The sequence below is a fragment of the Croceitalea sp. MTPC5 genome (assembly GCF_036985505.1).
Lineage (GTDB): Bacteria > Bacteroidota > Bacteroidia > Flavobacteriales > Flavobacteriaceae > Croceitalea.
This window is the reverse complement of record NZ_BTGQ01000002.1, coordinates 519,044-576,714: the sequence shown is the minus strand read 5'-3', so window position 1 is coordinate 576,714 and position 57,671 is coordinate 519,044. Positions and strand designations below refer to the sequence as shown.

Annotated in this window: 49 protein-coding genes and 1 pseudogene (2 of these 50 running past the window's edge); 18 read left to right on the top strand and 32 right to left on the bottom strand. The window is 38.9% G+C overall.

All coding sequences use genetic code 11. The features are described 5' to 3' along the window. Positions 1-114: the 3' portion of an efflux RND transporter permease subunit gene (locus AACM45_RS07665; protein ID WP_339141816.1), read on the top strand. Its footprint begins 2,952 nt before the window's first position; the window shows 114 of its 3,066 coding nt (coding positions 2,953-3,066); the start codon falls outside the window, past its left edge; its stop codon occupies positions 112-114. Between the two features lie 159 nt (positions 115-273). Here AACM45_RS07665 and AACM45_RS07660 read toward each other — a convergent pair whose 3' ends face one another. From AACM45_RS07660 to AACM45_RS07650, 3 genes are all read right to left on the bottom strand, one after another. Continuing rightward, positions 274-2,247: a serine hydrolase gene (locus AACM45_RS07660; protein ID WP_339141815.1), complete on the bottom strand. Its 1,974-nt coding sequence runs from the start codon at positions 2,245-2,247 to the stop codon at positions 274-276. 176 nt (positions 2,248-2,423) lie between these two features. Then, a complete protein-coding gene (locus AACM45_RS07655) occupies positions 2,424-2,681 on the bottom strand; it encodes a glutaredoxin family protein (protein WP_339141814.1) in 258 nt (85 codons plus the stop codon). Beyond that, entirely contained in the window at positions 2,674-3,864 is a 1,191-nt protein-coding gene (locus tag AACM45_RS07650; protein ID WP_339141813.1) for a cation:proton antiporter, read from the bottom strand. The genes AACM45_RS07655 and AACM45_RS07650 overlap by 8 nt, the downstream gene beginning before the upstream one ends. A gap of 173 nt (positions 3,865-4,037) precedes the next feature. On the opposite strand from AACM45_RS07650, the gene AACM45_RS07645 reads away from it, so the two are divergent. Together AACM45_RS07645 and AACM45_RS07640 are read left to right on the top strand one after the other, a co-directional pair. Beyond that, a complete protein-coding gene (locus AACM45_RS07645) occupies positions 4,038-5,441 on the top strand; it encodes a sensor histidine kinase (RefSeq protein WP_339141812.1) in 1,404 nt (467 codons plus the stop codon). Beyond that, the gene (locus AACM45_RS07640) at positions 5,438-7,099 is read left to right on the top strand and encodes an FAD-dependent oxidoreductase (protein ID WP_339141811.1); all 1,662 of its coding nucleotides are present in this window, start codon (positions 5,438-5,440) and stop codon (positions 7,097-7,099) included. Before AACM45_RS07645 ends, AACM45_RS07640 begins: the two co-directional genes overlap by 4 nt. Before the next feature lie 97 nt (positions 7,100-7,196). On the opposite strand, the gene AACM45_RS07635 is transcribed toward AACM45_RS07640, so the two are convergent. The 16 genes from AACM45_RS07635 to AACM45_RS07560 form a co-directional block, all read right to left on the bottom strand. Further along, a complete protein-coding gene (locus AACM45_RS07635) occupies positions 7,197-7,874 on the bottom strand; it encodes an SDR family NAD(P)-dependent oxidoreductase (protein ID WP_339141810.1) in 678 nt (225 codons plus the stop codon). A 90-nt stretch (positions 7,875-7,964) separates the two neighbouring features. Then, entirely contained in the window at positions 7,965-8,855 is an 891-nt protein-coding gene (locus AACM45_RS07630) for a helix-turn-helix domain-containing protein (RefSeq protein WP_339141809.1), read from the bottom strand. Positions 8,856-9,009: 154 nt separating this feature from the next. Continuing rightward, complete coding sequence (locus AACM45_RS07625) at positions 9,010-9,267, bottom strand: hypothetical protein (protein WP_339141808.1); 258 nt, start codon at positions 9,265-9,267, stop codon at positions 9,010-9,012. 134 nt (positions 9,268-9,401) lie between these two features. Further along, positions 9,402-10,733, bottom strand: a complete 1,332-nt coding sequence (locus tag AACM45_RS07620) for an MFS transporter (RefSeq protein WP_339141807.1) — start codon at positions 10,731-10,733, stop codon at positions 9,402-9,404. Between the two features lie 79 nt (positions 10,734-10,812). Beyond that, on the bottom strand, positions 10,813-11,037 hold the full coding sequence (locus AACM45_RS07615; RefSeq protein ID WP_339141805.1) for a hypothetical protein: 225 nt from the start codon (positions 11,035-11,037) through the stop codon (positions 10,813-10,815). Between the two features lie 64 nt (positions 11,038-11,101). Beyond that, positions 11,102-12,007, bottom strand: coding sequence for a helix-turn-helix domain-containing protein (locus AACM45_RS07610; RefSeq protein WP_339141803.1), 906 nt, complete (start codon positions 12,005-12,007; stop codon positions 11,102-11,104). 61 nt (positions 12,008-12,068) lie between these two features. Beyond that, positions 12,069-13,049 (bottom strand): acrylyl-CoA reductase family protein, encoded by a 981-nt coding sequence (locus AACM45_RS07605; protein ID WP_339141801.1) that lies wholly within the window; start codon positions 13,047-13,049, stop codon positions 12,069-12,071. Between the two features lie 18 nt (positions 13,050-13,067). After that, positions 13,068-13,973 (bottom strand): NmrA family NAD(P)-binding protein, encoded by a 906-nt coding sequence (locus tag AACM45_RS07600; RefSeq protein WP_339141800.1) that lies wholly within the window; start codon positions 13,971-13,973, stop codon positions 13,068-13,070. 234 nt (positions 13,974-14,207) lie between these two features. Next, a complete protein-coding gene (locus AACM45_RS07595) occupies positions 14,208-15,683 on the bottom strand; it encodes a TolC family protein (RefSeq protein WP_339141798.1) in 1,476 nt (491 codons plus the stop codon). Positions 15,684-15,782: 99 nt separating this feature from the next. After that, positions 15,783-18,971, bottom strand: coding sequence for an efflux RND transporter permease subunit (locus AACM45_RS07590; protein WP_339141797.1), 3,189 nt, complete (start codon positions 18,969-18,971; stop codon positions 15,783-15,785). Between the two features lie 107 nt (positions 18,972-19,078). After that, positions 19,079-20,305 (bottom strand): efflux RND transporter periplasmic adaptor subunit, encoded by a 1,227-nt coding sequence (locus AACM45_RS07585; protein ID WP_339141796.1) that lies wholly within the window; start codon positions 20,303-20,305, stop codon positions 19,079-19,081. A 490-nt stretch (positions 20,306-20,795) separates the two neighbouring features. After that, a complete protein-coding gene (locus AACM45_RS07580) occupies positions 20,796-22,724 on the bottom strand; it encodes a S9 family peptidase (RefSeq protein ID WP_339141795.1) in 1,929 nt (642 codons plus the stop codon). Positions 22,725-22,761: 37 nt separating this feature from the next. After that, on the bottom strand, positions 22,762-24,519 hold the full coding sequence (locus AACM45_RS07575) for a serine hydrolase (protein WP_339141794.1): 1,758 nt from the start codon (positions 24,517-24,519) through the stop codon (positions 22,762-22,764). 387 nt (positions 24,520-24,906) lie between these two features. After that, positions 24,907-26,118, bottom strand: a complete 1,212-nt coding sequence (locus AACM45_RS07570) for a serine hydrolase domain-containing protein (protein WP_339141793.1) — start codon at positions 26,116-26,118, stop codon at positions 24,907-24,909. 67 nt (positions 26,119-26,185) lie between these two features. Next, complete coding sequence (locus AACM45_RS07565) at positions 26,186-27,949, bottom strand: serine hydrolase (protein ID WP_339141792.1); 1,764 nt, start codon at positions 27,947-27,949, stop codon at positions 26,186-26,188. Positions 27,950-28,121: 172 nt separating this feature from the next. Continuing rightward, a complete protein-coding gene (locus AACM45_RS07560; RefSeq protein ID WP_339141791.1) occupies positions 28,122-29,387 on the bottom strand; it encodes a hypothetical protein in 1,266 nt (421 codons plus the stop codon). Between the two features lie 147 nt (positions 29,388-29,534). On the opposite strand from AACM45_RS07560, the gene AACM45_RS07555 reads away from it, so the two are divergent. The 4 genes from AACM45_RS07555 to AACM45_RS07540 all read left to right on the top strand — a co-directional run bounded on the left by AACM45_RS07555 (position 29,535) and on the right by AACM45_RS07540 (position 34,006). Next, on the top strand, positions 29,535-30,572 hold the full coding sequence (locus AACM45_RS07555) for a right-handed parallel beta-helix repeat-containing protein (protein WP_339141790.1): 1,038 nt from the start codon (positions 29,535-29,537) through the stop codon (positions 30,570-30,572). A gap of 14 nt (positions 30,573-30,586) precedes the next feature. Continuing rightward, positions 30,587-31,057 carry a hypothetical protein gene (locus AACM45_RS07550; protein ID WP_339141789.1) on the top strand — a complete coding sequence of 157 codons (471 nt, stop codon included), beginning with the start codon at positions 30,587-30,589 and terminating at the stop codon, positions 31,055-31,057. Positions 31,058-31,773: 716 nt separating this feature from the next. After that, on the top strand, positions 31,774-32,499 hold the full coding sequence (locus tag AACM45_RS07545) for a helix-turn-helix domain-containing protein (protein ID WP_339141788.1): 726 nt from the start codon (positions 31,774-31,776) through the stop codon (positions 32,497-32,499). A gap of 121 nt (positions 32,500-32,620) precedes the next feature. Next, complete coding sequence (locus AACM45_RS07540) at positions 32,621-34,006, top strand: serine hydrolase domain-containing protein (RefSeq protein ID WP_339141787.1); 1,386 nt, start codon at positions 32,621-32,623, stop codon at positions 34,004-34,006. A 41-nt stretch (positions 34,007-34,047) separates the two neighbouring features. Here the strand turns inward: AACM45_RS07540 and AACM45_RS20390 are convergent. The 6 genes and pseudogenes from AACM45_RS20390 to AACM45_RS07515 form a co-directional block, all read right to left on the bottom strand. Continuing rightward, positions 34,048-34,290 (bottom strand): annotated as a pseudogene (locus tag AACM45_RS20390) (C1 family peptidase); the annotation flags it as partial. Between the two features lie 21 nt (positions 34,291-34,311). Beyond that, positions 34,312-35,112 carry a hypothetical protein gene (locus AACM45_RS07535; RefSeq protein ID WP_339141786.1) on the bottom strand — a complete coding sequence of 267 codons (801 nt, stop codon included), beginning with the start codon at positions 35,110-35,112 and terminating at the stop codon, positions 34,312-34,314. Positions 35,113-35,272: 160 nt separating this feature from the next. Then, positions 35,273-36,181, bottom strand: a complete 909-nt coding sequence (locus AACM45_RS07530) for a DJ-1/PfpI family protein (RefSeq protein ID WP_339141785.1) — start codon at positions 36,179-36,181, stop codon at positions 35,273-35,275. Positions 36,182-36,417: 236 nt separating this feature from the next. Further along, complete coding sequence (locus AACM45_RS07525) at positions 36,418-37,380, bottom strand: GlxA family transcriptional regulator (protein WP_339142392.1); 963 nt, start codon at positions 37,378-37,380, stop codon at positions 36,418-36,420. Positions 37,381-37,526: 146 nt separating this feature from the next. Next, positions 37,527-38,687 (bottom strand): iron-containing alcohol dehydrogenase, encoded by a 1,161-nt coding sequence (locus AACM45_RS07520; protein ID WP_339141784.1) that lies wholly within the window; start codon positions 38,685-38,687, stop codon positions 37,527-37,529. Positions 38,688-38,909: 222 nt separating this feature from the next. Beyond that, the gene (locus AACM45_RS07515; protein WP_339141783.1) at positions 38,910-39,182 is read right to left on the bottom strand and encodes a hypothetical protein; all 273 of its coding nucleotides are present in this window, start codon (positions 39,180-39,182) and stop codon (positions 38,910-38,912) included. Positions 39,183-39,692: 510 nt separating this feature from the next. On the opposite strand from AACM45_RS07515, the gene AACM45_RS07510 reads away from it, so the two are divergent. Then, positions 39,693-40,514, top strand: a complete 822-nt coding sequence (locus AACM45_RS07510) for a TauD/TfdA dioxygenase family protein (RefSeq protein WP_339141782.1) — start codon at positions 39,693-39,695, stop codon at positions 40,512-40,514. A 397-nt stretch (positions 40,515-40,911) separates the two neighbouring features. Here AACM45_RS07510 and AACM45_RS07505 read toward each other — a convergent pair whose 3' ends face one another. From AACM45_RS07505 to AACM45_RS07485, 5 genes are read right to left on the bottom strand one after another with little or no spacing between them, the layout of a single operon-like run. Further along, on the bottom strand, positions 40,912-41,955 hold the full coding sequence (locus AACM45_RS07505; protein WP_339141781.1) for a D-alanine--D-alanine ligase: 1,044 nt from the start codon (positions 41,953-41,955) through the stop codon (positions 40,912-40,914). Next, complete coding sequence (locus AACM45_RS07500) at positions 41,952-42,674, bottom strand: NRDE family protein (protein ID WP_339141780.1); 723 nt, start codon at positions 42,672-42,674, stop codon at positions 41,952-41,954. Before AACM45_RS07500 ends, AACM45_RS07505 begins: the two co-directional genes overlap by 4 nt. Continuing rightward, on the bottom strand, positions 42,662-43,150 hold the full coding sequence (locus AACM45_RS07495; protein WP_339141779.1) for a DinB family protein: 489 nt from the start codon (positions 43,148-43,150) through the stop codon (positions 42,662-42,664). The genes AACM45_RS07500 and AACM45_RS07495 overlap by 13 nt, the downstream gene beginning before the upstream one ends. Then, positions 43,143-43,808: a hypothetical protein gene (locus tag AACM45_RS07490; RefSeq protein WP_339141777.1), complete on the bottom strand. Its 666-nt coding sequence runs from the start codon at positions 43,806-43,808 to the stop codon at positions 43,143-43,145. The genes AACM45_RS07495 and AACM45_RS07490 overlap by 8 nt, the downstream gene beginning before the upstream one ends. Positions 43,809-43,812: 4 nt before the next feature. After that, a complete protein-coding gene (locus AACM45_RS07485) occupies positions 43,813-44,259 on the bottom strand; it encodes a YHS domain-containing (seleno)protein (protein WP_339141776.1) in 447 nt (148 codons plus the stop codon). Between the two features lie 299 nt (positions 44,260-44,558). Here AACM45_RS07485 and AACM45_RS07480 point away from each other — a divergent pair, with 299 nt between their 5' ends. After that, positions 44,559-45,113, top strand: a complete 555-nt coding sequence (locus tag AACM45_RS07480) for an RNA polymerase sigma factor (RefSeq protein WP_339141774.1) — start codon at positions 44,559-44,561, stop codon at positions 45,111-45,113. 129 nt (positions 45,114-45,242) lie between these two features. On the opposite strand, the gene AACM45_RS07475 is transcribed toward AACM45_RS07480, so the two are convergent. After that, entirely contained in the window at positions 45,243-46,613 is a 1,371-nt protein-coding gene (locus tag AACM45_RS07475; RefSeq protein WP_339141773.1) for a sigma-54-dependent transcriptional regulator, read from the bottom strand. A 605-nt stretch (positions 46,614-47,218) separates the two neighbouring features. On the opposite strand from AACM45_RS07475, the gene AACM45_RS07470 reads away from it, so the two are divergent. The 9 genes from AACM45_RS07470 to AACM45_RS07430 all read left to right on the top strand — a co-directional run bounded on the left by AACM45_RS07470 (position 47,219) and on the right by AACM45_RS07430 (position 57,208). Then, the gene (locus AACM45_RS07470) at positions 47,219-48,103 is read left to right on the top strand and encodes a helix-turn-helix domain-containing protein (protein ID WP_339141772.1); all 885 of its coding nucleotides are present in this window, start codon (positions 47,219-47,221) and stop codon (positions 48,101-48,103) included. Positions 48,104-48,664: 561 nt separating this feature from the next. Further along, positions 48,665-49,663 (top strand): type I glyceraldehyde-3-phosphate dehydrogenase, encoded by a 999-nt coding sequence (gene gap / locus AACM45_RS07465; RefSeq protein ID WP_339141771.1) that lies wholly within the window; start codon positions 48,665-48,667, stop codon positions 49,661-49,663. Further along, on the top strand, positions 49,660-50,760 hold the full coding sequence (locus AACM45_RS07460) for a S1C family serine protease (RefSeq protein ID WP_339141770.1): 1,101 nt from the start codon (positions 49,660-49,662) through the stop codon (positions 50,758-50,760). Before gap ends, AACM45_RS07460 begins: the two co-directional genes overlap by 4 nt. Positions 50,761-50,770: 10 nt before the next feature. After that, positions 50,771-54,361, top strand: coding sequence for a phosphoesterase (locus tag AACM45_RS07455; protein ID WP_339141769.1), 3,591 nt, complete (start codon positions 50,771-50,773; stop codon positions 54,359-54,361). 52 nt (positions 54,362-54,413) lie between these two features. Continuing rightward, positions 54,414-54,941, top strand: coding sequence for a hypothetical protein (locus tag AACM45_RS07450; RefSeq protein WP_339141768.1), 528 nt, complete (start codon positions 54,414-54,416; stop codon positions 54,939-54,941). 5 nt (positions 54,942-54,946) lie between these two features. After that, positions 54,947-55,327 (top strand): DUF2721 domain-containing protein, encoded by a 381-nt coding sequence (locus AACM45_RS07445; RefSeq protein WP_339141767.1) that lies wholly within the window; start codon positions 54,947-54,949, stop codon positions 55,325-55,327. A gap of 15 nt (positions 55,328-55,342) precedes the next feature. Beyond that, positions 55,343-55,921, top strand: a complete 579-nt coding sequence (locus tag AACM45_RS07440; protein WP_339141765.1) for a Crp/Fnr family transcriptional regulator — start codon at positions 55,343-55,345, stop codon at positions 55,919-55,921. A 128-nt stretch (positions 55,922-56,049) separates the two neighbouring features. After that, on the top strand, positions 56,050-56,745 hold the full coding sequence (locus AACM45_RS07435; protein ID WP_339141764.1) for a type 1 glutamine amidotransferase domain-containing protein: 696 nt from the start codon (positions 56,050-56,052) through the stop codon (positions 56,743-56,745). 16 nt (positions 56,746-56,761) lie between these two features. After that, positions 56,762-57,208: an ester cyclase gene (locus tag AACM45_RS07430; protein ID WP_339141762.1), complete on the top strand. Its 447-nt coding sequence runs from the start codon at positions 56,762-56,764 to the stop codon at positions 57,206-57,208. Between the two features lie 109 nt (positions 57,209-57,317). On the opposite strand, the gene AACM45_RS07425 is transcribed toward AACM45_RS07430, so the two are convergent. Then, positions 57,318-57,671, bottom strand: the final stretch of a protein-coding gene (locus tag AACM45_RS07425) for a DUF6268 family outer membrane beta-barrel protein (protein ID WP_339141760.1). It continues 513 nt past the right edge of the window; only the last 354 of its 867 coding nucleotides appear in the window; its start codon lies beyond the right edge, outside the window; it ends in the stop codon at positions 57,318-57,320.

The following is a 57,671-nucleotide window of genomic DNA, read 5'->3' as shown; positions in this document are numbered from 1 at the left end:
TGGACACTTATCGGGGGAATGATTTCGTCTACTTTGTTGACGTTGTTGGTTGTACCTATACTCTTTAAGTGGTTTACAAAAGATAGGTTAAACGCAAAACCAACGATTAGTTGATGATGAAATCAACAGTTTCTGCTTGCCACTGCACTCCATTTGCTAGGAGTAAGCGGTTTACCGTGTTGGCAGTTTAAAGGAGTGGTTGAATAGGTGGAGGAAGTTAACCAGGCTGAAACGATAACAATTCAAGTTTTTCAAACCCGAATTCCCCTTCGGCTATTCAACCGCATTTAGTAGATACTTCGGGATCATCTCGTTTGGTGGGGTGCTCTTGCCATAAATTAGGTAAGAATTATAATTACCCCCGGTGAAAACCGTAACCATATCCAGTTCTGGCCAAACGCTTATTTTTTGCCCTCCATTGCCTGTGGCTAAATACGAGTCAAAACGTTTTCCGTCTAGGTTATAATACTTATGCTGCCAAGCATAACCATAATCTCCATCGTCGGTATCAAAGGTTTTGTTGACCCAGCTTTCTGATAAGATCTGTTTTCCGCTCCACTTGCCCTTGTCTTTGTAAACTTTGCCCAACTTTACCAAATCCCTAGGTGTCATTGAAAGTTGACTAAAATTTGTCATGCTCTCTTGATTTGGTTCAAAAACCCACTTGTAATTCGTTATCCCCAACGGGCTAAAAAGATTTTTCTTGGCAAAATCCTCAATTTTTTCGTTGGTTACTTTTTCTACCAAGCTGCCTATGGTCAATGCACAACCGGTACAATACGAAGATGCCGTGCCAGGTTCGGTCACCGTTGGCAAATCTAGCGTGTGTTTTACCCAATCATTACTCGCCATCATCAATGCCTCATTCCCCTTGCTTTCAGGGTTGTTGTTATCGCAATCAAGACCATGGCGGTACCTTAGGAAATCTGCAATGGTTATTGCTTTTTTCCTATCATCCATATTCAAGATATCAGGATAGCTTGATTCGAAGAAGGGTAAAAGTTTTTCTTGTTCACTTTTGATGAATCCTTGATCAATGGCGATGCCCATGATGCCACCGATAATCGGTTTTGTTGCCGACCGTAATTGGTGAGGGGTATCCTTATCATAACCATAAAAATATTCTTCAAGCACCAGTTTGTCGTTCTTATAGATTAAGATACTGTGAACGTCAGGATAGCTGCCATCAATCGTCTTTTTAACCATTTCGATGATCTCATCGGGATTTTCAAACGCATCTGCCAAGGCACCTGTTTCCAATCCATCATTCAGTGCTACCGGTATTTGGTAAGCATAGCTTTCAGCTTTGTTGAACAATTCTTTTCTTGGCAATAGTTCAGGTCTTTCATATTCCCTGGTAATCAGGTCAAAGGTTTGGCCACTTGACTTATAACCGATGATTCTCTTGTTCTTATCCCTTTGAAACACCACAGGGCTATTTTGTATATTGACAAAACTGTCTAGATGGATTTGTTTTAAAGGATATTTTGCTTTGTCAATGACGGCATACAGGGTGGTATCTAGTTTAGAGGCGACAATGGCCAAAGAGGTGTTGTTGCTATATTCATATTTTCCCTCGTATTCAGCAAGTTTTTCAAATTCATTACCTTCCTTATTTGAGGTACACCCAAAAAAGACAATGAACATGGAAATCATAAAAAGGAATTTCTTGTTTTTGGGTCTATTTTTTGGATTTTTTAGAAAAGGAATCGCGAGGGGGTAGTAACAGTTTTTCGTGTACACGGTTTTAAAAATGTTATAAGTGATAACTAGAAAATTAAATGGAAAAATAAGGATAAAAAACAAAAATCCCCAACCTTGAATGAAGAGCAAGGCGATGAAAGCGAGCACATACAATATGGTCATACTCAACTGAAAATTGATGACTTTGATACCATGAATGTCATAAATAAGATCGTCCTCTTTTTTATGAAGCCAAAGAAAAAGCGGAAATAATATGGAGAATGGAAATAGGAAACCTAGCAAAGGGGAAACATGTATAAAAAACAACCATTTTTTTTGAAGGTTTTCGTGCTCAGGTATTTTAGTGGACAATAGCGCATTGGCTGGTACCCCCAAAGATTCAGCAAGCAGCTTTATGGTTTCGATTTGCGGGCTTACTTCATCTTTCTCTATGCGTTGAATCGTTCTTATAGCAACGCCAGATGCTGCTGCCAGACTATTTTGGGTATGGCCTTTTAATTTTCTGAGATGAACCAATTGCATCCCAAGGGATTGTTTTTCCATAGATTATAGACTGCCCAAATATATGTATTCTAACTTGTGTTGATGACGTCATAAGCATGCCATCTTTCCGCCATTATCGTATTTGCAAAGGGTTTTTGCCAAAAAAAAATAGGGTATCCCCAAGCCCATGTCAAACTTTGCCTATGGAATCTTTAAAAGGGGCTAACGGCATAAGGTCAGGTCATCAAATCATGCTCCTCTAAAAATTTATCCAATTCTTTGATGGACGGATTTTTCAAAAAATGTTCCCCATACGTAACGGTGGGGAATTTCAATTGACCATCATAAAGTGCACGGACGGTTTTATCTGCTTCCGGTTGGGTCTCGACATTATAATCTTCAAATTCCATCCAAATGGACTGTAGGTAATTTCGAAGGTTGGCAGATTTGGTACACCAGTTGGTACCATACAATTTTAGCTTTTTTTCAGACATGGCCCTTAGTTCGTGTTAGTTTGGCAAAGGTGGGTTGTATTTTTTCGGCCTTGGCAACGATAAACGGGGTTACCGACATCAACAAAATGGATACGGCCAAGAAGATTTGATAATTGTTTTTGCTTATAAGTTCGTATTCTAATCCACTTTGCGCCAATACGAAAGAGAATTCCCCAATTTGCGCAATGGAAAACCCAACGGCCAGAGCGGTCTTCCAATCCAGTTTCATCACTTTTACGGCCAAAATTCCTGCTATGGCCTTTACAATCAATGCAAAGAAGAACCAGAAAACGATCCACCCGAAATCGGTCATGAAAATTTGATAATCAAGCAACATCCCCATCGAGATAAAAAAGAAACTCATAAAGACATAGCGAAATGGAAGAAAACATGATATGGCCATGCGGTTGTATTCTGTTTCTGCAATGATCAAGCCTGCAATAAATGCCCCCAAGGCCAAAGAGAGCCCCAGTTTCTCAGTGAGTAGGGCGACGCCGGTGACTATGAAGACGGTAGCTATCAAAAAAACCTCTTGACTTTGAATTTTCATTACGGTCTTCAAGAAAAACGGAATGATAAAGCGAGCCAGTAAATACGCAATTCCGCCCATCAAGATCAATTTGCCCAATAGCCAAAGCAAAGCCTCAGCGGTACTGGTTTCCCCCGCACCTGCAAGTATCGGGGTAAACAACATCAACGGAACGATCATGATATCTTGAAAAAGTAAAATGGCCAAAATAAACTTTCCGTGTGGGGTGGTGATCTTGTTGGTGTCTTGCATCACCTTCACCACAATCGCCGTGCTGCTCAATGCATAGAGAAACCCCCAAAAAATACTCTCCTCTAATGAGGGTCGCATCAACACCCATATCAGCGAGGCGGTAAGCACGATGGTAAAGAAAACCTGTGAAGCTCCGCCGATTAAAACATAGTTCTTGATTCGTTTGAGATTGCTGAATGAAAATTCCAATCCCACCGTAAAGAGTAAAAGTATTATTCCGATTTCAGCGTATACATCAACCTCTTCCATATCGGCAAAATACCTGCTGGTATTCGGGCTTAACAATACCCCCGTTATCAGATAGCCGATAATATACCTGATTTTAAGAAACTTGCATATTACGATTACTGCCGTGGCCACACCAAAAATGGCGAACAGGTTGAAAAGTACATGATGTTGCATAAGTTGATTTTTGGTGTTGTCAATTTACAACTATTCCTTGGTCTGAAAAATCGATTTCCCCTTTGAAAAGATGATGGGATCCTTTGTTGTTTCTAGGCTGCTTTTTTAGCTGAAGTTCGTTATCTTTCAGGGAACAAAATTGGCTACATGCCGCTATATTACAAGATACGAATATGACCTACGAACTTACCGATTTCCCCCAATTGCAAAAGGTGCCAAAAGAACAATTGGATTGGTTGAGGGAAAATTTGGAGATTGAAGAGCTTGCAACAGGTAGCTATCTGTTCGAGTTGGGCAGTTCCATTGATAATTTACTACTTATTTTTGAGGGTGATTTCGAGCTTTATTTTCAAAGGAACAATAGTCGTAAGGCGTTTGGAAGACTTAGAAAATACGACATATCGGGTTTGTTGCCTTATTCCAGGGCTAAAAATGCCAGTGGTTTTGCCATTGCCATTAAGCCCGCCGTGGTCGGCAAATTGCACCGCGATAAACTTCAGGTCTTGATAGGTAAGTTCTATGAATTGACTGAGGTTTTGGTGCATGAAATGAACAATCGTATTCGCAATATCACCCAGATTGAGGTGCAAAATGAAAAGCTCATTGCCTTAGGGAAGCTTTCGGCAGGCTTGGCGCATGAACTTAACAATCCGGCCTCTGCGATGGTACGAAGTGCTTCTTTGTTACAGCAACATTTAAAGGGATTGCCCGAAGATTTCAAAAAAGTGATTAAAATTAGGGCCGACGCAGCTGCTATTGACAAAATAAATGATTTTATGTATCGAAAGCTCGAAGAGAAACCCTCAGGGCTTTCCATGCTCGAAAAAAACAATCTAGAAGATGATCTATACGATTGGTTCACGGATTGTAGCCTTGAAGACAAGTACGACTTGGTTCCCCTTCTGGTCGAGTACCAATTCAATACCGATGATTTATTATATGTGAAATCATTTCTTCGTGAAGAGGATTTTAATCCCGTTTTAAAATGGATCGTTCAGAACATGACGACCCATAAAACGGTTACCGACATCAAAGAGGCGTCTTCAAGAATAGAGACCCTGGTAAAATCGGTAAAGACCTATTCTTACATGGACCAAAGCCTGGATTTTCAAATGTTGGACATTCATACGGGCATACAAAGCACCATTAACGTATTGGACCATAAGATATCAAAAGTCGGACATAAGATTACCGTACAGTTTGATGGTAACGTGCCAAAAATCCATGGGCTTCCCGGAGAACTGAACCAAGTTTGGACCAACTTGATTGATAACGCGATTCATGCGCTACCGGACAAAGGCGGAGAAATCTCAGTTCAGACCAAAGCCTCGGGGAATTTTGTTTATGTATACGTGAAGGATAACGGCTCTGGTATAGCAGAAGAACATCTAAACCATATTTTCGAACCTTTTTTTACGACAAAGGAGATTGGGGAAGGTACCGGGTTGGGGCTTGATGTTGCCATGAAGATCATCAAACAACACAATGGACAGCTTAAGGTAAAATCGAAACCAGGGGAAACGATATTTGAGGTATGCCTGCCCAAAAATCATAATATAGAACAAGAAAACACGTGAAAAAGCCAATCATAATTGCCGTAGATGATGATCCACAAGTTTTGGCCGCCATACGGGGGGATCTGCGTTCTAGATATCGAAACGATTATAGGATCATGGCCACAACTTCGGCCCATGAGGCACTTGAAGCCATTCAAGAGCTCAAGAATAAAGGAGGGGAAGTAGCGTTGTTGCTTTCAGATCAACGCATGCCCGACATGTTGGGGGTAGATTTTTTAGAGAAGGCACTGAGCAGCTATCCCCAAGCAAAAAGGGTATTGCTTACCGCTTATTCTGATACCGATGCTGCCATCAAGGCAATCAATGAGGTGCAATTGGATTATTATTTGCTCAAACCATGGAATCCCCCAGAAGAAAAGTTATATCCGGTAATCGATGACGTTTTACAAGATTGGCTTGCCCATTATTCCCCTCCCTTTTCAGGGTTACGCGTGGTAGGATATCCATTTTCTAGAAATACGCATATCATCAAGGATTTTTTGTCAGGAAACATGTTTCCCTATCAATTTTTAAATATAGAGAATGAGGATGTCGCGAAGGAATTAGTCTCAACCAATAAGCTTGAATCAAAAGACTTGCCTTCGGTTTTTTTTGAGGATGGAAGTGTCTTGAAAAACCCTGACCTTACTGAAATTGCACAGAAATTAGGATTGCACGTCAACGCCCAAGAAGCCTTGTATGATGTTATCATTATTGGGGCCGGCCCTGCCGGATTGGCCGCTGCGGTCTATGGGGGCAGTGAAGGCCTGAAAACCTTACTAATCGACCGAAAAGCTCCGGGTGGACAGGCAGGTACCAGTTCGCGCATCGAGAATTACTTAGGGTTTCCAAAAGGGCTAAGCGGATCCGATCTTGCCCGAAGGGCCATTACACAGGCCACGAGGTTCGGTATTGAATTTCTGTCCCCGCTAGAGGTTAGTAAAATTGAAGTGCAAGATTCTTATAAGATCGTCACCCTTTCAAACGGAGACCAGGTAAAGGGCAAAGCTGTGGTCATCGCAACGGGCGTTGCTTATCGAAAGTTGTCGAACAAGGGCATGGATGCCCTAACGGGAGCAGGCGTGTACTATGGCGCGGCGACTACTGAGGCCCATACCTGTAAGGATGGCAACGTATTTGTGGTAGGCGGGGGCAATAGTGCGGGGCAGGGGGCCATGTATCTATCAAAATATGCCAAAAAAGTCAGTATTGTGATACGTAGGGATTCTTTAGAAAGTACGATGAGTTCTTATTTGATCGATCAAATAAATAATACCGATAATATAGAATTGGTAGCCAATTCTGAGATTATTGAGGCAATCGGTGAATCTAGACTTGAACAAGTGGTACTGCGCAACAATACCTTAAAATCAGAAGAGCTACTTGATGCACGGGCAATATTCATCTTTATTGGGGCACGCCCCTACACAGATTGGACAGGAAGTGATTTTTTAAAGGATCAAAAAGGGTTTTTGGTAACCGGTAGGGATGTGCTGGATAGTACATCTACCGAAGCGCAATGGAAACAAAACAAGCCCCCATATCTTTTAGAGACCAGTGTGCCGGGTATTTTTGCGGCCGGTGATGTTCGAAGTGGTGCTATGAATAGGGTAGCCTCGGCAGTGGGAGAGGGTTCAATGTCAATCAGCATGGTACATAAATACTTGAACGAGAATTAGACCGCATGGTAAAGAGTGCTTTTTAGATATAAACCTAGAGGGGATTTATTTTTTTGTGCCGTGAAATGGGTGCTTTTAAAAAGGTATTTTACTCATTTCAAATCGTTTCAAAATGTGTCTGGGTTTCCAATAGTTCAAGAAGTTCATGCTCGACCTCGCTACATAATTTGACACTGTTGTGGGTACAGTTTTTCAGGCGTATAGGGTCAAAACTCGAAATGGTTATGTTGGTACCCTCAAATTCCTTTGATAATAAAAGGGTCAACATTTCCAAAGCTGCCTTTGCAGTGGAGTAGGCCGTCATTTTATAGTTCGAATAACAAAAATCCTCATTACCCATCTTACTTAGATTTCCCAGTCCGCTGGTACTATTGATAATTCGCGAAGAATGGCCTTTCCGTAATAAAGGATACAATTTTTGGGTTAGTTGCAATACCGAAAAGAAATTCCGATCATATAGTTTCCTTACCTGGGTGATATCCAATTCGGTCAACTTCTGGCCGAACCCATTCGCTATTTCCGCATTATTGATAAGTACATCAAGTTTTCCGTATACCGTTTTAATGTAAGCGTACAATTGGGTAATGCCGCTGGTGGTGGTGACATCCATTTCCAATAATCGCATCCCTTTCAAGTCTTTCGTTCTTAAATCGTTATATGCCATTGTTTGGGCTGCAATGATTACCTCATATTCTTTTTCCCTTAAGATGCCTGCAAGCCTATAGGCCAGCCCATTTTCAGCTTCTGTCACTAAAGCTATTTTTCTATCGTCCATAGTACGTCTTTTGAATTACAATACAAAGTTCTGGCCAATAGCCATGAAAAAATAACCAGTTTTTAATAGGTAATGACCTAAATATGGGTATTACAATGCTTGTCTGAATTTGTTCGGGGTAGTTCCGCTAAACTTTTTAAAGAAGCGTGTGAAATGGGTGGGTTCTTGAAAGTTAAGTTGAAATCCTATTTGGGCAATATCCAAGTCGGTAAAGGTCAGCATCGTTTTACTTTCCAAGAAAATACGCTCTTGTATGATATTCTTGGCTGTTTTGCCCGTGATTTGCTTTACTGTGGTTGTAAGGTAATTGGGGGTGACATTTAGTTGCTCGGCATAATCACTGACATTTTTGGAATCGGCGTAAATCCTATCCACCAATTGCTGAAATTGTTGGGTTAAAATCTGGCCTCTGGATAAGTGGCTTTCGGTAGTTTTAAATCGCTCAAAAACCGCTTTACAATTATATAGTAATGAAACCAGCATGCCCTCTAACATGCGTTCTTGATATGGGTGTGGATTTTCAAAAACGGACAGCATCCGGGCCATATCAAATTCCAAGGACTTTTGTTCTTCTTCCGTCATTAAGAACACACTGTTTTCGGTAAGTTTTAGAAAAGGAAACTCTTCGGTCAAATTGGCTATCGAATGGGCGATGAATTCTTTTCGAAATTGAATATGATAGCCGGCAGTCTCTGAACTGCGTACCCAAGAAAATATTTGTCCTGGCACCACAAACCAAAGGGGTAGTTTTTCCAACTTAACGGCATTGGTATTCAAATTGATTTCGCTTCCGGTGGTATTGCTAAGAATACCTATTTGATAGAATCCTTGGCGATATGGGGGCATACATCTTCTTGTCGTAGGTTCAAGTGATTCAAGGGTGAAAATGTCAAACCCAGGTATATGACTACGATGGTCAAAGCCCGTAGCTTCGTGAATATCGTTACTTGTTTCGAATACCGGTATTTCTTTTTTCGACATATCACAAAGTTATTTTTTTGACCATTATCACCAAAATACGATAGGTCTATTTATTGCTGAAAATAGTATTTCAGTGTAGTACGTAATATCCCTGGATTGACAAGGCGTTTCCTTGCCCAAGCATGGTTTGGTCAGGGGCACCGATAACAGCTTTTTAATATATCATGACCAGTTTATAGGTAACGAATAGGAGCAAGGTCGAAAATGTCATGTATCCGGCGAGGATCAAGTATGCTTGGGTCCATTCGTTTTTTACAACACGTCGGTATTTTGCTTTGACGCCGTTGTAAGAACGTTTCAATACGTTCAGAATGTAAGCTGTTGTTTTTCGCGTCTCTTTTAAAAAGACCAGCTCTTCCAAAATGATATACAATAGTGAAGGTCTGTCTAATTGATGGCATCCATTTTTCATTATTTCCTTGGTTTTAAATTCATTACAAATTTAAAACCGTGTTGAAGCCTTTGGTTAACCAAAACCCAAGGCATAATGACCATAATCTAATTAAAATTGCCATTGTTGGCGATTGGATATAAATAGGACAGGTGTTAAGCTGGTTGCAGTGCTTCACCTCTGGTATGTCTATGTCTATGTACCAACATCAAAAGTGTTATAATCACAAAGATACATGCCCCTAGAATAAAGACCGACGTAGTTATGCTTTCAAAGAGTGTACCCCCGATTACCAAACCTAACATACTTGCGATGCTACCCATCGATGTTCCGTAGCCCTGTATGGCTCCTTGTGCTTTTTTGGTGCCGGCGGCAGATAAAAGCGCTAAGAAACTGGGCCACATCAATCCATTGCCCAAAGACAATAAGGTATTGGCAATATATAGAACGGTGGTGTTCTTCATTGCCAATAAAAAGAAACTTGAGGCTAGAAAAAAAGAACCTATCAGCACTAAGGAATTACTCGATATTTTTTTTGCGAGCCTACTCAGTAAAGGCCCCTGTACTAGAATCATAATAAAGCTGGAATAGGCCAGAAAGATGCCTAGATCTATGGCAGACCATTCTAGAATACCATTGGCGTAAATAGGAAGACCAGCGTAAAAAAGGCTAAAGCCAAAAAAGGTCAAAAAATAGATACCGTACAACAAGGGTACCCCCTTTATTTTCAGAACACGTTTCCAACCCGTACTACTTTCAGGTTCTAGCGCTTCGCTACCCTCGGTAAAACAGTCTTTATGCTCAATCTGAAAAAAGCGCCGTACATTTTTAATGGATATGCCACCCGTATCAACGATACAAGGTACGCTTTCTTCAAGCCTAAAATTGATCACGAAAATCGCGGTCAAAGAAATTAGGGCAGCTAGAATCAATGGAAGTATCTCACCTAAAAATGAACTTGCCAAAAGACCTGCAAAGGCCGGACCAATTACAAAACCTAAACTTGTAGAAGAACCCATCAGTCCGAAATTACGATTTCGGTCCTCGTCCGTGGATATATCTGACATATAAGCATTCGCAACGGAAATATTACCCCCTGTAAACCCGTCAAAAATGCGTGCTAGAAATATAATGATTAGCGGTAGGGTCATCATATAGCTCCCTGTAAGTTCCGTATTTTGTTGCCAAAGTTGGGTTTTAGGCAATGCAAAAGCCAAAAGGAATAGAAGCCAGGCAATAAAGGTACCTACTTGCGAGATTATCAATACCTTCTTTCTTCCGATCTTATCGGATAGGCGACCTAGGATCGGGGCGCCTATAAATTGAAAGAAAGGATAGGTAGCACCTAGGATACCATAAATAAAACCATTTCCCCCAAAATCGGTTACTATAAAAATCAATATTGGAATCACTAGGCTATACCCGAGGATTCCAATAAAGTTTACCAAGAGGATTGGAAATATTTTAGATGTAAAAAATTTAAACAAGCCAATTGGTTTTAGACCTTACCAAGGTAATTAAAAAACGTTGATCCCTATCCCTGAAAAATCACTGTTTGGTTACTTTTTAAACCGAAAGCCCTTTGTTCAAAATGGAATGGGTACGTACACCATTAAGATTACTGGAACAAGGGTCAATAGAAAAGTTCTGGGTAGTATTGGTCAATGGTTCAAATATTCCCCAAATACTATTAATATTAGGGTTATGTGAGGATAGATTGCTATCTAGACTATCAAAGCTGATTTTAGCTTTTTCATAGCATCTTGTTTGAAGCGCTGATCTTATGATCATACCATAAATATACTTTTATCACGAATAAAGGCCGGGACAAAACATGAGCGACAACAAATCTTTTTTAAGTATTCCTAAACTGAACGGGTGTTTTACCCGTTTTTTTCTTTACAAAACGCACAAAATGGGTAGGGTTGTCAAAATGAAGGTCATAAGCAATCTCACTTACGGTTTTGGAAGTTTGTCTCAATAGGGATTTGGCTTCGAGTAGTCGTCGATTATGAATGGTCTGTAATGCGGTTTTTCCAGTTAGATTTTTAACCACATAATTAAGGTGCGTAGGATGTATCGCCATTGTATTGGCAAATTCCTTAACGGATTTCAAAACATCTTCTTTACTTGTACCGTATTGTTCTTCTATCAACTCATTGAATTGATTCAAGATACGCGTATCAGAATCCTCGGTAACGCTACTCGTTCCTATCTTTTGCTTATAAAGGTTCAGTGATTCCAACAATACGATATTGAGGTATGACCGGAAGATATCATTCTTATTGGCCAAATCTTGTTCAGACAGTTGAATGATATTTTCACAAGTATTCTTTAAATGATCCGTTTCTTCTGGGGTGATCTTGATACCCATTGAGGCATTCTGTGTAAAGAATGGGAAATCAGAATGCAGTTTGTTCTTTTTATGGACAACGGAATAAAAATCTGAAGTGAAATAGAGGATAAAGCCTGAAAGAGGTTTGATACTCTCCCAAGACTGTATATGACCTTCTCCTGAAAAGAAAAGCGTATTGCTCTCCAAATGCTTTTCTTCAGAATTATTTTTCATATCGATTTCTCCACCCAAAATCACCATTATCTTAAAAAACCGTTTCCGGTAAGGTGGCATTACTTGGGGGATATTCACTGCCGAATCTTCCAACCTACCTATGGAAAAACCGTCGAATACCTTGCATTCAAAGTTTATAAAGTCATAGTAATCCTCAATTTTTGAGAACGTGTATATATCATCGATTTTCACCGTATACTGCTAATTTTTAGTAGTACGGTAAGATATGGATTTATATACGAAAAAGAAAGCTTTAAACGCGTACTACGATTCTTCCGGTATTATTTCCATTCAGCATATTCTGGGCCAATTGGGGAACTTTCTCAATGGGTTCGATCCTAAGGGATTTCCCTAAGGTCTCAAAATCCACCAACTCAAAAAGTCGTTTCCATGCGCGTTCGCGTTTCCCCTTTTCCGTGTAGACAGAATTGATTCCGATTAGCTTAACACCCCGCATCACAAAGGGTGCTAAAGATATATCAAGGTCTAAACCGGTCACTATTCCTGTTGAGATACCAACGCCTTCATATTGCAATTGCTTAATGGCCCTGGATAATGTATTACCACCTATGGAATCTATAAAACCTGCATAGTTTTCATCTTCTAAATTTTCTTTAGTTTCAGTTTTGAAAACATCACGGTCAATAACTTCAGACGCTCCGATAGATTTCAAGTATTCCGCTGAAGAATCCAACTTTCCTGTACTGGCGACTACTTCATAGCCTAATTGATGTAATAATTGAATGCTTAAAGAGCCTACGCCACCCGTGGCACCAGTAACTAGTACTTTTCCATCGTCTGGTATAAGTCCGTTGGTTTCTAATTCAGTGATAGCCAACATTGCCGTAAGTCCGACGGTTCCGAGACCCATTACCTGAATATCCGTTACCGAATCGGGTACTTTAATCAACCAATCCCCATTGGAAACCGCTTTTTCCGCCAATCCGCCAAAGCGATTGTAGCCCACACCGTAGCTGGTGTGTAACACACGCTCACCCACATCGAATTTTTCGTTTGAACTCCTAATCACTGTGCCCACGAAATCAATACCTGGAATATGGGGAAAAGATTCCACCATATTCCATATATTGAACATTGTTGCAGCATCGGAATAATTCAAGGCTGAATAATTGACCCTTACTAAGACATCTCCTTTGGGAAGTGCCGATTCGTCGATAGTTTTAAATTTTGGTACCGCTTTATCTTTTTCCTTTTCAATTACAATCGCTTCCATACTACTTTTCTTTTGTGATTATGCCAATACGGCTTGATTCCCTATTCTATGCTTGTTTTTTTGAATAAAATCTTTCCAACTGGTAGGTTTACGACCAGTGATGTATTCGAAATTGTCAAAGGTTTCTCCCGTAGCAAGCACACCAGAAGCATTCAAGGCAAATTGGTCGGATACACACTTCATATAGGCGTCCGCATATACGGAATCTTTGGTGCCTTGATAGGTCATATCCCTAAACTCATCTGGGTGGTGTTCCACCACTTCAAAATCTTGTTGGGTAGCTTCAGCCATCAAACTTGAAATTTCAGTTATCGTTTTTCCATCATAACCAAGTGGGATGGTTTCATTAAGGTATTTTTCAGGATGGATAAACAGTTGTGCTATGACTTCTGCAATATCGTCCGTATCAACCCACGTCCAATTGGCATTCCCTATAAAATCGTGAAGGGTATTTTCTTGAAGCCAGCCAAAGTTGAAGATATTCTGCATAAAGGATTCCGGCTGTAAATGGGTATAGTCAAACCCTAATTTTTCGATATAGGCTTCAATAAATTGATGCCAGCCCCAGTGTGCTATTTCATTGGTATTGGTGCCCGATGCACCTATGTGGACAATATGCTTCACACCTTCTTCTTTTGCAATATCCAAAAAGCGTTTGCTTTGCCGCATCATATCCGCAGTATAACTAGTCATTAATAGGGTACTGTCCATTCCTTTTAAAGCGGGTCTTATGGAATCATTGTCTTCGAGGTCTAAGTACACGCCTTTTACATTGGCACCACGAAGTGTTTTTAGTTTTTCTTTATTTCTTGACGTTCCAAAAAGGTTTAACGCTTTATTCCCGTTAAGTAGTTCTATAACCTTGTTACCTACTTGACCTGTGGCTCCTACGATGAGGATGTTTTTTTTATTTAGATTTTTCATGGGTGATGTCTTTTTAATTAGTACACTACAAATGTATCCCTGATATTAGTGTATTCCATAACCATTTTACAAGGCGAAATGACCATTTTTAAGTAATTACCCAATATGAAATAGTGATGCCGTTTTTAATATGATTCTGGGATATACTATCAACTTTATATCATTTACAAAAAAACAGCGGCATCCATTTCTGAAATACCGCTGCTTTATCCAACATTAAATCGTGTTGTTATTTTATTTTGAACTCGTATCTGCCGTTTTCAATTCTTCAAATCGTTGGTCCAATTCATCCGTTTCAATGATTTCCCATCCGCCACCAAGTGCTTTGTAGATGGCGATCAAAGAAGTAGCAGAAGCTATTTCGCTACTGGCCAATCTGTTTTCTGCCAATAATAAGGTGTTATCCGCGCTCAGGTAATCAATAAAACTATCCAGGCCTGCGTTAAAACGTTTCCTTGCAATGTCAGTAGCTTCCGCACTTGCTAAGGATGACTTTCTAAGGGTTTCCCTTCGTTCCAGTTCATTGGTATAATTAGTCATTGCCGTTCTAATCTCCTCCAAGGCTTCCAATACCGTTTTTTCATAGCGTTGCAATGCTGCCAAGGTTAGCGCATCTTTTTTCTTAATTTGCTGTTTTACACGACCTAAGTTAAAAGCCGCCCAACTGATGCTAGGAAAGATGCTCCAGGTAAAGGAATCATTGTTTCCAAAGTTTGAAAAATCAACCGCTGAAAATCCTATAGAACCTCCGAACTGGATTTTAGGATATAATTCTGCTACCGACAAATTGTACGTAGCAATCTGCACTCGTAATTCGGCTTCTGCACGTTTTACATCCGGGCGTCTTCGCAATAAATCCGTTACGTTTCCGATAGCTACCGACTCTGGAAGGCTTGGCAATGGTTTTTTAGTGATGATATCGCTGTCCAGGTTACCCGGGACTTCCCCAATCAATACGCTAATGCTATTTTTTAAAGCCTCAATTCTTGCATTTAATGGTGGTATGGTAGCCCTTGTATTTTCCAGTTGTGCCAATGCTCTAGATACATCTAACTGATTGCTAGTTCCTGCTTCAGAAAGACGAACCGTTAAGTCATAGGTTTCTTGTTGCCCTTTAAGGTTACGGTTTGCAATATCCAATTGGTATTGTGCACCCCGCAGTTCCATATAATTTCTGGCGACTTCGGCAAAAATGCTTACATATGTTCCTTGTACATCCGTCATTGCTATTTGTTGGTTGGCATAAGCGCCTTTTATCCTGTTGGATACGCGACCAAACAAATCGGTTTCCCAAAAAGCATCAAAACTGGAATTATAGGTGGTAAATGTTGGGTTCGCACCTGGTACAAATATATTTTCACCTAAGCGGGTTCTGGTCACGTTTCCGTTTGCCGTTACCGTTGGTAATCTATCCAATTTTGTTTTCTTGACCATCGCTCTTGATGCATATAGATTTGCTATGGCCGTATTGATATCCAGATTGTGTTTTCTAGCCTTATCAATTAGGGTATCCAAAATAGGGTCATTAAATGCTGACCACCATTCGATAGTGGCCGTTGTATTGGCTTTTAGAATAGCGGAATCTTCCGATACATTTTCTAAATAATTACTTTCTAGTTCAACATTGGAGTTGACTTCAAAATCCCTTTTGGTAACCCCACAGGAAACCAATATCAGGGATAGTAGTGTTATTAGTGTTAAATTTTTCATCTGTTTAATTTTTTTTGATTTCTTGATACAAATTTCGGTTAGTAAGGGTGTTTTTTGATAACCAATAACACCCTTACTATGACCAAAATCTAATATGTGCTATGAAGTTTGGACTTGTTCGGTCAACACCTCTGGTTTTTTAACCTTTTCAGTCTTTGTTTTTTTTGTTGTCAATCGTCTTCCCAAGTAGTAAAATACGGGTGTTAAAAAGATTCCGAAGATGGTGACTCCGAGCATTCCGCTAAATACGGCAATACCAAGGGAAACTCGAAGCTCAGCACCTGCACCCGTTGCAATTGCTAAAGGCACGACCCCTAATATGAATGCCATTGCAGTCATTAAGATTGGGCGTAAACGCAGTTTAGAAGCTTCGATGACAGCCGTTTTCAAGTCTTTGCCTTGGTCTTCCAGCTGTTTCGCAAACTCAACGATGAGAATGGCATTTTTACTGGCTAGACCTACCAAGACAACGAGCCCTATTTGAACCATAATGTTATTATCCAGTCCCGCTAAATCAATACCGATCATTGCCGATAGTAATACCATCGGTACAATAAAGATGACCGCTAACGGCAATACTAAACTTTCAAACTGTGCCGCAAGTAAAAGGAATACAAAGATAACTGCCAATAAGAAGGCAATGGCTGCCGTATTTCCTGTTTGTTTTTGTTGGTAGGCCAGTTCTGTCCATTCAAAGGAAATTCCCTGGGGTAAAACCTCTTCGGCAAGGGCCTCCATTCTATCCAAAGCTTGGCCAGAGCTAAATCCTGGATTTACATCACCTACCAAAGAAGCAGCGGGATATAGATTAAATCGCGGTACCCTACTTGGACCTGCAATATCTTTCTGGGTACTTACCGTGCCTAGTGGCACCATCTCGCCTTGATTGTTTCTTACCTTAATCCTGGAAATATCATCAGGTGTCAATCGGTTGGGCGCATCTGCTTGGGCGGTTACCTGATAGGTTCTTCCCAAGTAGTTGAATTCGTTTACAAAAGCGGAGCCCATATAGATTTCCAATGACTGGAAAATATCAGCAACATCAATCCCCAACTGCTCCGCTTTAACACGGTCAATATCCAAGAATAATTGTGGTGTTTGGTTATTAAAGAACGTAAATACACTATTTAAGGCTGGGTCTGCATTTGCTGCGGCAGCGAGTGCATTGGTAGCATTCATCAATTCAGCGGTTCCCAGATTTCCACGGTCTTGAACCATCATTCTAAAACCACCTGCATTACCGATACCTCGTACCGATGGAGGCGGGATCACCACCCCAAATGCATTATCTATGCTTCCGAGTTCTTGTCGTAATTCTGCAAGGATGGACTGCGTTGTCAATCCTTTTTCACTTCTAACATCAAAGTCTTCAAGCGTGGAAAAAATCGCTGCTGCATTGGATGAATTAGTGGAGGAAGCCCCATCGAATCCTGTAAAGGCGACCGTATTTTCAACACCTTCAACTTTTAATATTTTATCGATCGCTTCTCGAACCACGTCATCCGTTCTAGATAATGAAGCCCCTGACGGCAATTGGATAACGTTGATGAAATACCCTTGGTCCATTTGAGGTACGAAACCTGTGGCAACCCTATTGAATTCAAATCCCGTTAAAGCAATCAATCCACCATATACGACCATTACCATCGCACCTGTCCTGATAAGTTTTCGAACGCTGTTTCCAAATCGCTCTGAGAGCTTGTCCATAAAACGGTTAAAGCCGTCGCCCAACCATTTAAACGGTCTTAAAAGTAAGGGTGTATTTTTGTTAGGGTCGTGGGCTTCGTGACGCATCAATAAAGCAGCCATTGCCGGACTTAAGGTAAGCGATACGAAAACCGATATTGCCGTTGCCACGGCTATGGTCAATCCGAATTGCTTGTAGAACTGTCCTGAGATACCTTCTAAAAATGCTGTTGGTACAAAAACGGCAATCAATACCAGTCCGATAGCTACCAAGGCACCACCCACTTCATCCATTGTTTTACGGGCTGCATCCTTTGGGGATAATCCCTGTTTTAAGTACCGTTCCATATTTTCTACCACCACAATGGCATCATCTACTACGATACCGATTGCCAGTACCAATCCGAATAAGGTTAAGTTATTCAATGAAAAGCCAATGGCCTGCATTACGGCAAATGTACCGATCAAGGATACTGGAATCGCCAATATCGGAATGATAGCTGCCCTCCACGATTGTAGAAATAATAAGATAACAAAGATGACCAGTAGTACTGCTTCGAAAATGGTATGATATACTTCATCTACGGATTTCTGAACGAATTCCGTTGGATTGTATGCAATCTTATATTCCAAATCTTCAGGGAAGTCCTGAGCTAATTCGGCTACTTTTTCTTGTATGGAAGCTGCCGTTTCCAAAGCGTTTCCGCCCGGTTGTTGGAAAATGGGCATTGCAATCGCAGGGTCTTTTCCTAAATATCCTTTGGTAGCATAGTTTTGTGCGCCCAATTCTACACGACCGACGTCTTTCAATTGTACGATACGGCCGTTTTCACCTGATTTAATGATAATATTCTCAAATTGGTCTTGGGTGACCAGCTTCCCCTGGGTCTGTATATTGATTTCAAAAGCGGATTGTTTCCCTGAGGGTAATGTGTTCAACGTACCACTCGCGATTTGAACATTTTGGGCCCTTAAGGCGGCCACTACTTCACCAGCGGTCATATCAAGATTTGCGATCCTGTCTGGGTCTAGCCAAATACGCATTGCATATTCCGCTGCCCCGAATATTTGAATGTCCCCTACTCCCTTGATCCTTGCAATCTGGTCGATCATTTGAAGGGTGGCATAATTGCCAATATAGGTTTGGTCATAGGTTTTATTGGGGGAATACATATTAACAACGAGCAAAATATCGGGCGATACTTTGTTGGTGGTTATTCCTAAACGTCTTACCGATTCCGGTAACCTCGGCTCTGCAATGGCTACCCTATTTTGTACCTGAACTTGGGCGCGGTCTAAATCGGTACCCAATTCAAAGGCTACCTGTAAGGTAACACGGCCATCTGCCGAAGACTGTGAGGTCATATAAATCATTCCTTCCACACCGTTGATTTCTTGCTCTAAAGGCGTAGCAACGGTTTCTGAAAGTGTTTGTGCATTTGCTCCAGGGTAGGTTGCTACTACTTGTACCGTAGGTGGCGCTACATCTGGAAATTGTGATACTGGCAAGGAAACGTATGCCAATCCGCCCACTATCAGTATCAGGATGCTGAGCACCGCAGCGAAGATGGGTCTTTTGATAAAAATGTGACTAAATTTCATGAGTTCTATTTTTTAATGTTGGACAGTAGTATCCTAGCCTCTCTCTTTTCAGCTATTAATCGAAGTAATAGAGAGGGAAATCAAGGATACCAAAATGTTATTGGGTTTTATTGCGCTTCTGAGAAAGCTAAAGCATCCTCATTTTGATGTATGGATTTTTCAGTCGGACTTACCACGACCCCTGGTCTAATTTTCTGGATGTTGTTCGTAATCACTTTATCTTCTGGAGTTAACCCATTTTTAATGATACGAAGTCCGTTGGTATGTAGTGAACCAAGTTCTACGTTCTTTATGGCTACTTGGTTATTTTCATCAAGTACGTATACATAGCGTACTGATTGATTGGTGCCAATGATCTCATCGGGAATCATTAAGGCTTCGTGTTCCGCACTTCCCAATAATCTTGCTTGACCGAACATACCTGGCTCGATTAAACCGTCTTTGTTTTCTAAAGTAGCCCTACCTTCGATGGTTCCCGTGCTTCTATCAATTTCATTGTCCACAAAATCCATAACCCCTTCGTGGGTATAATCCGTTTCATCCTGTAATTTTAACATTACGGGATTTGCTTTGGAACGTGATGATTCCCGTTCGCCACTTTGTGCCAATCGGGTGTACTTTAAGTAATCGGATTCACTTCCTTGAAAGTAAAAGTGAATTGGGCTTGTGGCTACTATCGTAGTCAATAAGGTCGAACTTGAAGAACCACCATCGATGAGGTTGCCTTGATTGACCATATCGCGACTCACGCGACCTGAAATTGGGGCTTTTACCCGTGTAAATTCTAGATTCAATCGTGCGTTGTCTACAGCTGCCTGAGCCAATTGTATGGAAGCTTTGGCACCGGCCAATGCTTGTTTACGGCTATCGTACTCCTCAGCGGATACCGCGCCTGATTCCCTTAAAGATGCGACACGACTAAAATTATCCTGTGCTATCGTCAGTCTTGCCTTTGCTTGACCGTAACTTGCCCTTGCTTGGTTTAAGGCAATCTTAAAAGGTCTTTGGTCGATGGTAAACAGCACATCTCCTTTAGTTACGGACTGACCGTCTTTAAAACTAACGTTCTCAATGTAGCCACTAACGCGAGCCCTTACCTCTACACGGTTACTCGCTTCAAAACGACCGGTGTACTCATCCCATTCCGTTATTTTTTCGAATACTGGGTTTGATACTTCTACTGGAAGCCCTTTTGGTTCCACTGAAGCTATTTCTTTTTGTTCTTCCTTGTCAAATGCCGAAAAGGCCAATAAGGCCATTGCACCTAGCATTAGGGCAAAAATGACGAAGACTTTTACACTAAAATTCCTGGTTTTTAAATTAATTGTTTTCATCGTACTGTATTTAAGGTTTTTGTATTTGTTTAATTTTTACAGTACAAATGTATTTCCAAAGCGAGCCTATGGGTTAACCAAAATCAAAGTGTAAATGACCAAAATGTAAGATACCCCTAAATTAGAAGGGTTTCGATATGTAATTGAAAGGATATTCTGATTTCGGAATAAGAAGTTTTATTTAAATCAACACTAGTTTTGCTTGAATTGGCATAAAAAATAGTGTCCAAATCAAGTAGTTACGAACACATCATTTACAATTAGGTAAAAACCACAAAGACTAAATCTAATCTTTAGACTAAAGGGTGCTTGAATTTTTATATTGAACTCATTTAGACTTTTTGGATTAAAGCGAAAATCAGTTATTTTTTTCTCGATCGATTGCTTTTTTGAGTTGCATAGCGAGGCTACGGAAAGAAAAAAAGACAAAAAGCGAGGAGAAAAGAGCGATTTTTTAGCTAATTCAAAAAGTCTAAATGAGTTCATTCCATTAGTTTTTGAAATATGCATTCAAAAGATGTTTTTTTAGAAAAGAAACGATGAGATTTTGTTGTAGTTTATAGTTCTGGCGTTTGTGAAACCCATGACCTTCATCTTTAGCCATTAAAAACCATACATCCTTGTTTTTTTGATTTAAAGATTCAAACATTTGAACCGACTCTTTGTAGTTTACCCTAGGGTCATTAAACCCCTGAACGATTAATAATGGGGAATCTATTCCTTGTACATGGGTGAGCGGAGAAATTTCGCTTAAAAAGTTTCGCATGCTTTCTATGCGCTCGTCACCAAACTCTACCCGTCTTAAATCCCTGCGGTAATCACGGGTATTTTCGAGATAACTTACCCAATTGGAAATTCCAACGATATCGATTCCACATTTTAACCGTTGCGGATATTTCGCCAATGATGCCAAGACCACATAACCACCATACGATTCCCCATAAATCGACACGTTCTTTTCATCTAAGTCTTTTTCATTCTTTATCCAATCCAACAGCGCTCCGACATCTGTAATGGCATTTTCCCTATTCCAGGTGTCATCGGCCTTCATATATGATTTCCCATAGCCATTCGAACCCCTGATGTTGGGAATTATTACGGTTATGCCCAATTCATTGACCAAGTACTGGTAAAAACTATTGAATCGAGGTCGTATTTGATATTCTGGTCCGCCATGAATGTCGATAAAAACCGGGGAGGGCCGCGCACTTCCTTGAGGTTTGTATATAAAAGCAGGAATAGTATTTTCAATTCCCGTAGATGTATCCACGCTTTTAAAAGTAAAAGGTTCAGCAGTTACAAAAGTCATAGCGTCGACAGGTAATTTCCCCTTTCTCGCATATTGCTTCAAAGTTTTGTTTTTAATGTCATAACAGAAAACTTTGCGAGAAAAGGTGCTCGAATAAAAATTGAACCCAATTTTTGTTCCGTTGTTAGCTATCACTAGATTATCGAGAATTCCAATAGGGAAATCAGCAACCTTTTGATATGCCAAGGTTTTCAGGTCTAAAATATATAGTTTCGAAAAGCCATTTTCGTTTGTGCTGAATGCCGCTTTTTTTCCGTATTCGTCAATGGTCAATGCTTCTACATCCCAAGGAATATCGCTCGTTATTCTGTTGAATCTTTTTTTGTTCAAATCATAATGGGTAAGTTCTAGAAATTCTGAGAATTCATCTGATACAATGAGGCAGGCTTCTTGATTGGGGATAAATTTCGCATCTGAATATGCAATATCACTTTTGGTTGAATTGATTTGAGTACTATGGCCAGACACATCATTGATAAGATAGAGCATCTTGTTATTTTCAGAAATGACCTTTGCCGCTAATACCAAGCCTTTTTCGGCACTCCAATCATATAGTTGGCCGTCATCTGAAAAGTCTTGAAATACTAATTTCCCATTATCTAAATTGGTAAGGGACTTGAAATATAAATCTACTTCCGTAGCATTTCTTTTGTTCGACTTATAGGCAAATCGATTACTGTCTGGTGACCAGAAAGGGTCATAACTTTTATCCCCTTTCGCTGATATTTCGATGGCTTTGTTTGTATTAATATCATATAGGAAAATCTGATAATCTTCATTGCCATCGTCATCTTCTAGATATAAAAACTTACGTCGGTCAGGTGATAAGTACGAGCTTAGATAAGAGTCGAATTTTTCATATTCTTTGATCTCTGAGTTATATCTTTTCATGGCATAGATAACCTTGCCGCCATTAAATAACATCTTATTGCCATTTCTACTCCACCCTATGAAGGGAGGAAAATTGATAGTACTTCTATAGGTATTTAGATTGTGATGTTCTGCGGATAGATCTGTAGAATCAATACCATAAGAAATAATATTGCTTTTTTGAGAATAGGTTTGGATATACAGAAGTAGGGTCAGAAGTATTGGTAAATTGACTTTCATTTTAATACGATTCAAAGTTTACATTAAAAACTAAATACTATTTCTTATCATACGGAATATAGTTGGACCATTGCCATGGTGTATATTTATCAGCTATGGCACTCTCCAACAATTCTTTATAGATACGCTCTCCATTGTCAGAGTTGGTCATAATCAGCATACCCTTACCCAATTCTGGAAAGAGTACGGAATAATGTTGAAATCCGTCTCCATGGCCTCCTTTAGAAACTGCTTTTCCGTAGGGTGTTTCAAAATAGACCCATCCTAATCCGCAGCTCAAATTAATGGCGTCATACTTGGTTGTGGTAGTTGCCGCATCAGGTCCGAAGTGTTTTAAGGAATGGATTCTGATTTGGGAGCTAAAAATCTCATCATACGAAGTCTTACTTAGAAGTTCTTGATTGAGGATAGCCGTTAAAAATTTGATATAATCACTTGCCGTGGTTTCTAAAGTACTGCCTGACCTTGGTTCATTATCGATGTCTTTGCCATACTTTTTTCCATCGGTCATGTGGCCATAGGCAAAGTCTTTTTCAAACCTTGGTATCCATTGATACGAAGAGTTATTCATTTGTAAGGGTTCGAAGATAATTTCTTGTGCAAGTTCTTCCAGTCCTTTTCCAGTCAGTTTTTCCAATACGACCTGTAGATAAACAAAACCTTCGCCGCTATAGCCATACTTTGAGCCCGGAGTATTATTCACCCTTAATTTTCGGTCTGATTCAAAAAATCGCCAATTGGCAAAACCCGTTGTATGCGCCAAGCACATTCTGGCCGTTATTTTATGGTATAGACTGTCTGTTTGTAAATCAGCATAATTATCATGCCAACGTGTTTGGGGTTCATATTCATATATTTTTTTAGGCAGGTATGATTCCAAAGGAGTATCCAAATCAACAACATTGTCTTCGACCAACTTCATGACCAAAACACTAAAAACCGCTTTGCTCAATGAAGCTCCGTAAATGTTTGTAGAGTCTGTCAAAACTAATTTTTTCTGAAAATCTTTGTAGCCAAAAGTGTTTTGATAGACGGGTTGCTTATTATCGAAGATAGCAACTGCCACTCCTTGCACTTGGGCATCGGTAACAAGCTGATTGATTTTTTTGGTCAAAGAATCCTTTGAAATTTCGGTACCATCCAAACGGCTTATTCCCTCGGTCTTTTGCGGGACGCAATTTGCAAAGGCCAACAAGGTAAATAGAAGCAGTACGGATTTTATGGTTTTACTTCCCTTGAATTTTAGAAATGGTATGGCCAATGGATAATAGCATTTATATTCTTTTACGGCATATACGATATTGGCCAATACAATCAATACACAAAGGGGAACGACCGAAATAAATATTATAAAACCCCATTTATCAACGGTCAATAAGGCTACAAATGATAATGCATACAGCAATAATGCGGTTATCTGAAAATTGACAATTTTGGCGCCATGCCTATCGTAAAGTGTGTTATCCTCCCTTTTATGGATCCACAGGAACAAAGGAAAGAGTACATTACAGAAGGGTAGTACAAAGCCCAACAAGGGTGTGCCGTGCAAAAGTAACAACCACTTTTTTTGGATGGCCTCCTCCTTGGGGTTTTCTAGATTTAAGAGTTCATCGACGTTAATGTCAAGTGCCGTTGCCAATAATTTTACGGTTTGTAGATGTGGGTTGACATCCCCTTTTTCGATACGTTGAATGGTGCGTACCGTCACCTCTGTTTTTGCAGATAGATCTTCTTGTGAATAGCCTTTCAGTTTTCTTTGATAAATAAGGTTTTTTCCGATTGATTGATTTTCCATTGATTAAGAATTTTTGTTGGTACAAAGCTACCGATATTGCGTTGCCACCTCTACGACATTTAGGTGTCACCTTCATGTCATTTGTCTTGAATTACCCTTTTTTAAAGGGTCTTTGGCTAATTTACTTAAAAAGTAAGTAGCGAGCTAGAATGAAAATTTGGCTAAGGAATTTGATTGAACCATAACTCAAAAAGAAGATGTGCATCCTCATTATTATAATGTTGTTGGGCCTAGAAATTCGAACTATGAACTAAGTCTCGATAGGCACTAAAAAAACCTCTCTATTTTGAGAGGCTTTTTTAGTTGAACCTAAATACAATTACTTAATTGTAGAATTTTCAATTCCCTAATCCAACTATGGACTTGGTTTACATTTTATTAAAAGAATTATAAAGACTGTTTTTTATTGTAAGGAATATAATTCTCCCATTCCCATGAGGTGTAGGTATCACCGATAGTAATCTCCAATAATTCCTTAAAAATACTTTCAGCGTTATCACTATTTGAGAGGAGTAATACGCCCATGTTTTTTTCTGGAAATAGGATGGAGTAGTGTTGAAAACCCTCTCCATGCCCTTCTTTAAAAACGGCTTTTCCGTAGGGTGTTTTAGTCATCAAACCCCACGCCATACCATAATTCAACCCTATTTTTTTGTTGTCCATAGTTGTTTCAAGGGATTCAGGTCCAAATTGCATTTTTGACCTAATTTCAATATTTGGCGAAAAAAGCATCTGTGTTATCGGTGAATCTTGAGATTCTAATGCCAGTATGTGTTCTAAAAATTTTGAATAATCTATTGGCGTTGTTTCCATTGAACCCGCTGCACCTGCTTCATCTTCTGTGTCTTTGGGTATGGTTTTCTGATCTGCGGTATGTCCGAGACAGTAATTTCCTTCAAAACGGGGTTGCCATACGTAACTTGTCATATCCATTTCTAGGGGGTCAAAAATAATTTCCCTGGCCATTTCTTCGAGACCTCTTCCGGTAATTTTTTCGACAACAACTTGCAGCAAACGAATGCCTTCACCAGAATAGCTGTAGTTAGTTCCTGGATCAAAATAAATCTGAATTTTCCCTTCCGGATGAAATACCCCTGTTCTGCTCATCCATCTCCAGTTTGGGAAACCTGTAGTATGTGAAAGACACATTCTTGCGGTTATCTGTTCATATCTTTTGTCATCTTTAAGGTTTTTAAAACCTCGCCATTCCTTTTCAAAATAGAGCTCTGGAATAGGGGTGTCTAAATAGTCTTGCAAAGGTTTATCCAAGTCAAGGGTGCCATCTTGGACAAGGTGTGCTACCAAATAGCCAAACACCGACTTGCTCAGTGAGGCGCCATAAAATAGCTGATCAACGCTCAGACTATCTTTTTTGCCATAGTTTGCGTAACCGAATGCTTTTTGATAGGCTAGGGTATCTTGATTAAAGATGGAAACCGTAATTCCGGTTACATTGGCAGTATCTACAAGCTTTTGAATTTTTTGATCCAATTCTTCGGCTAAAACTTTCGAACCGTCCAAACGGGTAATTCGTTCTACTTTTGATTGTGAACAACTCGCTAGTAGTATTGCAAATAATAATGCTATAAAATTTTTCATATAGGTAATTTTTCTCTTGTATTATGATGTTTATTTATCGTTAATGAAGTTTTTCTGAACGGCTCGGTTAGCAGAATGCCGATGCTGTTTCCAAAGGGTATATGGCAGCAATTTCCAATGTTGAGAACATATCTTTTAGGGCGGTTCGTAACAGCGCTATAAAAACCGCTCTTCCGTTTCTACTGTTTGTCATAATGAGTGCACCCATCCCCTTTTCTGGAAAAAGAACTGAATAATGCTGAAATCCGCTACCATTGCCACCTTTAAATACTGCATCACCATAGGGGGTATCTAAATATCCCCAACCCAATCCATAACCAACGTTCGTCTCTTCAAATGATTTTTTTCTATTCAATGGCCCCTCGTACGCACTGGTAGGTGAAGTGACCTTAATATGCGAACTGAAGATCTCATTATAAGATGCTTCAGAGAGAAGGTTTTTATGAAGCACACCCTGAAGGAATTTAGCGTAATCTGAAGCTGTGGTCTCAAGCGTACTTGCACTTCGAGGTTCATTATCGATATCTTTTTTATAAGGATTGCCCTCTTGGTCATGGCCAAATGCAAAGTCTGTTTTGAATTCGGGTTTCCATAAAAAAGCGGAATTGTCCATTCGCAAAGGCTTAAAGATCCTTTCTTCTGCAAGTTGTTGTAATCCCTTGCCTGTTATTTTTTCAAGAATGACCTGTAAATAAACAAATCCCTCACCTGAATACATGTGCTTTGTGCCTGGTTCGTGCAGTACTTGCAATGCTTTTTTGGCAGTCCGCCAGTTATCAAAACCCGAAGTATGGGCTAGACACATTCGAGCCGTGATTTTATGGTACAAGCTGTCGTTTTTTAATGCTGAATAGTCATCATGCCAACGGGTTTCTGGCTCATATTCATGTATTTTTTTGGAAAGGTATAATTCTAAAGGAGTATCCAAATCAATAGTGCCGTCTTCGACCAAGCTCATGACCAAAACGCTGAAAACGGCCTTGCTCAAAGAAGCCCCATAAATATTTGTTGAACCAGTTAGTGCCAGCTTTTTAGCATAATCCTTATATCCAAAAGTTTTTTGATACACTGGTTTATTCTGGTTGAATATGGTTACGGCCATGCCATGCACCTGTGCATCACTCATTAGTTGGGTGATTTTGTTGGTCAAAGAATCCTTTGAGATTTTGGTGCCGTCCAAACGGGTAATTGTATCAGCTTTTTGAGATGTAACGTTTAAAGAGGTCATAAGCGCAAACAAAACCAAAACGGACTTTGCAGTTTTTCGGCCTTTGAATTTTAAAAACGGTATGGCAAGCGGGTAATAACATTTATATTCTTTTACAGCGTACATAATATTGGCCAAAACTACCATTACACAAAGTGGGATAACCGAAATAAATAGTATGAACCCCCTTTTATCCAAAGTGAGTAAGGCCACAAATGATAGCACATATAACAACAATACCGTTATTTGAAAATTGATGATTTTGGCACCATGCCTATTGTAAAGTGGATTATCTTCTCTTTTATGGATCCAAAGGAACAAAGGAAAGAGCACATTGAAGAATGGAAGTACAAAGCCCAACAAGGGCGTGCCGTGCAAAAGTAGCAACCACTTTTTTTGAATGGCCTCCTCTTTAGGGTTTTCTAGATTTAACAGTTCATCTACATTGATGTCAAGTGCTGTGGCCAACAATTTTACAGTCTGCAGATGTGGGGTGACATCCCCTTTTTCGATACGTTGAATGGTGCGTACCGTAACTTCTGTTTTTGCCGAGAGGTCTTCTTGTGAATAGCCTTTCAGTTTTCTTTGATAGCTTAGGTTTTTACCTATTGATTGATTTTCCATTGTTTAAGAATTTTATTGGAACAAAGCTACCCATAAGACGTTGCCACCTCTGCGACATTTAGGTGTCACCTTCATGTCATTTGTCTTGAATCAACTATTTTTAAAGGGTTTTTGCGAGATTCAAATGAAGTAAGTAGCCGAGAATCACAAAATTTGGCGGTAGTGGTTGGCCTTATTTATTTTTAAATTTTTCTTGAAAGAGAATTGTATTATCCTTTTTGAATTCTAATTTTTTGATGGAACCTGAACCTTCAAAATTATAGACGATGCCGATAATCTTTTTATGCCTTTTAGGAATGTCAATAGTAAAAACTTGGTCTTTGTTAATGGTAAATTTCAACTGGCCATTTTTTGATTTACAGACGACATTGACGAACTCATCATAATAAACCCCGAAACTAGATAAATCATTGGTTTTGCCATCAATAATTTTATCGTCTACTGACATAATCGACAGTTCTGCCGAACATCCTTTTTTACCTAAGGGTACTACAACGGCGCCGCCATCATATAATATGGCGATGCGAATGTTCTGACATATACCTGGTCCGTGTTTCCAAGTATTTTGTACCAAGGTTTCCATTTCGAAATCATCAATGTACAATTCCCCAAACTCCCGAACATTATAAAGGCCTACCCAATTTTTCTGTTTTTGAGAATCCATGACGTACTTCGATACGGTCTCACGATCAATGGATAGAAAATCGTTCTTATAAATATCTTGGGGGTCTAAATAAATTGGTTCCGGATTAGTTTCAATCAGACCTAACCAGTTCTTAGTAGGTATATAAACATCATCTTCTTTGACGATAGTATCGTTAATGACCAATTTCGCTTTAAAATATCCTGGGCGGTAGTAAATGCTTGTGGCAATACTATCCTCTTTTTTGACAGCACTTCTCTTTCTTTTATCCCAACTTTGTTGAATCTCGACTTTGGTTCCTTCTGGCGCTTTTGAGGCATCATATTTGAAAACCACTGTGTTTGGAATGTCATCGGAAACTACCTTGCTCTCAAAACTATATTCCTTTTTCTCAAGAGGTTGAACGGTATCTGAACCTTTATTTTTAAATAGAAAAAAGACACCCAAAACAATTAGAACGAAAACGAATAGTACAATTGTCTTGTTGCCTACGGCATTTTTTCTCTCTATGTTTCTTTCAGAAAGCTTTTGAGATTTTAAAAAAGCTATCCAATCTTCAAAACCGAGATATTTTGCTAAGGCATTCAGGGTGGTTTGATTTGGTTTTACATTATGATTCACTCGCCCCCAAATACGTTTTAATGTAGAGACACTTAATAAGGTGCCTGATTTGGAGTGAATTTCGTTGGCAAGATTTTCAAAATCCAATGTTGACCAATGCTCACTTGATCCTTTATCGAATTTTTTCTCGACCATTTGCAAGCAGATGTTTATGGTTTCTGATAAATCTATCATACTGGTTTTAAGTCGTTTGGTATAGATGAACGAACATGAATAAAAATGAACATAAAAAATGAGGTCATTTTTTCGCTTTGACTTTAGATTGGATCAAAATATGGAAATCCAGTGATTTCTATGCAATCCAAAAATATAGTATTCAAAATGAAAAAATCACTTTACTTTTTCGCAACCTTAGTTTTATTTCTTTTGCCCAAAACGTACTCCCAAGAAATTTATGTGGATTCACAAAATGGAAATGATACGTATGTTGGCGATCTGGAAGCCCCTTTCAAATCTTTATCAAATGCCATTGCATATGTCAATTCGTTGACGGGGAAAGGTACTATAACCATTAAGTTGTTTCCTGGCCTATATGTATTGAACAAAAGACTTGATATCAATCCGGTTAGAATGATGACCGATTCTACCCGTTTTGTCATTGAAGCGGTTCATATGCCCGATGATGCGGATTGGTCACAAGAAAAAATGCCCAAAATCCAATCGGTGTCATCGAACAATTCTGAAACTCAATTTCCGCATGCCACGGGATTTTTGGTCTCTTCAGCATATGTTACCATAAGGGGCCTAAAGTTTTTAGGAAATGCCAATCCTGCGGTGAACTATTACTATCCTATTTCGAAGGAAAATCAAGAGCTTGCCGATTTAGAAGTTTCGCAATGTTACTTTATCGGTAACAAAGAAACTGCTCCGATTCAGGGCGGTGTCTGGGCCCATGGTCAGAACAATTCGGTAGCCAATTGCGTATTTTACGAGTGCCGAAATGCAGTGCTGTTCTTTAACAATGTCGATGGATTCAATATAAGTAATTCTATTGTCTATGGAGCTTACGAAAGTGCTTTTTGGTTTGGTCCTAAAGACTACGAATTTTCGTTCAATAACAATGTAATTGTAAACAACAATAACTTTTTAGTAGGGCCAAAGAACCTGAAATATTCTTCGGTATTTTCTAATAGTATAATTGCCAATAATAAAGGATACGTTGGCTATTGGTCGAGGGATGAACAGCGGGTACTTGAGTTAAAAAACCCCGATATCAAAGAGAACGGACTTTTAAAATCAGGGGAATTCAATTTAAAATTGAATGATGCCATAAAATTGGATAAGGATCACCTGCATCTAACTGGTGATACCAAAAAGAAGAAAATCAAGGCCGGTATTTTCAAAGATGGATTTAAATAAAGATTCTTAAGAAAATGAAACATAAAACAATAGCAACTTTTTTCATATTTCTTTTCATTTTTTCAGCGACACGTTCACAAGTAGAATTGACCCAGAAAACAGTAAATGATATGGTGAATCAAATTCCAAAACTGATTCAAGAAAATTATGTTTTGACAGATAAAAGAATGCCAATCGCCAATGGTTTTACACAAAAAATCAGATCAAAAAAATATAGGGGTATTAGCAATCCAGACAGTTTGGCCAAAACCCTTACCAGCGACTTACGAGAACTAAGTAATGACAAACATCTCTATGTGAAATATCAGAAACCTGGAGAGAAGCAAGAAGAATTTGGCTGGGACGCTTTGGAGAAGAAGAATCGAATTATAGAAAAGAAACAGAATTTTGGATTCACGGCACTAAAGATTCTGGATGGAAATATAGGTTACCTAAAAATTATTGAATTTATAGGTCTTTATGCCTATTTAAATGACGAATCTTGAGTAAAACTCCGTTAACTGAATATGCAATGTGCCATCAATCCCATCAGAAATCCCGGCCGTGGTTATAACACTTCTGTCGTCGACATATCGTACATCTTTGAGCACCTTGGTTTTCGGATAGTCTTTTCCAGTCCGTTTAAAGTGGAATGAAAAGTTATTTTCGTTTTGTTTTTGGGATTCTAAATTTTTCCATTTTTCGTATGTAGCATTAGTTTTAATCTGCCAATTAACTTCAAATTGAAAAACCCTTGGTCAATTGTACAATTAGCTTTTAATGCCTTTTTTTGTGCCAAAAACAAAAAGGTTCAATGGTAAAGTTGATCACAGATTTAGTATTGGTTTTAGGTATGATTTTGACGTTTTTAGAAATTATTATCTTGCTAAGATTGAAAATCAAACAGTTACCCCATAAAATATTGATTTTTTTTTGGGTTTTCATTCTTGGAACAATTATAAACTTTTATGCGACTCTTTATAGCATAAAATACCTCTATATAGCAACAACTTTTATTGAAAGTGGGGTTAGGTTATTCTTAGCTCCCCTATTATTTCTTTATGTCAAGTCAATTTTTATTGAGAAAAAGGGTTTTTTTAAAATCCATTTATGGCATTTCATTCCTTTTTTGATTTTTACATCATTTATGACATTCCCCAGGGTTATAAATATTGTTGCAGGTAAAGAGGTGTTTACGCATGTGAGATATATAATAACTAACTTGAACTTAGCACTAATCAAGGATATTTATTTTGTTCTTTATGGAATGTTTTCGTTGCGGGTCTTGAATAAGTACCAGAAAGTATCAAAACAGAATTATGCAGTTGAAATTGAGCATAATTTAAAGTGGCTGTATACTTTTCTTATCTGTTTTGTTGGTGTAATTGTTATTGATTTGATATTGACAATATCTGAGATCACTTTGGGGTATATTGTCTTATGGGATGGCTACATTACGGTTTTTGCCTTAATCTGTTCAATTTCATATTTAGGTTACTGTGGATTAAAACAAGCTGTAATCGATTTGCCCGATTTTCTCGTAAAAAAAAATAATTACAAATCTGACAAGAAAAAAATCAGAATTTTAAATCCTGAACAAAAAAAAGAATTAGAAGGTTTGAAATTAGAATTGGAGAAGGTAATGAACGAGAAGAAACCTTATCTATCACAAGATATTACGTTGCAAAAATTGGCAGATTCCATTAATATTTCAGAGCGAAAACTATCACTGCTCTTGAGCGATACCATGAAAACTTCATTTTATAACTTGATAAACAAGTATCGCGTAGAAGATGTAAAAAAAAAATTACATTCTACAGAGTATTCAGAATATTCCTTGGAGGGGATCGGATATTCCAGTGGATTCAATTCAAAGAGTAGTTTTTATAGAATATTCAAGAAAGAAACCCAACTTTCCCCATTGCAGTTCAAGCAAAAGTTATCTTAATAGGTCTCAATAGGCGCAATAAGACCTGAATTGACCAGATAGGTTTTACTTTTCGTGTCAAAATAAATAGACAGATAATATTACATCTTTATCACCATTGTCTGAACTAAATCTATATGCCATGAAGTCTAAAATCAAGATCTATTGTTGGATACTAATTATGACAGTTTTTTTTTGCTGTGAATCAAAAAGAGACAGTTCTAGGGTTACAGTTGGATTACAACCATCTGTAGAAGATACTTTGAATATTAAAATCCCTCAATGGCAAACCGAATACAATGTTCCCGCAGTTGCTGTTGGTTTGATTGAGGACGGACAGGTTAAAATGGCAAAAGTTTATGGGGAACATCAAAAAGGAAGTAAGGCTTCGGTAAATACTATATTCAATGTGGCATCTATTGCAAAAACAGTGGTGGCAATGACAACACTTAAATTAATTGATAATGGCCAATGGGACTTAGATGAGCCATTACATAATTATTGGGTTGATCCAGATGTGATTAATGATTCTTTGTCTTTGCAGTTGACCACACGCCACATACTAAATCATACTACTGGTTTTAAAAATTGGAGAAGGATGTATTCGGATCAAAAACTGAGTTTTGACTTTAAACCTGGAACGCGATATCAATATTCAGGTGAAGGTTTTGAATACCTTTCGGCCGCCTTAGAGAAAAGATTTGATATAAAATGGACTAAGCTTGTAGATTCCCTAGTATTTAAACCAATGGATATGAAAGATGCCACCTTTACCTGGTTAAAAGATGTAGATACTTTGCGCTTTGCCCATTGGTATGATGGTAATGGCATTCAGCACGATGTTTATTACAAAACGCATTGGGTTAGTGCAGCCGATGACTTGTTGGTCACAATTAATGACTTATCTAATTTTGGAATCGAAGTGATGAAAGGAAATTTCATCTCTCAAGATTTATTCAATCAAATGGTAACCCCCCAAATTAAAATTCATAACAATGCTGACTACGGATTGGGATGGACTATAATAAAAGATCTGCCCAATGGAGAATATGCCATCAACCATGATGGTGGTGACGCGGGGGTGGCAACTACTATGGTGTTGTTGCCTAATTCTAAAAATGGGATTATCGTTCTGACCAATGGAGATAATGGTAGTATTATTTGTAAAAAGGTTATTAAAGAGGTAATCGGGGTCGGTAAAGAAATTGTAAATAAAATTTATTGGGGAACTGATATTCCAAACATTGTTGATGTTTCTGAAGAAAGATTGAAAAAATATGCAGGTATTTACAAATCAACCCTTGGCACACAAATGAACTTTATTAAGAAAAAAAATACCTTGGAAGTATACGGTACCGGAATTCCACGGTTAACTTTATATCCTGAATCTGAAAATGCTTTCTTTCCATTAGATTTTGATATACGATTTGTATTCAGAGAAGATGATAAAGGTAATGTCAACTCAATTGATATCGTACAGGGGGGTAAAGTTACTTTGACTGGTATTCGTGAAAATAATCAACCTTAATTATAGGGGATGGCGAAATGGGTAATTCTAATTGTACCCGATTACATCAATGAATTTCTACTTTTTGATTCTCTTTGTATTATTTGGTTCCGAAATGATGAATTACATTTTCTACTGCCATAAATACCGTCTCTATGCACGGTAACGGAAACCGTTCGCAATCTGAAGTAATTTTCAGAGAGATACCAATACCCGTTTAAACCATGGTCACTCCCCCAAGTGTTTTTAAGGATGTAGAACTTTTCTCCATTTCTGTCATAGGTAATACCCACCAAATGCACATTGTGTTCGTCACGGGTCGTTTTTCACTCAAATGCACTTTGACGTTCCTTTTGGGTAATTTGCGCTAAGGTCTCATACTCTCCCTTTATCGTTACATAACCATTGTTCCTGAAATCTTCTTTGGCCCCAATATCACCGTCCCATGCCAAGGTATGGCCATTTTTTATGGCCGCATCGCTAGTGTTGATGAATCGCTTTAGTGGTAAGTTGTAATACGCTTTGTTCCGCCAATTCGCAGAAATGTCCAAAACTACGGCTTGACCAAAAGGCAGATGATTAAAAGAGGCGAGTTCAATATAGTCATCGGCTTTTAAAGGAAGATGATTGTCCGCATATTCTTTTGGTACTTCATCTAGATAATTGTTTAAAATATCGGTAACAATGCCAATTGCCTTCTTTTGATTAAATGAACCTGATTTGATAGTAGCGTCTAAACTTGATTTGATTAAAGTGTTCATCTCATTTTCTGCAGTCATTCTGTCTAGCACTTCCTTCTTGGTCTTAACGGTTGCAAGCTGACCGTCATATATTGATTCTGGTACTGCTCCGTATTTTTCAAATATTTCTAGTACTGAAAATATCAGGTCACCACTATTGAAATGAGATTTTCCATGATTTATCAGATAGTCTTCGGCATTCTCTAGGTAATTGTAATAGACAAAAAAAAACGAAGACAACTCAGGGATATCGTGGCCCAGACGCCATGCTGCGGCTTCTAAGAATGAAGTAGATGCAAAACTCCGGTATTGCGCCGTATATTTTTGATGTTTTAAAGGGGTAGAGGGGACCAGGTGGGTTTGTGTGAAGCCGTTTTGTAGAAACACAACTCTGAACGAGCAGGGCATCTAATGCAACCAAAAATGCTTTTTTGTTTTTTTAAATACTATAGGCTTATTCATTTAAGCTTAAGATCAGCAGATTATCTATTTACATGGTATTTGACGTGGCAAGGGTGTTCTTTTGACGGTGTATTGTGTAGTTTTATTAGTTCAATTTCTTGTAAAGAATCGTTTTATCCTCAGAACTGTGATACCCTGAAACCGAACCGTTAAGATCTCTTTGAAATCTTACTTGATAGCCATTGACCCCTTTAAAGGTATCTTTGTTGAGATAGAAAAGCGGGTAATTCTGACCTTCTAATAGTGCGTAAATGGAGTTTTCTCGTTCATTGAATTTCACTTCTACGTTTAATCCGTTATCAAATTCATAAGTGCCCAAATAGTCTTTTAGGTTATCAACCTCCATAAAATAGTGATACGGGTCAATATCGGTCAATAGTAGTCCTTCACCTGGTGTCCACTTATCGTACTCAATGTAATAGGCCACTTTACGGGCATTGTTGAATCCTTGAATTTTTGCAACCAAATGTAATGCCCCATCAATACCGGCAGAAATCCCAGCCGTGGTTATAACATTTCCGTGGTCGACATAGCGCACATCTTTGAGTACCTCGGTTTTCGGATAGTCTTTTTCCAGTCCGTTCAATGCTGTATGAAACGTGGTTGCTGTTTTATTCTCCAATATTCCTGCTTCTGCAAGTATAAAGGCGCCTGTACAGACTGAAAAGTAGTATTCAATGTTTTCTTGCTTTTGCACCCAATCAATCACTTCATTGTCTTGGTACGCACGGGAAGCGTTTCCACCAAAAAAAGCTAAAATATCGGCCTTTGGCGCAGCTTGTAGGCTGTAATCGGGTACAATTTTCAAAATACCCTGTGATAAAATAGTATCTCTGGTTTTTGAAACGGTAAAAACCTCAAAGCCTGCATAGGAAAAGACTTCCATAGGTCCAGCAAAATCCAAGATTTCAACACCGTCTTGAAGGTAAAACGCTATTTTTTTTGTGGTGTTTTCATGATTTATTTCCAATTCTTTTTTGTCTATAAGTTCCATAGTACAATGGTTGCATGTTCCCGGTTGTTGAAACGTAAGCGCATCGCAATCACTATTGCAAGGTGGGCATACGTATAAAGTTACCTCGTTAGCGCTTTCTTGGGATAGTGTAAATTGAAAAAATAGCAAGAGGGTAACTAAAGAAATGCATTTCATAGTTCGTTGATTTTGTGATGAACTACAAATGTAGGGTCATGCCTAAGACGATGAAAGGACAATAATACGCAGCATAAGGACTATTTTGAAAGGGGCGTAATTTCGGTCGGAAGAACATCCTGATGTTTTTTCAATATAGTGCGCAGTTGGTTGGTACTTTTCAATCCGCATTGTAAGGCTACAAAATCCACTTTATTTTTTTTAGCTAATAAAGCAATCGCTTTTTCGACCCGAATCTTTTCGAGATAACCTCCGATGGTAATACCGCAAGTCTTTTTGAACAAACGTGTCAGGTTTCTTTTACTCATATGCACGTGGTCGGCCAAATCTTCGGCCGTCGGAGCCTCTTTCAAATGGTTGATCAGATAATCTTGGGCATTATGAATACGATGGTCAAGATGGTTTCGATACTGAAGAAAAACACTCAATTGGGGGTCAGAAGCACTTCTTCTAAAATAGATGACCACTTCTTTTGCAATGTCGACGGCTAGTTTTGTTCCGTAAAACTGTTCAAGCAAATAGAGGGAGAGGTCTATGCCCGAAGCCACCCCGGCACTGGAATGGACATTTTTTGAACTCACGAACAATCGATCTTTTAGCAGGTTGATTTTTGGAAATTTTTCGAAAAACCTTTCAAAATACTTCCAATGGGTGGTAGCTGTCTGACCATTGAGAATACCTGTTTCTGCCAGAATAAAGCTTCCGGTACATATAGAGCATATATGCACTCCTTTTTGATATTGCTCAGTAACCCAGTTTAAAAATGGTCGAATGAGTTTAACAAAGTTTTTGTCGGAAATTAAATGATAGTCCAAACCGGGAATAAAAACGATATCACCAGCCTGAAGTTCGATTGACTCAAAAAATTCCAGCCTATTGAAATATAGGCCTGCGCTGGTCTTAATTTCAGTATGGTGATCTAAGGATACAAAATGCAATGCCATCGCTACGCCAGATTCTTTGGCTTCATAGAAAATATGGGCCGGCCCATTAATGTCCAACAAATGTACTTCTGGCGGTATGGTAAAACAGACTTTTCTGATACCATCAAAGTTATTAAACCAAAACTAAAACCTCGATTAGGGAAATGGCAATAACGCCAGTATTTTGATTTTTCACTGTTCTAAAAACGTAAAAAGCTTCTCATTATGAAAAGCTTTTTTTAATTACATATGTTGTTTTGAAAATTTCAATAAGCCATTTCAACAATTTCAGCAGCAACTTCAGGGGTAATGTCTTGATGCTCGCCAAGGGCGGTCATACCTTGGTCGGTAAGGCTTTGGGCAACTTTTTGCGAAAATCCCTCATAGGTGTCGGTATAATCGCGTAATCGTGTTTTTATACCCAATGATTGGTAGAAATCTTCTGTTTTTTGAATTGCTGTTTTGGCTTTTTCTTCCATGGTTCCCTCTTGAATATTGAAAACACGTTCGGCATATTGCGCCAGTTTTTCTTTCTTCGTTTCAAACTTCTTGGTATAGGCGCTGGGTAAGATAATGGCCAACGTTCGGGCATGGTCAATACCATAAAAAGCAGTGAGTTCATGTGCGATCATATGTACGCTCCAATCTGTTGGTACTCCCTTTTGAATATACCCGTTAAGCGCCATGGTACAGCACCACATGAAATTGGAGGCCGCCTTGTAGTCAGTTGGGTCTTTTAGTACCGTTGGGGCAATTTCCATCAAGGTTTGTAGAATGGATTCCGAAAAGCGATCCTGTAACGGTGCGTCGGCAGGGTAGGTCATATATTGTTCCAATACATGGGTAAAGGCATCGGCTACCCCATTGGCCAACTGCCTTTCAGGAATACTGCTTACCACGGTAGGGTCACAAATTGAAAACTCGGGGAACAACCCAGGGCCACCCATGACCATTTTTTCATTGGTCTCTGAACGGCTTACTACCGCACCACTGTTCATTTCACTTCCGGTGGCAGGTAAAGTCAATACCGTACCAAAGGGCAAGCCCTTATAGGTCCTTATTTTTTTTGCCAAAATATCCCAAGGGGTAGCACCTTCGTACAGTGCTGCAGAGGCTAAGAACTTGGTGCCATCAATGACCGAACCACCGCCAACAGCAAGCATGTAACCAATATCCTCTTTTTTAATGATTTCAAGTGCCTTGAGCAGCGTAGTGTATTCTGGGTTGGCTTCAATACCTGAAAACTCAATGAAATCATGGTCTTTAAGTGCTGTCACCACCTGGTCGTAAATACCATTTCTTTTGATACTGCCCCCTCCGTAGAGTACCAATATCTTTTTGTCTTTAGGTACTTCGGTGGCTAATTTTTTCATTTCACCCTTGCCAAAAATCATTTTTGTGGGTACATATAATTCAAAGTTTCGCATAGCTTTATTTTGATTTAATAGTGCTAATTTCTTGATTAGTTATTAAATAAAAATTGATTTATGATAAGAAAACCGTAATTAAGATATCGACATTCAACTTTCGCATTAAGTCTGATAAACCTGTGTTGCTGCTAATCCAAGTATCCCAAATGCTGTATATTCAATACGTTAATCGAAAATTTTAAAGGCTGTCAGCTACGGAAATTATTTTTTGCCCACATATTAAAGGCCAGTTTGGCCAACGCGGTCATAGGCACTATATGTATCATGACGTTCAACCAATACATTTGAAATCAGCTCTAATGCAACCAGTAGGGCGCCCGCTATGTATATTGCTGTATCGCCTAGAAAAGCTAGACCACTGGCTTTTAAAAAATAATCAATATTGTTCTGAAAGCCAACGACTCCTGAAAATGCGGCAATAATTTTTTCAAGTGCTTCCCAAACAAATAGAAGGCCAAATCCAATTCTGACAAGTAAATTCCCCGTATTCATAAAGTTATTTTTATATGGTCTTAGCTTAAAGCATGCCAATATTTTAATCGATTGATTTTTAGATAATTGAAAATTTTAAAATAGTAATGCTTCCTCCCAAAAACTGGACTACTCCATAATACCGTAGCTTGAAGGAATCTATTACTTAATTATAGCTTTTAGCCTTTTTAAGTTGATCATAAAGCATAATAGGCCCTCATATGCTTTTTCAAGATTGATAGCCCAATGCAGTATACGGGGTTTAAAAACATCAAAACTACAATATATTGTAGGTACACATACAACCTTGATATGATAAGCAAATGAATTTCAACAAGTTGTGTTTTTTGAAGGGCTGGCACGATTCTTTCTTCATTAGACAGTGTGTTGTAAGGCCAACGGTATAAAATGTTATTCAGTTTCTCTATAGTGACCTTTTTGTTTACGAGACAATCCAATGGCATTTATGTTGCAGGTGATACGAACGTATTGCGACTCAAAGCTATTTAGAAATGAAATTGTACTAAGCCGATGATAAGAAAACTGATATCTAAAGTGAGGAATCTAGATCCATCACCAAAATCCACTTTAGAAAGTAAGCGGATAAATGAGCATTTGGGGGCAGCATTGCTAAACTTTTCTGATATCACTAAAATAGGCCCAAATCAAATTAAAGCGCTTAAGCAAAAGATTGCTAAGCATAAATTGGTGCTTATCAAGGGAGCCAGGGTCTGGACAGAAAATGAACAAGAAGCATTTACAAAAAAGCTGGGTATATTAGAACAACCAGCGGTATACTCCTTAAATGAGAAGAATGGTATCAATCCTTCATTCAGAAAAAGAAAGACCCGACAAGCAGGGGTTTTATGGCATTCTGATAACTCTTATAATAAAAGGCCGTCGTATTTGAGTGTTTTTCAGATGGTCAGAATACCGCAAGAAGGGGCAAAGACCGCTTTTGCCTCGTTGATCAACCTATATCTAAATTTACCGCTCTCAGAAAAAGAAAAATGGAAAAACTACAAGGTGCTTTATAGGGAAGACATACGGCATCCGTTATTGTGGAAACATCCCTATACGGGAGAAGATACGATTTACTTTGATTTAGGCTTTACCCAAAATATTCTGGATGATTGTAAGACAGGGGGTAAGCTTGCCCTTAAAAAAGTCAATGAAATTGTAACTTACATACATGATGAGCTCTCTCGCGAGGCCTCACTTTATATCCATAATTGGGAGCCTGGTGATGTAATTATAGTTGATAATTACGCCGTATCACATCGGGCGGAATATCTTTTGGATGACGAAGAACGTGTTCTCGTACGGACTACAACAGAGGGTATTTATTTTTGATGAATCATTGTTCTTGCCGAATTGGTCCATATTGGTACAGGGTCGTTACGAAGTTGATCTAGTTAATGGTCTGTGCCTCATAATTGCTGGGGTGCTTCGAAATCATTTGATATTCAAAAAAACACCAAGAAATAGGGGGCACAACTTACACCAAGTAAAAGGTCGGTCTTGAACATATTATCGACATAAACCAGCGAAGTGAGATAATCTCCAGTATATTGTGCACTAAGTGTGAACGGGGTAAACGCTGTTCTCAAAAAGAATTCACCTTAGGTTTTGAACCCGGAACACAAAAATTAGACATTTGGGGAAAGTACACCATTGTAAAACATGAACTTATTGAAAGACTATTGAAGCTTACTTGTTACAAAATGCCGGTATGGGCCAGTGGATTGGGCTAAATCTGGCGCAGTTGCTTCTCTAGCTGTCCATTTTGTTTTAGCATGGACAAGCCTTCTTTAAAGCTTAAATATTTTACCCCTTTGCAAAAATTCGCTTGACTTATTTTTTGCAAAAGAAACCAATGCCTACAGATTTCCTTCCAAGCATAAAAAATGGTGTGCGAAGAATCATAAATATGCGTTGGCTCACTACCCGCACCATTAATTTCGATGATACTGTAGTTGATCCCTTGGGTAAAATCTTCTAAAGAGGTGAGTTTTACATCCAATCTGCCGTAATAAAATTGTGGAACGCCTTGACAAATGGCATTGACCCTTTCCGTCAATTCAGGTGTTATCGCGTTTGATAAATCCAAAAACCGGGCACCAAGGGTATGGCTGCCAAAAGACATCAGGGTAATTTTTTCTTTATTCCCCGGAATGGTTTTCAGGTAGGAACCATACTTTTTTCGAAGTCTATTCAATTGTAGATGGCTTCTTGGGTTTTCAATGATCAATTCCCCAACCGTACTTTTTCCATTACCTGTAATGGTTAGAAATTCTTTTGAAACGATTCCTGTAACATTACCTTTTTTTTCGTTAGGATGCCGCACGTAAAAAATACCTACTTCATTTGGGTGTGAAATGTATTCTTGAATTATGTAATCGGTTTTGTTCTTTTTCAAGTACGCGGCAAGTTCTTCACCGTCATGAATTTTGGCCACACCTAAGCCCTTCATGCCAATATCGGGCTTAATAATGAAGGGGAATGTGATATTTGTAGCGGCGCAGGCCTTCAAAATGGCATTACTATCGGTATTATTTTGAAAATGTAAGGTTTTTGGTATATGCTCTTCAGGAATCATTTTATAGATATCGTCTTTTGATTCCATGGCCATACCGCCATTTTTTATTTTAGGATTGGCGGCATTGAAAAAGAAAAGGGAACGGGATTTAATGGACAGGTATATCCAAATGGGAAAAAGTGGATAATAAATAAACTCCATGGACCAATATTCCCAATGAAAAATACGATAGAAAAATAGATTGAAGTTTTTCATAAGGGCTGCAGTTTCTCCTTTTTAAGGCTTAGGCGCTCTGAGTGGTTGACTTCTTCGGTCAAATCACTGTAATTCATTACAATCTGATTATTGTCTAAAAAAGCCTGGGAAATTGATACTGTCCTGTGGCCCGTTGGCCTATCGATACGAAACCCGCCCAAATTATGGTCTTTTTTATGGAGTTCAAAGATACCCTTAGGGGTTACCTTATCATTATTCTGGGTAAGGTTTTGAAGTGCAAATTGCCGAGAATGCTTTTCTTCAAGGTTGTATAAGGTGGCCGATGACCACAAATGGGGAATATCTTTCGATAATCTCTTTTTATGTTTCCCTCGTCCGTCCCATCGCATATCGTATAACTCGTTCTCATGAAAAAGTACTAAGGTAAAAGGGGCAATGTTGGTCAGGTCCATCGTATCTATTGCCGTAATGGGAAATCTTGAACTTATTATGTCCAAAACAATAAGGCCCCTGCTCTTTTTATATCCTGTTTTTCTTGTATAATTAGTGAAAGCACCATTAAGAAGTACACAAACGGTACCAAATTCATTCGATGCGAACCAAGTACCGCCTGCTTCCCCATCTTTGGGAAAAAGCAAGTTTACGCTGTTTTTTCGCTCTATGATAGGGAGAAAGGCAGAAGGTCGACTTTGATGTTCATCGCGATTTGAGGTGAACACATAAGTGTCTTCTATTCGAACAAAACTTACTGTACACATTTCTTTCTGAATTCTATGGTTGCCGGCGCAATACCAAAAGAGCTTGGTAATGAAAATGGTTGGTCTAAATCTTGAATACCTACTTTCAAAAGCGCTTTGTGGTGTATTACGTGCTCTAAATTGTAAAGAACCTCCCTAAAATATGTTGATTGTACCTCTACGCTTTCGCCATTGAGACGATTTACCAAAAGTAGGTTCTTGTCGGGCCGTTCCAATGCTTCTTGAATAGCATTCAATGCGTCTATCGCTTTATGTACATCGGTTTCAATTTCAATATCCCGGGCTCTATCATCATAATCTATAACGGCTTTATCATAGCCTTTCAATAAGCACTGGTAGAGTTCGATTACATGTCGGGTATGTTGTCCGATACTTGAACCAGAGAGTGCCTCACAGGGCTTTGCGAAACAGTTTTCGGGTAGGTTGGCCAAAACAGTTTTGAGTTGGATAAGGGTATTATAGCTAGTTTCAAACATTTTTTAACGCGCTTTGATAGTGTTTTTTGTAAAAGTGTATGGTTAAATAGCTGGCAAGGGCCAAATAAATAATTCCAAAGATTATATTTAGTGTATAGTTGTATTCCTCATAATATTTTGAGATATAGGTGCCTCCAATAATATATACGCTTACTGCCAAAAAGGAAGCCAAACCTATTGCCAGAATATACGTACTTACGGCAGATAACGATTCATTGACCAGCCTTTTTTTAAGAAAAATGTTGTTCCACGCCAACCAATATGGTATTTGCAGCGGATTTAATATACCGATTACGATACCTAGTAAGAAGGCTGAATTTAAACCTTCAATGGCCTGCACCCCATAACTTCCCGAAGGATCGTCGAAAAAAGCTTTTACCGCCAAAAAAAGAATAAAGAGAATGGCGAAGGGGTAAATACCTTTTTCAATCCTATCACTAAAAGTACCAACCTTGAACTTCTTTAAAAGCAATAACACCACGGCCATTTCAACTAATACCGTAGCCAGGGTAAACAGAAAAGCACTGGTCACCTTACCAGATACCGTTAATTGTAAACTAGTAGTGGTTATGGTACCTAAAGGTAGCGAACCTAAGAAACTGACCCCAAAAGCGGCAAAGAAAATCTTCAAAAGGGTAGGGCGGTTTTTAGTTACCATAAAATTATTTGGCAATTACCTTTGACCAATTTTTATCGGCCTTGGAAATTAGTACTTCAGGGTTTTCTTTCGACCAAGACTCCAAGGTATTGTTTTTTCCAAAATTATAAAATAGAAATAAGCGGCCTTGGCGTATTTCAAAAGTTTCTGGATCTACTTTCACTTTTTTACCACTTACGGCTATAGCATAGGCGCAATAACCTCCATAGGCCGGTAAATATTTTTGGGGATCGGTCATAAACGATTCCAGATTTTTCTTTGACTTGAATCTAAATGTAGCACCTTGATAACCATATTCGAAGTCTTCACTTCCTTTGACGGGACCATCTTCAAAATACGATACAATATCATAACCTTCTAGAAAAAGGTTTTTTTTGGCATTCAAATGGCTTTTTTGGGCTATTGCCAGACTGGTTAAAAGCGTTAAAAATAGAACTAAAGTAGCTTTCATGTTTTCTCGTTTTTTGGTACAAATACTAAAAGGTAACAATTTATGGACTTTTTAGTTGGCTTTATCATAAGTCGATAGACTTTATGATACCTATCATGCTTTAATGCGAATTCGTGAACTGCAAATGGAATCAGCCCACAAGTTATTGTAAGAATATGTGACAACTACGGCATGTTGTAGGATGAGGGTTGCTTGTTTGATATTTAAAATTCTGAAATACAGTGTTTTACATTTTATTTGATTCTTGGCACAAAGATTTCTTAGTTACGATTGAACATATCTAATGAACAAGAATGCTTATGAAAACAACCATTAACCCAGATAATTGGATTCGAGATTATTACGATTATCTATTCAATTATGCAAAGAAGAAGATTTCTGATGAGAGTAAAGTGGAAGATCTTATACAAGACACTTTTATTGCAGGTTTGCGTTCTATGAAGAATTTCAGTCAAAAGTCAACCGAGAAAACATGGATTACCTCTATTTTGAAACATAAGATCATTGATTATTATAGGGCACAACAGACTGCTAAGGGTAAAATTGAGAGAAACATGCTTTCAAATGAAGAATATTTTCAAAAATATTTCAAAGAACCCGCCTGTATAATGGAAGAGGAAACTAAGTTTGATTATGTGGCAGAAAACAATCTTTTTTCGGCCAGGTTGTCACGATCTTTAGACAAGTTACCTAAAAAACAGGCGAAGGTATTTGAGATGAAAGTGATGAAGGAGTATGATACGGATGCCATCAGTGAAATCTTGAATATATCCCGCAATAATGTTTGGGTTTTGGTTTCCAGGGCCAAGAAAAACCTAGCCTCGGAGTTTGCCGAATATCGAAATGCCATTTGATTCAGGTGTATATTGTAGGGTTTAGTTGTGGCCAAGGGGTTCCCTTGGCACAACGGTAAGTTTGACGCACCTTTGCTCGGTACAATGAATTCTCTAAGATTACTTAATTAGGAATTTGATTTTGCCTTTTTAAGTAAAAAGATTTTCTTTGATGATTCCTAATTTCTTAATTCTGAAATCCAGGGTGTTGGGGTGTAGTTTTAAGATTTCAGCAGCACCTCCGGCACCCCTGATCTTGCCTTTACAATACTTAAGGGTATAGATGATCTGTTCCCTTTCGACATCTTCAAGTGATCGCAATTCGTGCCCCTTTTTGTTTTCTTCCTCATTGACCAATTGATCGCTCAGATCAAGATGAACGGTACCGTTGGTAGCCAATAATAAGGCCCTATCGATATAATGTTGAAGCTCCCTGATATTACCTGGCCATTGATAGGTTTTCATTTTTTTAAGGCTGAAATCATCAAATTCCATATTTGGTTTGTTGAATTTGCTTATGCCCCTTTTTAGAAAATAGTTGGCCAACGGAACGATATCTTCTTTGCGTTCCCTTAGTGGAGGTACTTTAATAGGAAAGACATTTAACCTAAAATAAAGGTCTGCCCTAAAATTACCTTCCTTTACTTCATCCGCGAGGTTTTTATTGGTAGCTGCGATTACGCGTACATCTATTTTTTTCTGAATCGAACCGCCTACCGTCTCAATCTCTTTTTCTTGGAGACAACGCAACAGTTTTGATTGGCTAGGCAAAGGCAGTTCACCTATTTCATCCAAAAAAATAGTTCCCCCGTTGGCTTGTTCAAACTTACCGATACGTTTTTCAGTGGCGCCGGTAAAACTACCTTTTTCATGTCCGAATAAGACAGATTCAATAAGTTCTGATGGTAACGTGGCACAATTTACCTTTACAAGACTTTTATTGCTGCGATTTGATGACTTAAATAGCGCTTCCATCATCAATTCTTTGCCCACACCGGTCTCCCCTTCAATAAGCACCGTTACATCGGTGTTGGCAACTTGTTTGATCATGGTCAATACATTCTTGAGCGGCATGCTTTCACCAACGATATGTTGTGATAAATCGATATCCTTCTTTACTACATCAACAGGTAAAGAACGATTTGAATTGCTCTGCAATTTTGTGAAAGCCAACTCTAAAGCCACTCGAATATCACGTTTATCAAAAGGTTTCAGAATGTAGCCCAATGGCTCGGTTTCATTCATTTTCTTTAAAATGGATGAATCTGAGTAAGAAGTAATATAGAGAAAAGGAATACTGTGCTTGTTTTTCAAGACCCCGGCAAGTTCAATACCATTGGAGTCACCTAAAATATTAATGTCAAGCAGTGCTAAATCGGGTTTTTCGCTTGTTATGGCACGAAGTGCCTCATCGGCACTTTTAGCCATTGCCGTTACGGCATAGCCAAGGTTCGAAGTTATCCTTCGAATATCTTGTGAGATAATAAACTCATCCTCAACAATTAGCAATTTACCTGACATGTTACTTATTGTTGTATTTGTTAATGCTTAAACAAAATGCACGTTTAGTCTTCATATTATTACTTTTAAGGAAAACTCACTGAGTGTATTGCTATTACTTCATAGGAACCGTTTGAATATTCCAAATCTTATTCAGAAGTCTGAAAGTTGTATAAGTCCCCGAAAGCAGGTTTTTAGAGTGCATCGGTAACACTAGATACTAAGAAAGCAAAAATAAACAAGGCAGGAGAATTTTGTGAAAAAAAATACTTTTTTCGATTTGATGGTTTTTTTCCAATTAAAATTTCAGGTTATTGAAGATAATTTCATGCTTTTTGTTTAACGATCTGACTGACATCCACTGTGCTCTTTTTCGCTTAATATCAACCAATTAAAAATTGATGGGAAGATTATTCAGGCCAAATATGAATTTCTTTTTTTGGTAGATCAGTATTAAAAACCTAAATAGTGTGATAGTACAATATCTTGTATGTATACCATAGTATCAAAGAACCACTGTAATTTATAAAACACTTATTATCAATTAGTTGAAATTATATGCTTTTCTGGCACAACCTTGGCTTGTAGCTAATCAATTATGATTATCCAACGAGAACATTTAAGGTATGATTGATCAATATGTAAATAAATCGGATGGTAGTATTCTAATCTACACTGACTTTTCAAATATTTCGTATCGCCCCTTGTTTATGGATTCCGCATTTTATAAGGTGGTATTCTGTGAATCGGGCAGTGCGAATATTATTGTTGATGGAAAAGAATTCGAGCTAAAGGAAAATGAACTATTATTTTGCAAACCCCTGCAAAGCTTGAGTGTCCCTAATTTGAGATCGAAGAACCTAAAAGCAGTTGCCTTCAATAAAACCTTTTTCTCACTACAAGACAATGATGAAGAGGTATCTTTCTACTGGTTTTGGTATTATGGCCCAAAGCAACCACTTAAAATAACGCTTAAAGATGGCGAAGCATCTGAATATGCAACGATGTTCAACTGTTTTTTAGATGAATTCAATAAACGCGATAAGCTATGTGAAGAAATGTTACGGTACGTTTTGAAAAGACTATTTGTCAAAACCAATACCATAGTCTTAGATGATAACTGCCTTCCCTTTATTCGGCAAAACCAACTGCAGACCATACGAAGGTATAATGATTTGATCGAGAATCACTTTCGCGAGAAGCATCAAGTGGCAGAATATGCTTCAATGCTTTCTAAGTCCCCTAAAACATTGGCCAACCTATTTAAGCGGTATGGTACAAAACCACCTTCAAGGGTATTGCATGAACGAATCGTTTTAGAGGCTAAAAGGCTTCTCTTGAATACCCCTAAAACAGCAGATCAGATAACCCATGAGCTGGGTTACCAACATGCCGGACATTTTTCTAGGTTCTTTAAGAAGCATGTAGGCATGACACCCATCGATTATCGCAATAAAAATGTAGAAAGCCTTGATAAGGGTACTTTGAATTTAAACAACGAAGCTATATGAAATCAATACAATCATCGCAATTTAAGAGAACGATCATGCTCGTTCGGTACTGTTTGGAATATTTTGGGGCCTATTTTAAATTTAAGGTCAAAGACCCGGTTTTGAGAAATTTTAATGCATTACTATCAGGAGTACTATAGCAGTTGAATTGAGCATGATCAATTTGTTTTCATCCAACAGTATCCAATTTTAAGGATTGCCAGGGGATAAGGGAGCAAAGTGATTTCCTGAAATTTGGCAATTCGAGATAGAATTAGTGTTTGGTTAGGTTGGTTAGTTTGTCAAAGAGGGCTACGAGAGCCCTCTTTGCAAGCTAAAAATTACAAAAAGGCGAGGGGGAAGGTTGAAATCCTTATATGAAGCTGGAAATCCAATGGTACCATCCGCGAAAATGTAGGCATCCATTAAACTGAATTACTTGTTATATTTAAAGATTTCCCATATATGTTTTTAATCGTTCATTACAATTCGATTCGAAGAACACCCGTGGTGATTACATGAAACATATTCTTAAAAGTCATAAACTAAAGAACCCTAATAGTTAACCTAAAAACTACACTAATGAAAATTGCAATCAATGGAATGGGCCGTATCGGACGGGCTGCATTAAAGATTATTTCAGAGACCGATGGCATAGAAGTCGTAGCCGTAAATGACATTGTACCCATAGACAACATTGTTTACTTGTTGAAATATGATTCAGTATACGGCATTTACCAAAATGAGGTTGACTATACTGATGATGGCAACCTTATGGTCAATGGAGGACAAATAGCCTACAGTAGTGAGCGTAACCCTGAGAACTTGCCATGGAAAACCAATGGCGTAGACCTCGTAATCGAGAGTACGGGTGTATTTACCCAACATGAAGATGCCGAAAAGCATATACGTGCCGGTGCGAAAACCGTTATTATTTCCGCCCCGACAAAAAGTATCGACACCCCTACGGTAGTACATGGGGTAAACTCACAAGATGGCCATACCAGTATATTTTCGTGTGCAAGCTGCACGACCAATAATATCAGTCCGATCGTAGAAATTTTGGGAAGACGAATAGGGGTTCATAAAGCCATAATGACCACTGTTCACGCCTATACTGCGTCACAGGCCATGGTCGATGGACCTTCAAAGAAAAATTTCAGGATGGGTAGGGCCGGTGCTGCAAATATAGTACCCACCACTACAGGGGCTGCAATAGCCACCACCAAAGCTTTGCCAGAATATTCCGGTAAATTTGATGGCGTTGCCATTCGCGTTCCAATCCCTGTTGGTTCGCTTTCCGATATGACCTTTGTTTTGGCCAAACCGGCTACGGTCGAAGAGGTAAATGCAATTTTGGTCGAAGAGGCAAATACCGAACGTTATGCCGATGTACTTGATGTAACAACAGCACCTATAGTATCTTCAGATATTGTTCAAAGCCCTTTTGCCTCTACGGTTGACTTGAGTATGACCAGAGTCGTAGATGGTGATTTACTCAAAATAATGACCTGGTATGACAACGAGTGGGGCTTTACCAATCAAATGGTGCGTCAAATCCTAGAAATCAAGAACCAATGAGAAAAAGCATAATCTTAGGTATCGTAACAAGCATGACGGTTTTCTTTGGTATTGCCCAAGAAATGGGCCATATTAAACCGTTACAAAGAAAAATACCGGCCAATCTTGAAGCCACTGAAAAATCGGTAGCCAAACTTTATCAAAAAGTGCTACCAGCCGTTGTAACCATATATACCCAATCAACGATTATCTCTAATAAAGGACCTGGGCGCCGAGGTGGATTGGGATCTGGGGTTTTAGTGTCAGGTGATTGTCATATTCTTACAGCGGCACATGTTGTAAATGGCTCCACGGATATCATGGTCAAGACCCAAGACGGTAAACTTCGAAAGGCAACGGTTTTGTTCAGTGAACCTACTGCCGACATTGCCTTATTAAAATTGGAGATTCCTGATAAGACACTCTATCATGCCACCATGGGTGATTCAGATAATTTGGCCGTTGGTCAAAATATCTACGCCATTGGAAGTCCGTACGGAATGGAAAATTCTTTTTCATCAGGAATCATCTCTGCCTTTAGGGGGTTTGATAAAATCTATGACGGCTCTGTAAAAGTGGAGTTTTTACAAACCGATGCGGCAATAAACTCCGGTAACAGTGGAGGCCCTTTATTCAACTCACAAGGGGAAGTCGTCGGTATAGCATCTAGTATATTGACCGTTTCAGGTGGTTTTCAGGGTATTGGTATGGCAGTGACCATCAACACCGCAAAAAATATTCTGTCGTTTGAAGATAGACCTTGGATAGGGATAGATGGGGTGTTGTTGCAACAAGAGGAATTCGCCAAGGTCTTCAACAGGGAACTTCCGGGCGGTGTTTTGGTACAAAGCGTTGCAGTGGGTAGTCCCGCTGAAAAGGCAGGCCTCAAAGCAGGCTTCATCAATGCTGAAGTAGCCGGAAGAAAATTGGTTCTAGGCGGGGATATCATTATTTCCATCGATGACCATGCGACCTGCCATATTGAATGCTTGCAAGAGGCAACGCGTCAAAAGGCCGATAAGAACAAAATGGTGATACGTTATTTACGCGAGGGTAAAGAATACAGTGTTGATATCGATGTATCAGAAACTAGACGCAATTTTTTAGAGACCGAATAAAATTTAGACTATGAACAAACCAGCACTTTTAAAAATACTGATCTGCTTTTTTCTAACGGTATCCACCTCAAAAACACTTTCGGCACAAGACCGATTGCCTGCGAAACAAATCGCCCACACCTTCTATGGCTTAGGGGATTATGGGGCAAACCAAAATTCGGCTGAAGCGCAAAGGAATTTGGATGCCCTCGCGGCTAAAGTTGCTTCAGGGGCAACAAAAAATACCACGGTACTGTTCTTAGGCAACAGTGCTTCAAAAAAGGGATTCCCCTCCAAAGGCGGTGAGTCGTACAAGACCGCTGAGGCAAATCTGACCACCTTGATAAATATGGCCAAGGGTTTTGATGGCAAAACGATTTTTGTGCCTGGTGATGAAGATTGGGCTTCTGGCCTTTCAGGTATCGAGAATCAAAAAAAGTATATTACGAAAGCCTTGGGTAAGAAGAGTTTTTTACCCAAAGATGGATGCCCTATTGAACGAATCGAGGTCAATGAACAAGTCGATTTGTTGATTTTAGACTCGCGATGGGCGATTATGGACTGGAACCGTTACCCGGGAATCAACCTTCATTGCGAAATAAGGACCAAAGAAGAGTTTTACGTTGAAGTAGAAAGTAATATCAAAAAAAGCGAAGGCAAAACGGTACTTGTGGCCATGCACTACCCCGCTCAGAGTTATGGGCGTTATGGGGCACGATTCAGTTTTGGCATCAATCCGAAAGATTTAAGTAATCAAAAATATAAAGAGTTCAGTCGACGGCTAATTACCATTGCCAGACAGGCCGATAATGTCGTTTTTTTAAGCGCACATGACAAAAACCTTCAGTTTTTTAGGGAGAAAGGTATTCCGATGATCATAGCGGGCGCTGGCGCAAAAGCCGAGCGTGTCGCAGCTAAAAAAGATGGCTTCGGTTCATCGAACTTGGGTTTTACGAAAATTACGCAATTTACCGATGGTTCGCTTTGGGTCAGTTTTTTTGACAACACCAATAATTATGCATTCAGTGTTTTTGATAAAGAAATACGCGCTGCCGATAAAGAGGATACTGCTACCATTGATTATAAAGAGCGTGAAACGCCCCAATATGTCAAGGCATCCATATATACCGAAGAAGAATTAAAAAGATCGGGTTTTTACAAGGCTCTTTGGGGTGCCCACTATAGAAAGGACTACAGTACGAAAATTAATGCCAAAACCGCATTATTGGACACGTTGTATGGAGGTTTGAAACCCCTAAGAAAGGGTGGGGGGCATCAAACCAATTCCCTTAGGCTTATTAATACCGAAGGAAGGGAATTTGCCCTGCGTAGCGTTAAAAAAAGTGCATTGCGCTTTATTCAATATTTTCTTTTCAAAACGGAATATTTGAAACCCGATGTCGAAGAGACGTATTTTGTACAATTACTTCAAGATTACTGGACGACCGCAAACCCTTATGGCGCATTGACTATAGGCGATTTGGCCGATGCAGTTGGTATATTACACCCGAATCCTGAATTGTATTACATACCCAAACAAGAAGCGCTAGGGGGGTACAATGAAGATTATGGTGATAAGCTGTACTTTATTGAAGAGCGATTGACCAAAGGGCAAGAAGATGTGACCACTTTAGGCGAAAGTGATAAAATTGTAAGCACATTGAAACTATTCGAAGAATTACGGGATAAAGAGGGCTTAAGTATTGACGAGAAATTATACATTCGAACCCGAATCTTCGACAACCTTATTGGTGATTGGGATCGTCATGCCGATCAATGGAAGTGGGCAAAGTATAAAAGGGAAGATGGTACTTCGTTTTACAAACCCATTCCAAGGGATCGGGATCAGGTATATTCAGATTTTGACGGCTTTATTTTACGTTCCTTAACGGTTTTGACCCCTCCCTTGCGTTTTATGCAACGTTATGATGGTACCTATAATTCGGTGAAGTGGTACAATGATGCCGGTGATGACGTCGATTTAGCGGTATTAAAGAACCATACTAAAGAAGATTGGATTGCCGAGGCCAGGTTCATAAAAAAACATATTACGAATGACATCATTGAAAAGGCATTCAAAAATATACCGCCAGAAATGGATCAAAAGAAAGTGCAACGGGTCAAGACTGCGTTAAAGGGAAGGCTTGCCAACATTGAAAAGAATGCCATTGATGTATATGAATATCTCTCACAGTGCATTCTGGTTACAGGTACCGATGATAAAGACCTTTTTGAGATTTCCAGGGTAGCTGACGGTAAAACCCATATTAAGGGGTATCGCTTTAAAGATGGTGTGAAAGGTGATTTGTTTTGGGATGTGTCTTATGACAATGCCAATACCGGTGAGATTTGGGTGTATGGTCTTGGTGACGAAGATGTGTTTCGGGTATATGGCGATGGAAAAAAACGTATTCACATCAAGATCATTGGTGGAAATGGCAATGATCGCTACGAAGTTGAAAATTCAAAGAACATCAAGGTTTACGACTACAAATCACAAGAAAACACCTTTACGGGCAAAGTACCCAAGATGTTGTCTGATAATGCAGATTTGAACACCTATTATTTTAAAAAGCATAGAAGGGATTTGAGCACATTCACACCTTTGATCGGTTTTGATCCAGATGATGGTTTGGGTGTCGGATTGCAGTATAATTTTCAAAAAAACTCTTTGGTGCGAAACCCATTTACCGATGACCATCATTTAGGGGTGACCTACTTTTTTCAGACTAGGAGTGCGCAAATATTTTATTCGGGAGAATTCGCACATATCTTCAATAATGTGAATTTCGGACTTGAAGCTGGATACAGTAGCTCTAATTTTACAGATAACTTTTTTGGTATCGGTAATGATACCCCAAACTTTGATGACGATTTAGGCACCGATTTCAATAGGGTGCGTAGAGAACGATTCTTTGTAATGCCTTCATTGGTGTTTCGTGGTTATCATGGCAGCGAAGTACGCGTAGGTGTGGGCTATGAAAGTGTTGAAGTAGAACGAACCCTTGGTCGGTTTATTGAAACGGCTGACGTTTCTGAAGATGTTTTTGACGGACAAAGTTTTATAGGTGGTGAGTTCACATATCTATATGATAACCTTGCCCAGTCCATTGTCTCAAAGAGTGGTATTGGTTGGGGTATTACTTTAGGCTATAAAAGCAATATCGATAATGATAGAAGTTTTGCATACGCCCTTCCTTATTTGAGGGCAGCTACCAAAGTGGACAAAAAAGGGGTTTTGGTACTGGCGTCAAAAATGAGGGGACATATCAATTTTGGAAATGATTTTGAATTCTATCAAGGAGCAACTCTTGGCGATGGTGATGGATTGAGGGGTTTTCGACAAGAACGTTTTACAGGAAAAAGGGCGTTTGCACATAGCACGGACCTACGGTTATCTTTAGGACGTCTACGCAATGGGATCATCCCCATTTCAATGGGGGTTTATGGTGGTTTTGATTATGGTAGGGTCTGGATACAAGACGATACCTCTTCAACTTGGCATACCTCACCAGGAGGCGGCATGTATTTCTCCCTAGGTGGTTTTTCTGCCTTGAATCTGGCTTATTTTGCTTCTGATGACGGAGGGCGTTTCACTTTTGGTCTCAGTTTGCCTTTTTAAGTAATAAACCCAAATAATGAAATAGTTCGCGCTATTCAAAAAAAGTTTGCTTATGGAACCCGTAAAACTTTTTGGAATTGCTGATAGCATACAAACGTTGGCATATCAGTCTTGGCTTAAGAACAATGGTATACCCCATGTCTGTTACGATATTGGCGAAAGCGAAGAAAACCAATTCTTATTGTCAAAATACTACAAAAGTGGTCGCCTACGGTTTCCAACATTGGTGGTCAAAAACACAAAACTCAGAAAACCAAAAGAGCAAGACTTGATAGACGTTGTTATACAAGAGGCAACTGCTAACTTGTCGAACGGAAAAACCTTAGTGACCGTAAATGACAAAAAATACACTATAACCAAAAGAAAAATCGACAAGAATATTGTGAAAATCTGTGTACATGGTTTTAAAGATTTTGGGTTATTATGTTTTGAGGTTTACATGGATGCCAACAAAAAACATATTCACGTAGCCGATGAATATAAAAAAGCGGTACTTGGTTTTCTAACCTCATACCAAATCGAAACAGGTATTGATGGAACAATGGAAAAGGACGTATATGAAAAAAAGTATAGTAAATAGTTAACATGGAAGAATGGTATGTACCCATAACCATACTGCCAGGTATCTGCCTGCTTATTTTATCAACCTCGAACATCATGATAGATTTAAGCAGGGAAATCAAACTTTTGATAAAAGATGGGGGCAGTTCTAAACTGATCGAGCGGAAATTGCGGCAGCTTAAACTTATCAATAAAGCGATGGTTTTTCTATATCTTTCAGTAGGTAGTTTTGTGATTTCCGCCCTTTTATTGGGGGTCTCAACTAGCACGGGTATCAACATACAAGCCGCTACCTATATACTCTTTTTAGGTATTTTATTTGCCATGTTGGCATTAGGCAGTTTGATTTTGTATTCATTTAGGGCAGTAAGGTTACGACAAGATCAGTATCATAACAAGTGCTAATTTAAAAAAGAAAACGTGTTTGGCAGTATTTTAGAACATATTAAAGAATACATCGACCTTACCGATTTAGAGATTGAACAATTCACATCGGTTTTAATAGTGAAAAAACTTCGGAAAAGGCAATTCTTAATTGAAGAAGGAGATCGGGTAAACTATCAATACTATGTGGTCAGCGGTTGTTTAAAGGCTTACGAAGTTGATGGTAATGGAGAAGAACATATCATTCAGTTCGCAAGGGAGAATTGGTGGATCAGTGATTTCAAGGCTTTTTTTGATCAAGGGCAATCAAGATTGAATATAGACGCGATAGAGGAATCAACCGTTATTGGAATCGAAAAAAATGATTTGGAAGAACTATATCTTAAAGTGCCCAAGTTTGAAAGGTTCTTTAGGATAAAATTGACCAGGGCCTATGTTGCCTTGCAAAATAGAATACTATCATCGTTGGAAAAAACCAATGAAGAACAATACCTTGAATTTCAACGGGCATATCCGAATATAGAACAACGTATTCCCAATTATATGATTGCAAACTACTTGGGTATAAAGCCTGAAAGTTTGAGTCGAATACGTAAAAGATTGGTTTCTAGATAGTAAGAGTTCAAAGCACTTTGAAAATTGACTTAAGTCAATTTTTTTTCCTAACCCAGATCAACGATTCAAAACAGCTTCACACCTCATCTTTGTAGTGTAATTAAAAACAAAAATAAAAACAACAACAGATGAAAAATTTAAATGTACTTATCGTAACGACTTCACATGATCAATTGGGAAATACAGGTGAAAAGACCGGAGTGTGGATCGAAGAATTAGCTGGACCATATTACGAGTTCAAAGATAGTGGAGCTTCATTGACCATTGTGTCCACAAAAGGGGGAGTGGTGCCTTTAGACCCGAAAAGTGAACTACCCGAGTGGCAAACCGAATTTACAAAGCGATTTTTTAAAGACGACGAAGCGCTTGAGACTATAAAGAATACCAAGCGTGTAGATGAGGTAGATCCTGCTGAATTCGATATCCTGTTCTTTCCGGGGGGGCATGGGCCTATGTGGGATCTAGGTGACAATCCGAAGGTGGCGCAACTCATTCAAGCATTTGATCAAAATGATAGGCCAATCGGTCTAGTATGTCATGGTGTCGTGGCTTTGAAAGGGGTTCAAAATGGTAATGGAACTCCCTTTGTAAAGGGTAAAAGGGTTACCTCATTCACCAATTCAGAAGAAGATGCTGTGGGATTATCGGATGTAGTTCCATTTTTACTCGAAGATGCCCTAAAAGATGAAGGGGCGATTTATAGAAAAGGTGATGACTGGTCTGATTTTGTAATCGAGGATGGAAATTTGGTTACGGGTCAAAACCCACAATCTTCGGTATCGGCAGCAAGAAAAACCATTGAGTTAACAACAATTATTTCATAATCTAAAAAAGAAAATTATGCTTACTACAGAAAAGAGAATTCAAATCGCATCAGATTTTTTTAATGCCTACAAAAATCATGATCTTGATAAGGCCACGGCCTTGGCAACACCAGAAAGTACGTTCAGGTACATTCCCTTGGGTGATAATGGAAAAGGAAAGATCAAAGGAGCGGAAGGTACTACTTGGAAGGGAATCGCCTCAGCCTTAATCGCAGCGTTTCCGGATTTGACCAATGATGTGAAAAATATCTCGATTGACCATCAAGGTAATGCAATTGTACAGGTTTTTATCGGAGGGACCCAAGAGAATGAGATATTGGGCATTCCTAGTCAGGGAAAATACTATAATGTAGAACATTTGTTCCTGCTTAATATCAATGATGATGGTCTGATAGAAAATATCACATGTTACTGGGATAACTGGGACTGGTTTCAACAAATAGGATTCAATCCCGCAGCGTAGTATCGTTGCGTCACGAATATAGAAAACCAAAAAAAGCGTCAAGGGTCAATTCCTTAGCGCTTTTTTTGGTTTATGGGATTATGATTCGCCCTACCATATTAGCGCTGTATTAAATCTTAAACCTTAGAACGGCTCTTAAAGAAAGTCCATTACTATCATCGATAAGTAGAAGGTCATCATTGTTAGAATCGCGCAGATTGACATTTCTGTCCAGAATATACGATGTGCGTACAGAAAATTCGACATGATCCCCGATATGATATTCATATTGGAGTCCTGTTAAAATTAGGGACATATTGATTTGCTCCGCCACGCCATTATCCAAGGTAACCCCGCTTTGTATGTTCGAAGTAAAACCATCTAGCTGTGCGAATAATTTTAGGCGATTTTGTTTTGAAAAATGATACTGCAGATTCGTTTTCGGGACCCCCAGGTTAAAGGACCAATTTGGGTGGAATTTTCT

Coding starts and splice junctions, on each gene's coding strand:
- AACM45_RS07660 (WP_339141815.1), bottom strand. CDS start 2,247: ATGGAAAAACAATCCCTTGGGATGCAATTGGTTCATCTCAGAAAATTA.
- AACM45_RS07655 (WP_339141814.1), bottom strand. CDS start 2,681: ATGTCTGAAAAAAAGCTAAAATTGTATGGTACCAACTGGTGTACCAAA.
- AACM45_RS07650 (WP_339141813.1), bottom strand. CDS start 3,864: ATGCAACATCATGTACTTTTCAACCTGTTCGCCATTTTTGGTGTGGCC.
- AACM45_RS07645 (WP_339141812.1), top strand. CDS start 4,038: ATGACCTACGAACTTACCGATTTCCCCCAATTGCAAAAGGTGCCAAAA.
- AACM45_RS07635 (WP_339141810.1), bottom strand. CDS start 7,874: ATGGACGATAGAAAAATAGCTTTAGTGACAGAAGCTGAAAATGGGCTG.
- AACM45_RS07630 (WP_339141809.1), bottom strand. CDS start 8,855: ATGTCGAAAAAAGAAATACCGGTATTCGAAACAAGTAACGATATTCAC.
- AACM45_RS07625 (WP_339141808.1), bottom strand. CDS start 9,267: ATGAAAAATGGATGCCATCAATTAGACAGACCTTCACTATTGTATATC.
- AACM45_RS07615 (WP_339141805.1), bottom strand. CDS start 11,037: ATGATCATAAGATCAGCGCTTCAAACAAGATGCTATGAAAAAGCTAAA.
- AACM45_RS07605 (WP_339141801.1), bottom strand. CDS start 13,049: ATGGAAGCGATTGTAATTGAAAAGGAAAAAGATAAAGCGGTACCAAAA.
- AACM45_RS07600 (WP_339141800.1), bottom strand. CDS start 13,973: ATGAAAAATCTAAATAAAAAAAACATCCTCATCGTAGGAGCCACAGGT.
- AACM45_RS07595 (WP_339141798.1), bottom strand. CDS start 15,683: ATGAAAAATTTAACACTAATAACACTACTATCCCTGATATTGGTTTCC.
- AACM45_RS07590 (WP_339141797.1), bottom strand. CDS start 18,971: ATGAAATTTAGTCACATTTTTATCAAAAGACCCATCTTCGCTGCGGTG.
- AACM45_RS07585 (WP_339141796.1), bottom strand. CDS start 20,305: ATGAAAACAATTAATTTAAAAACCAGGAATTTTAGTGTAAAAGTCTTC.
- AACM45_RS07580 (WP_339141795.1), bottom strand. CDS start 22,724: ATGAAAGTCAATTTACCAATACTTCTGACCCTACTTCTGTATATCCAA.
- AACM45_RS07575 (WP_339141794.1), bottom strand. CDS start 24,519: ATGGAAAATCAATCAATCGGAAAAAACCTTATTTATCAAAGAAAACTG.
- AACM45_RS07570 (WP_339141793.1), bottom strand. CDS start 26,118: ATGAAAAATTTTATAGCATTATTATTTGCAATACTACTAGCGAGTTGT.
- AACM45_RS07565 (WP_339141792.1), bottom strand. CDS start 27,949: ATGGAAAATCAATCAATAGGTAAAAACCTAAGCTATCAAAGAAAACTG.
- AACM45_RS07560 (WP_339141791.1), bottom strand. CDS start 29,387: ATGATAGATTTATCAGAAACCATAAACATCTGCTTGCAAATGGTCGAG.
- AACM45_RS07555 (WP_339141790.1), top strand. CDS start 29,535: ATGAAAAAATCACTTTACTTTTTCGCAACCTTAGTTTTATTTCTTTTG.
- AACM45_RS07550 (WP_339141789.1), top strand. CDS start 30,587: ATGAAACATAAAACAATAGCAACTTTTTTCATATTTCTTTTCATTTTT.
- AACM45_RS07540 (WP_339141787.1), top strand. CDS start 32,621: ATGAAGTCTAAAATCAAGATCTATTGTTGGATACTAATTATGACAGTT.
- AACM45_RS07530 (WP_339141785.1), bottom strand. CDS start 36,181: ATGGAACTTATAGACAAAAAAGAATTGGAAATAAATCATGAAAACACC.
- AACM45_RS07520 (WP_339141784.1), bottom strand. CDS start 38,687: ATGCGAAACTTTGAATTATATGTACCCACAAAAATGATTTTTGGCAAG.
- AACM45_RS07515 (WP_339141783.1), bottom strand. CDS start 39,182: ATGAATACGGGGAATTTACTTGTCAGAATTGGATTTGGCCTTCTATTT.
- AACM45_RS07510 (WP_339141782.1), top strand. CDS start 39,693: ATGATAAGAAAACTGATATCTAAAGTGAGGAATCTAGATCCATCACCA.
- AACM45_RS07505 (WP_339141781.1), bottom strand. CDS start 41,955: ATGAAAAACTTCAATCTATTTTTCTATCGTATTTTTCATTGGGAATAT.
- AACM45_RS07500 (WP_339141780.1), bottom strand. CDS start 42,674: ATGTGTACAGTAAGTTTTGTTCGAATAGAAGACACTTATGTGTTCACC.
- AACM45_RS07495 (WP_339141779.1), bottom strand. CDS start 43,150: ATGTTTGAAACTAGCTATAATACCCTTATCCAACTCAAAACTGTTTTG.
- AACM45_RS07490 (WP_339141777.1), bottom strand. CDS start 43,808: ATGGTAACTAAAAACCGCCCTACCCTTTTGAAGATTTTCTTTGCCGCT.
- AACM45_RS07485 (WP_339141776.1), bottom strand. CDS start 44,259: ATGAAAGCTACTTTAGTTCTATTTTTAACGCTTTTAACCAGTCTGGCA.
- AACM45_RS07480 (WP_339141774.1), top strand. CDS start 44,559: ATGAAAACAACCATTAACCCAGATAATTGGATTCGAGATTATTACGAT.
- AACM45_RS07475 (WP_339141773.1), bottom strand. CDS start 46,613: ATGTCAGGTAAATTGCTAATTGTTGAGGATGAGTTTATTATCTCACAA.
- AACM45_RS07470 (WP_339141772.1), top strand. CDS start 47,219: ATGATTGATCAATATGTAAATAAATCGGATGGTAGTATTCTAATCTAC.
- gap (WP_339141771.1), top strand. CDS start 48,665: ATGAAAATTGCAATCAATGGAATGGGCCGTATCGGACGGGCTGCATTA.
- AACM45_RS07460 (WP_339141770.1), top strand. CDS start 49,660: ATGAGAAAAAGCATAATCTTAGGTATCGTAACAAGCATGACGGTTTTC.
- AACM45_RS07455 (WP_339141769.1), top strand. CDS start 50,771: ATGAACAAACCAGCACTTTTAAAAATACTGATCTGCTTTTTTCTAACG.
- AACM45_RS07450 (WP_339141768.1), top strand. CDS start 54,414: ATGGAACCCGTAAAACTTTTTGGAATTGCTGATAGCATACAAACGTTG.
- AACM45_RS07445 (WP_339141767.1), top strand. CDS start 54,947: ATGGAAGAATGGTATGTACCCATAACCATACTGCCAGGTATCTGCCTG.
- AACM45_RS07435 (WP_339141764.1), top strand. CDS start 56,050: ATGAAAAATTTAAATGTACTTATCGTAACGACTTCACATGATCAATTG.
- AACM45_RS07430 (WP_339141762.1), top strand. CDS start 56,762: ATGCTTACTACAGAAAAGAGAATTCAAATCGCATCAGATTTTTTTAAT.